Origin of the sequence: Porcibacter vitabionis (genome assembly GCF_046263795.1) — a bacterium.
Lineage (GTDB): Bacteria > Bacillota > Clostridia > Lachnospirales > Lachnospiraceae > Lachnocurva.
In genome coordinates this window covers 1-57,671 of record NZ_JBJYZD010000013.1, presented here as the reverse complement: position 1 = coordinate 57,671, position 57,671 = coordinate 1, and the positions used below count along the sequence as shown (strand labels likewise).

General features: G+C 47.5%; 45 protein-coding genes, 10 tRNA genes and 1 riboswitch (1 of these 56 running past the window's edge). Of the genes, 7 read left to right on the top strand and 48 right to left on the bottom strand.

The genetic code is table 11. The features are described 5' to 3' along the window. From ACKX2L_RS09985 to ACKX2L_RS09865, 25 genes are all read right to left on the bottom strand, one after another. Positions 1-200, bottom strand: the beginning of a protein-coding gene (locus tag ACKX2L_RS09985) for an ABC transporter permease (RefSeq protein WP_497550341.1). The gene continues 892 nt to the left of window position 1, outside the view; 200 of the gene's 1,092 nt are visible here — the first part of the coding sequence; its start codon is at positions 198-200; the stop codon falls past the left edge of the window. Between the two features lie 20 nt (positions 201-220). Then, complete coding sequence (locus ACKX2L_RS09980; protein ID WP_497550342.1) at positions 221-1,129, bottom strand: ABC transporter permease; 909 nt, start codon at positions 1,127-1,129, stop codon at positions 221-223. A 466-nt stretch (positions 1,130-1,595) separates the two neighbouring features. Continuing rightward, positions 1,596-1,679, bottom strand: a tRNA-Leu gene (locus ACKX2L_RS09975). 2 nt (positions 1,680-1,681) lie between these two features. Next, positions 1,682-1,763: transfer RNA gene (locus tag ACKX2L_RS09970), tRNA-Tyr, on the bottom strand. A 148-nt stretch (positions 1,764-1,911) separates the two neighbouring features. Next, positions 1,912-3,954 (bottom strand): glycoside hydrolase family 13 protein, encoded by a 2,043-nt coding sequence (locus ACKX2L_RS09965; protein ID WP_497550343.1) that lies wholly within the window; start codon positions 3,952-3,954, stop codon positions 1,912-1,914. A 449-nt stretch (positions 3,955-4,403) separates the two neighbouring features. Next, on the bottom strand, positions 4,404-6,239 hold the full coding sequence (gene ftsH, locus ACKX2L_RS09960; protein ID WP_497550344.1) for an ATP-dependent zinc metalloprotease FtsH: 1,836 nt from the start codon (positions 6,237-6,239) through the stop codon (positions 4,404-4,406). Between the two features lie 32 nt (positions 6,240-6,271). Further along, positions 6,272-6,799: a hypoxanthine phosphoribosyltransferase gene (gene hpt / locus ACKX2L_RS09955; RefSeq protein WP_497550345.1), complete on the bottom strand. Its 528-nt coding sequence runs from the start codon at positions 6,797-6,799 to the stop codon at positions 6,272-6,274. Then, positions 6,796-8,340 carry a tRNA lysidine(34) synthetase TilS gene (tilS, locus tag ACKX2L_RS09950; RefSeq protein WP_497553172.1) on the bottom strand — a complete coding sequence of 515 codons (1,545 nt, stop codon included), beginning with the start codon at positions 8,338-8,340 and terminating at the stop codon, positions 6,796-6,798. The genes hpt and tilS overlap by 4 nt, the downstream gene beginning before the upstream one ends. Beyond that, the gene (locus ACKX2L_RS09945; protein ID WP_497550347.1) at positions 8,340-8,660 is read right to left on the bottom strand and encodes an FtsB family cell division protein; all 321 of its coding nucleotides are present in this window, start codon (positions 8,658-8,660) and stop codon (positions 8,340-8,342) included. Before ACKX2L_RS09945 ends, tilS begins: the two co-directional genes overlap by 1 nt. A gap of 86 nt (positions 8,661-8,746) precedes the next feature. Beyond that, the gene (locus tag ACKX2L_RS09940) at positions 8,747-8,986 is read right to left on the bottom strand and encodes an RNA-binding S4 domain-containing protein (RefSeq protein WP_497550387.1); all 240 of its coding nucleotides are present in this window, start codon (positions 8,984-8,986) and stop codon (positions 8,747-8,749) included. 108 nt (positions 8,987-9,094) lie between these two features. Further along, positions 9,095-9,370, bottom strand: coding sequence for an HU family DNA-binding protein (locus ACKX2L_RS09935; protein ID WP_497550348.1), 276 nt, complete (start codon positions 9,368-9,370; stop codon positions 9,095-9,097). Positions 9,371-9,489: 119 nt separating this feature from the next. Beyond that, entirely contained in the window at positions 9,490-11,226 is a 1,737-nt protein-coding gene (locus ACKX2L_RS09930) for a phospho-sugar mutase (RefSeq protein WP_497553171.1), read from the bottom strand. Positions 11,227-11,334: 108 nt separating this feature from the next. Next, entirely contained in the window at positions 11,335-12,681 is a 1,347-nt protein-coding gene (locus ACKX2L_RS09925; protein WP_497553170.1) for a CCA tRNA nucleotidyltransferase, read from the bottom strand. Between the two features lie 20 nt (positions 12,682-12,701). After that, positions 12,702-14,135 (bottom strand): proline--tRNA ligase, encoded by a 1,434-nt coding sequence (gene proS / locus ACKX2L_RS09920; RefSeq protein ID WP_497550388.1) that lies wholly within the window; start codon positions 14,133-14,135, stop codon positions 12,702-12,704. A gap of 123 nt (positions 14,136-14,258) precedes the next feature. Then, complete coding sequence (locus ACKX2L_RS09915; protein WP_497550351.1) at positions 14,259-14,915, bottom strand: RluA family pseudouridine synthase; 657 nt, start codon at positions 14,913-14,915, stop codon at positions 14,259-14,261. 27 nt (positions 14,916-14,942) lie between these two features. Continuing rightward, positions 14,943-15,638, bottom strand: coding sequence for a response regulator transcription factor (locus tag ACKX2L_RS09910; RefSeq protein WP_497550352.1), 696 nt, complete (start codon positions 15,636-15,638; stop codon positions 14,943-14,945). Next, positions 15,616-17,133: a sensor histidine kinase gene (locus ACKX2L_RS09905; RefSeq protein ID WP_497550353.1), complete on the bottom strand. Its 1,518-nt coding sequence runs from the start codon at positions 17,131-17,133 to the stop codon at positions 15,616-15,618. The genes ACKX2L_RS09910 and ACKX2L_RS09905 overlap by 23 nt, the downstream gene beginning before the upstream one ends. A 103-nt stretch (positions 17,134-17,236) precedes the next feature. Beyond that, positions 17,237-18,418 carry a methionine adenosyltransferase gene (metK, locus tag ACKX2L_RS09900; protein WP_497550354.1) on the bottom strand — a complete coding sequence of 394 codons (1,182 nt, stop codon included), beginning with the start codon at positions 18,416-18,418 and terminating at the stop codon, positions 17,237-17,239. A 70-nt stretch (positions 18,419-18,488) separates the two neighbouring features. Continuing rightward, positions 18,489-18,591: riboswitch (SAM riboswitch) on the bottom strand. A gap of 109 nt (positions 18,592-18,700) precedes the next feature. Then, positions 18,701-19,993, bottom strand: a complete 1,293-nt coding sequence (gene murA / locus ACKX2L_RS09895) for a UDP-N-acetylglucosamine 1-carboxyvinyltransferase (protein WP_497550355.1) — start codon at positions 19,991-19,993, stop codon at positions 18,701-18,703. 148 nt (positions 19,994-20,141) lie between these two features. Further along, positions 20,142-21,236: a hypothetical protein gene (locus ACKX2L_RS09890; RefSeq protein WP_497550356.1), complete on the bottom strand. Its 1,095-nt coding sequence runs from the start codon at positions 21,234-21,236 to the stop codon at positions 20,142-20,144. Between the two features lie 103 nt (positions 21,237-21,339). Then, on the bottom strand, positions 21,340-24,897 hold the full coding sequence (gene mfd / locus ACKX2L_RS09885; protein ID WP_497550357.1) for a transcription-repair coupling factor: 3,558 nt from the start codon (positions 24,895-24,897) through the stop codon (positions 21,340-21,342). A 4-nt stretch (positions 24,898-24,901) separates the two neighbouring features. Beyond that, on the bottom strand, positions 24,902-25,471 hold the full coding sequence (gene pth / locus ACKX2L_RS09880; protein ID WP_497550358.1) for an aminoacyl-tRNA hydrolase: 570 nt from the start codon (positions 25,469-25,471) through the stop codon (positions 24,902-24,904). 228 nt (positions 25,472-25,699) lie between these two features. Further along, positions 25,700-25,966, bottom strand: a complete 267-nt coding sequence (gene spoVG / locus ACKX2L_RS09875; RefSeq protein ID WP_497550359.1) for a septation regulator SpoVG — start codon at positions 25,964-25,966, stop codon at positions 25,700-25,702. 18 nt (positions 25,967-25,984) lie between these two features. After that, positions 25,985-27,103: a glucose-1-phosphate adenylyltransferase subunit GlgD gene (gene glgD / locus ACKX2L_RS09870; RefSeq protein WP_497550360.1), complete on the bottom strand. Its 1,119-nt coding sequence runs from the start codon at positions 27,101-27,103 to the stop codon at positions 25,985-25,987. A gap of 2 nt (positions 27,104-27,105) precedes the next feature. Continuing rightward, the gene (locus tag ACKX2L_RS09865; protein WP_497550361.1) at positions 27,106-28,374 is read right to left on the bottom strand and encodes a glucose-1-phosphate adenylyltransferase; all 1,269 of its coding nucleotides are present in this window, start codon (positions 28,372-28,374) and stop codon (positions 27,106-27,108) included. 301 nt (positions 28,375-28,675) lie between these two features. Here ACKX2L_RS09865 and murC point away from each other — a divergent pair, with 301 nt between their 5' ends. The 4 genes from murC to ACKX2L_RS09845 all read left to right on the top strand — a co-directional run bounded on the left by murC (position 28,676) and on the right by ACKX2L_RS09845 (position 33,623). Continuing rightward, a complete protein-coding gene (gene murC / locus ACKX2L_RS09860; RefSeq protein WP_497550362.1) occupies positions 28,676-30,055 on the top strand; it encodes a UDP-N-acetylmuramate--L-alanine ligase in 1,380 nt (459 codons plus the stop codon). A gap of 200 nt (positions 30,056-30,255) precedes the next feature. Then, a complete protein-coding gene (locus ACKX2L_RS09855; protein WP_497550363.1) occupies positions 30,256-31,365 on the top strand; it encodes a DnaD domain protein in 1,110 nt (369 codons plus the stop codon). A 45-nt stretch (positions 31,366-31,410) separates the two neighbouring features. Further along, positions 31,411-32,403, top strand: a complete 993-nt coding sequence (locus ACKX2L_RS09850) for an ATP-binding protein (RefSeq protein WP_497550364.1) — start codon at positions 31,411-31,413, stop codon at positions 32,401-32,403. Positions 32,404-32,432: 29 nt separating this feature from the next. Continuing rightward, positions 32,433-33,623, top strand: coding sequence for a ribose-phosphate pyrophosphokinase (locus tag ACKX2L_RS09845; RefSeq protein ID WP_497550365.1), 1,191 nt, complete (start codon positions 32,433-32,435; stop codon positions 33,621-33,623). A 148-nt stretch (positions 33,624-33,771) separates the two neighbouring features. On the opposite strand, the gene ACKX2L_RS09840 is transcribed toward ACKX2L_RS09845, so the two are convergent. After that, the gene (locus ACKX2L_RS09840; protein WP_497550366.1) at positions 33,772-36,297 is read right to left on the bottom strand and encodes a hypothetical protein; all 2,526 of its coding nucleotides are present in this window, start codon (positions 36,295-36,297) and stop codon (positions 33,772-33,774) included. 87 nt (positions 36,298-36,384) lie between these two features. Next, positions 36,385-37,263, bottom strand: coding sequence for an EamA family transporter (locus tag ACKX2L_RS09835; RefSeq protein WP_497550367.1), 879 nt, complete (start codon positions 37,261-37,263; stop codon positions 36,385-36,387). A 121-nt stretch (positions 37,264-37,384) separates the two neighbouring features. On the opposite strand from ACKX2L_RS09835, the gene ACKX2L_RS09830 reads away from it, so the two are divergent. Beyond that, positions 37,385-39,532 carry an LTA synthase family protein gene (locus ACKX2L_RS09830; RefSeq protein WP_497550368.1) on the top strand — a complete coding sequence of 716 codons (2,148 nt, stop codon included), beginning with the start codon at positions 37,385-37,387 and terminating at the stop codon, positions 39,530-39,532. A 157-nt stretch (positions 39,533-39,689) separates the two neighbouring features. Beyond that, complete coding sequence (locus ACKX2L_RS09825; protein ID WP_497553169.1) at positions 39,690-40,265, top strand: TetR/AcrR family transcriptional regulator; 576 nt, start codon at positions 39,690-39,692, stop codon at positions 40,263-40,265. 132 nt (positions 40,266-40,397) lie between these two features. On the opposite strand, the gene ACKX2L_RS09820 is transcribed toward ACKX2L_RS09825, so the two are convergent. The 3 genes from ACKX2L_RS09820 to ACKX2L_RS09810 all read right to left on the bottom strand — a co-directional run bounded on the left by ACKX2L_RS09820 (position 40,398) and on the right by ACKX2L_RS09810 (position 41,590). Further along, positions 40,398-40,471: transfer RNA gene (locus ACKX2L_RS09820), tRNA-Pro, on the bottom strand. A gap of 28 nt (positions 40,472-40,499) precedes the next feature. Further along, positions 40,500-40,573, bottom strand: a tRNA-Pro gene (locus ACKX2L_RS09815). A 66-nt stretch (positions 40,574-40,639) separates the two neighbouring features. Next, positions 40,640-41,590, bottom strand: a complete 951-nt coding sequence (locus tag ACKX2L_RS09810) for an ROK family glucokinase (RefSeq protein WP_497550370.1) — start codon at positions 41,588-41,590, stop codon at positions 40,640-40,642. Between the two features lie 255 nt (positions 41,591-41,845). On the opposite strand from ACKX2L_RS09810, the gene ACKX2L_RS09805 reads away from it, so the two are divergent. Then, a complete protein-coding gene (locus tag ACKX2L_RS09805; RefSeq protein WP_497553168.1) occupies positions 41,846-42,895 on the top strand; it encodes an aldose epimerase family protein in 1,050 nt (349 codons plus the stop codon). Between the two features lie 95 nt (positions 42,896-42,990). Here the strand turns inward: ACKX2L_RS09805 and ACKX2L_RS09800 are convergent, their stop codons facing one another. The 18 genes from ACKX2L_RS09800 to ACKX2L_RS09715 form a co-directional block, all read right to left on the bottom strand. After that, the gene (locus tag ACKX2L_RS09800) at positions 42,991-44,646 is read right to left on the bottom strand and encodes a HAMP domain-containing sensor histidine kinase (RefSeq protein ID WP_497553167.1); all 1,656 of its coding nucleotides are present in this window, start codon (positions 44,644-44,646) and stop codon (positions 42,991-42,993) included. Between the two features lie 10 nt (positions 44,647-44,656). After that, complete coding sequence (locus ACKX2L_RS09795) at positions 44,657-45,358, bottom strand: response regulator transcription factor (protein ID WP_497550374.1); 702 nt, start codon at positions 45,356-45,358, stop codon at positions 44,657-44,659. Between the two features lie 77 nt (positions 45,359-45,435). Further along, positions 45,436-45,669, bottom strand: a complete 234-nt coding sequence (locus ACKX2L_RS09790) for a phosphopantetheine-binding protein (protein WP_497550375.1) — start codon at positions 45,667-45,669, stop codon at positions 45,436-45,438. Positions 45,670-45,805: 136 nt separating this feature from the next. Then, the gene (locus ACKX2L_RS09785; protein ID WP_497553166.1) at positions 45,806-47,008 is read right to left on the bottom strand and encodes a diaminopimelate decarboxylase family protein; all 1,203 of its coding nucleotides are present in this window, start codon (positions 47,006-47,008) and stop codon (positions 45,806-45,808) included. Next, the gene (locus tag ACKX2L_RS09780) at positions 47,005-48,639 is read right to left on the bottom strand and encodes an AMP-binding protein (protein WP_497553165.1); all 1,635 of its coding nucleotides are present in this window, start codon (positions 48,637-48,639) and stop codon (positions 47,005-47,007) included. The genes ACKX2L_RS09785 and ACKX2L_RS09780 overlap by 4 nt, the downstream gene beginning before the upstream one ends. Positions 48,640-48,685: 46 nt before the next feature. Continuing rightward, the gene (locus ACKX2L_RS09775) at positions 48,686-49,705 is read right to left on the bottom strand and encodes a hypothetical protein (RefSeq protein ID WP_497553164.1); all 1,020 of its coding nucleotides are present in this window, start codon (positions 49,703-49,705) and stop codon (positions 48,686-48,688) included. A 9-nt stretch (positions 49,706-49,714) separates the two neighbouring features. After that, on the bottom strand, positions 49,715-51,277 hold the full coding sequence (locus ACKX2L_RS09770) for an MBOAT family O-acyltransferase (RefSeq protein WP_497553163.1): 1,563 nt from the start codon (positions 51,275-51,277) through the stop codon (positions 49,715-49,717). 319 nt (positions 51,278-51,596) lie between these two features. Further along, positions 51,597-52,388, bottom strand: coding sequence for a hypothetical protein (locus tag ACKX2L_RS09765; protein ID WP_497553162.1), 792 nt, complete (start codon positions 52,386-52,388; stop codon positions 51,597-51,599). Position 52,389: 1 nt separating this feature from the next. After that, positions 52,390-53,085, bottom strand: coding sequence for an ABC transporter ATP-binding protein (locus ACKX2L_RS09760; protein WP_497553161.1), 696 nt, complete (start codon positions 53,083-53,085; stop codon positions 52,390-52,392). Then, entirely contained in the window at positions 53,082-53,447 is a 366-nt protein-coding gene (locus tag ACKX2L_RS09755; protein ID WP_497553160.1) for a GntR family transcriptional regulator, read from the bottom strand. The genes ACKX2L_RS09760 and ACKX2L_RS09755 overlap by 4 nt, the downstream gene beginning before the upstream one ends. A gap of 131 nt (positions 53,448-53,578) precedes the next feature. Further along, a complete protein-coding gene (locus ACKX2L_RS09750) occupies positions 53,579-55,075 on the bottom strand; it encodes an ATP-binding protein (protein WP_497553159.1) in 1,497 nt (498 codons plus the stop codon). 197 nt (positions 55,076-55,272) lie between these two features. Continuing rightward, positions 55,273-56,757: a radical SAM/SPASM domain-containing protein gene (locus tag ACKX2L_RS09745; RefSeq protein ID WP_497550384.1), complete on the bottom strand. Its 1,485-nt coding sequence runs from the start codon at positions 56,755-56,757 to the stop codon at positions 55,273-55,275. A 125-nt stretch (positions 56,758-56,882) separates the two neighbouring features. Then, positions 56,883-56,955 (bottom strand) — tRNA-Phe (locus ACKX2L_RS09740). Positions 56,956-56,982: 27 nt separating this feature from the next. Further along, a tRNA-Met gene (locus ACKX2L_RS09735) sits at positions 56,983-57,056 on the bottom strand. A gap of 38 nt (positions 57,057-57,094) precedes the next feature. Beyond that, positions 57,095-57,176 (bottom strand) — tRNA-Tyr (locus tag ACKX2L_RS09730). A gap of 11 nt (positions 57,177-57,187) precedes the next feature. Continuing rightward, positions 57,188-57,260 (bottom strand) — tRNA-Thr (locus ACKX2L_RS09725). 12 nt (positions 57,261-57,272) lie between these two features. Further along, a tRNA-Val gene (locus tag ACKX2L_RS09720) sits at positions 57,273-57,345 on the bottom strand. A 22-nt stretch (positions 57,346-57,367) separates the two neighbouring features. Further along, positions 57,368-57,441 (bottom strand) — tRNA-Asp (locus tag ACKX2L_RS09715). Positions 57,442-57,671 lie beyond the last annotated feature (230 nt).

Below are 57,671 nucleotides of genomic sequence, written 5' to 3'. Positions count from 1 at the left end.
ATGATGGAAGCCATTGCCATATGGTTTTTCCTGAGGCGTCTCATTCCATCCTTCAGGAAGGTGGAAGACTCTCCCATAACATCCTGCTGTTTCTTTTCCTCGTCTGTCGCCTTTTCAAAATTCTTTTTATTAAATTTACTTAAATCGATCTGCGCAGATAAAAACTGGCGTCTCTTATAAGTAGTTTCATTGTCTGCCATTCTTATTTCCTCCTGCGGGATCAGTCAAATGTAATTCTCGGATCAATCAGCTTATAAACAATATCCGTGATCAGATTTGCGACAATCATAAGGATTGCCAGGAAAATGGTTGTTGCCATGATAACGGAATAGTTCCGGTCAGTGATCGCCTTTACGAAATAAGTACCAAGTCCGGGTACTGTGAAGATGGTCTCAACAACCATGGAACCGGTAATGATATAAGCAATCTGAGGTCCAAGATAAGTCACAACAGGAATCAGTCCATTCTTCAAGGCATGTACGAAAATCACCTTGTTCTTGCTGACACCCTTGGCCCGGGCTGTCCGGATATAATCCTGGCTCAAAGCATCCAGCATGGAAGTCTTCGTCAGTCTCGTGATATAAGCTGTCGGATAAACTGCCAGCGAAATGATTGGAAGGACCAGACTCGGGTTATCACTGTAGACCGGGAAAAGGCCAAGCTGCACACAGAAAACCAGAAGCAGGAAGGTTGCCAGGATAAAGGAAGGCATTGCTGTTCCCAGTGTCGTAAAGAAAATAATGATACGGTCTGACATTTTATTTCTGTTCAATGCAGCGATGGAACCCAAAACAACGCCGACAATCAGAGCAATGATCATAGCGATTCCGCCAAGCTTCGCAGAGATTGCAAACTTAGAAAACATGTCATGGCTGATGTCACGGCCATTCTTCATATCCACGCCCCAGTCTCCGTGAAGAAGATTCTTCATATAGAGAAGGTATTGCTGGCCCAGAGGCTTATCCAGATTGTAACGCTTATTCAGTGCATCCAAAACTGCCTGAGACGGTGCCTTCTCCGAACTAAAGGGTCCGCCCGGAATCAGGTTCATTACGAAGAATGTGATCAGCGTGACTATGATGATTGACACGACTGCGAGGATCACACGCTTAACCATGTACTTTGTCAATTTACTTTCCTCTTTTCCTTATGGATTTCACTTGCCCTGGCTTTGTGATTTTTCACTTTACCACGTCAACGTAAAAACGTTTAAAAAAGATGTACAGATCGAGATCTGCACATCTTTGTACACCCAGTCTGTTTCTTTTATTGATAGTTGTATTATACAAAAGCTGAATAATTCGTCAACCGTTAAATGAACGGCTTTCACCTGATCCTGTATCCATTTGCATGTATATTTCATCCATAATATGCAATTATTGTGTATGTTTACAGTTCATCGGTCGGATGGATCTGTGGAAACCAAAATCCGTTTTTCCCGTTTCCCGCCATGTTTTCTATATCACAGACAAATTTTACATGAATTTCTTTCAATTATCAGTTTATTCATCTATTATGCATTTCAGGTGAATTGTATTTATGCGAATACAAAGAGGGGATCCTGCTCCTTTGCAAGATCCCCTCTCAAATATTGCTGCCGGTGGTCGGGCTCGAACCGACACGGTGTCGCCACCACGGGATTTTAAGTCCCGCGCGTCTGCCTATTCCGCCACACCGGCGATGGGTGGTGGTGGATTCGAACCACCGAAGCATAAAGCAGCAGATTTACAGTCTGTCCCCTTTGGCCGCTCGGGAAACCACCCAACTTGGTCTATATTTCTTAGACAAAACGGAATTATATCATAGTTTTATCGACCGTGCAAGCGTCTTCTTTTCTACAGGCCGGGCTCTGTCCCAAACGATCCGACTCGCAGGCAAAAGAAGCCGAGAAGCAGAAACAGCCTCTTTCTTTCAGGCTCTCCGGTAACGTAAAACCACCGCCTCATAGGGCTTCAGGGAAAGGTGCAGATTGCCCTCCGTCACCGGCATACGAACGTCCATAATGGAGTATCCGACCGCGTTGGTCATCATAAGCTGATGCATGACTGCATCCTTCGGCACCTCTGCCTTCCAGACAGGAAGATCTGCATCGATCGGATCAGCCCCGCTGTTTACTGCGATCACCATCGATTCGTCCCTTGTGAACCGCCCGTAACTGACCAGATTCTTTTGGCACTTCAGAAAAATGAAGGCCCCGATCCGAAGCGAAGGATTGCTTTTATGAAGGAAGATCATATCTCTGTGAAAGTCGAGCAGATGATAATCTGCCATTCCCCAGGGATAGGTCCGCCTGTTATCCGGATCGGTAAAGCCGCAGACGCCGGCCTCGTCTCCATAATAAATGCAAGGTGCACCCGGCCAGGTCAAAAGCATCAGGGCTCCTTCTTTCAGAACCGCTTTATTTACGCCCTCTTCCGCAGCCTTTCTTCCAAGGCTTTGAACCCGGCCAACCTTATGATTGGTCCGCGTCAGGAATCTGGAGTGGTCATGATTGGACAGCTGATTCATTGCCGAATACAGAGACGGTGTCAGAAATTCCGTCATGGTATGGCGCATGGTCAGTTCAAAGCGTTCTCCATCACCCAGCATATCCGCTTCAAATTCATCGCTGTGCTTTTCCATGCCCGTCAGAAAATAGGATACCGGCTCCATAAAGGCGTCATAATTCATGATGGTATCCCACTCATCCCCCCTCAGCCAGTTTTTCGCATCTCCATAGTGCTCTGCCAGGATCACGGCATCCGGGTTTGCTTCCTTCACTGCCTTACGGAATTTCTTCCAGAAAGAGTGGTTATAGGCTTCGCTATGACCCAGGTCCGCAGCGACATCCAGCCGCCAGCCGTCGACCTGATAAGGTGCCGAGACCCACATTTTTGCAATGTTTAGGATATGATCCTCCAGTTCCTGACAACCTTCATAGTTTAATTTTGGAAGGGTATCATTCCCCCACCAGCCGTCATAGGCCTTGTTATAGGGCCACGAAGACCCTCTCTCGAAGTCAAAATAGTTGTGATAGGGGCTGTCTTCGGAAATATAGGCCCCGGGTGCGTAGCCCGGCTGATCCTCATAGATCCGTTCCCGGTCCATCCACTTATTAAAAGAACCGCAATGATTAAAGACACCGTCTAAAATGACCCGGATGCCTCTTGCGTGGGCTTCCTTTACAAAATCACAGAAAAAGCGGTTGGATGCCTCCAGGTTCTCCTCCCTGGTAACACGATTCACATAACGCGTAGCATGCCTGTTGTCTGTATCACCATTGGAAAGGACCTGTCCCTGATCGACAAGGATCTTCCCGTAATGCGGATCGATATGCTCGTAATCCTGAATATCATATTTATGGTTGGAGGGAGAAACGAAGATCGGGTTAAAATAGATCACCTCTACGCCAAGGCTTTTCAGATAGTACATCTTCTGCCTTACGCCTTCGAGATCACCGCCATAGAAATTGCCTACGTCCAGATCGGCAGGCTTCTGATTCCAGTCCTCAATTTTCTGGACCATATGGCCGACATAGTGGTATTCATTGGTCAGAACGTCATTTTCCGGGTCCCCATTATAGAAACGGTCCACAAGGATCTGATAGATCACCGCTCCCTTCATCCAGTCCGGTGTCGAGAATCCGGGAACCAGGGTGAAGACATACTGCCAGCGTGGCTGGTCGGTCAGACTGTAACGGTCAAAAAAAGCCTCTTCGTCTGTATCCAGATCACGAATATGAAAGAGATAGCTGAAAGGGCTGTCCCCCAGGCGTACTTTACAGGTATAGTAAGAGAAGACTTCCGTCTGCTCTTCTGTTTTCATTGGGATCTCATCGTAATGTGTGAGTAATGACACGTCTAAATGGTCTTCTGCACCTGCCCGGAATCGAATGGTTACAGTATCGCCGGGCTCAGGCTCCCAGGGACTCACGAAGAAATTTGTGCCATCGCTGAATATCGCATCACGGTTCATTAGCTTTTCCTCCAATCTCAGACATTTTAACACAAATGTCTATTGCAGGAAACCAATTTAATCTAAGTTCGTTTCGCAGATACTACGAGCGGAAGACTCAAAAATTGCTTACGCAATTTTTTCGTTTCGCGCTGTCGCGCAATCGAAAAAGCCCCGGCCTCACGGCTCGACACGCAAGCGTGTCTCCCGGAGGCTGGGGCTTTTTCGGCTCCGCTCGTAGTATCCGCGGAAAAATAAAGCAGCCTCACGGCTGCTTGGAGAAGGTATTTTTACTTTTATAGGGGGTAGTAAAAATATTTATATGTATTGGGGGTCTTTACGATTATGATAGTATCACGCTCGTGGCAAGAAGTCTGCACAATGTTCACAAAGATTGGGTCTTGCTTTTGTGCAAATTGTCAGCTGTCTCTGGCCTTCACTATCAATCCTCCAGTTTAACTACCCCTTTCTTATGCTTCTACAGGCTCTTCCTTTTCGAAAAGTGCCTCGAATTCCTGACGGTTGATCTTCTCTTTTTCCATAAGAAGTTTTGCAGAGGCATGAAGGACATCCATATGGCTTTGAATCAGTTCTGTCGCCTTGGCATAACACTGGTCCATAATGGATTTCACTTCCTTGTCGATCTCGGTTGCAATTTCTTCACTATAGGGTTTGGTATGGGCCAGATCCTTACCGAGGAAGACTTCTTCGTCCTCTTCTTCATAACAGATGGTTCCGATATGATCCGACATACCATATTTCATGACCATATCTCTGGCCGTTCTGGTAGCCTGCTTAATATCATTGGAAGCACCGGTCGTAATATCGCCGAAGATCAACTGCTCGGCGATGCGGCCGCCCAGGGATACTTCGATATCCTCAAGCATCTTACTCCTGGTCAAAAACATCTCATCCTTTTCCGGAAGAGGCATGGTATATCCCGCAGCTCCCATTCCGGTCGGAATAATGGAAACCGAATAAACCGGTCCTACATCCGGCAGAAGATGGAAAAGGATCGCGTGTCCGGATTCATGATAAGCCGTGATCTTCTTTTCTTTCTCTGAAATGATGCGGCTCTTTTTCTCCGTTCCAAGACCCACCTTCACAAAGCTGGTCTTGATATCATCCATGGTGATATAATTCTTATTTTCTTCTGCCGCCCGAATGGCAGACTCGTTCAGGAGGTTTTCCAGGTCCGCTCCGGTAAAACCTGCTGTAGTCTGAGCGATCTGGGTCAGATCCACATCATCGCCCAGGGGTTTATTTTTCGAATGAACCAGAAGGATCTCTTCTCTCTCCCGGATATCCGGCCGTCCAACATAGACCTTCCTGTCGAATCGTCCCGGTCTCATAATGGCAGGATCCAGAATATCTACCCGGTTGGTTGCAGCTAAGACAATAATGCCGGTATTGACATCAAAACCGTCCATTTCCACCAGCATCTGGTTCAAAGTCTGCTCTCTCTCATCATGGGAGCCACCCAGGCCGGCGCCTCTCTTCCGGGCCACAGCATCAATTTCATCGATAAAAACGATGCAGGGAGCATTTTTCTTTGCTTCCGAAAAGAGATCTCTGACACGAGATGCACCGACTCCGACAAACATTTCCACAAAGTCCGATCCGGAAATCGAGAAGAAGGGGACGCCGGCTTCTCCTGCGATGGCCTTGGCCAGCATGGTCTTACCGGTTCCGGGAGGGCCGACAAGAAGCATGCCCTTGGGAATCCGCGCTCCGATCCGGGTATATTTGTCCGGATCCTTCAGGAAATCTACAACTTCCTTCATCTGTTCCTTTTCTTCATGCAGACCGGCAACATCATCAAAACGGACTTTGGAATCTTCCGGATGCGTTAATTTGGCATGACTTTTCCCGAAATTTGCCATCCGGCCGCCGGCTCCGTCGCCATTCATGGCGCGGGACTGCATACTGCTAAGCAGGACAAGGAAAAGTACAATAAAGACGCCCGTTAAAATTGTCGGAAGGAGAATGCTAAGCCAGTTATTATCCTTAACATCCTGTATCTGGTAGGAAATACCGGCATCATCCAGCATTGCCTCTGCTTCTTTCACATCGGAGACATAATAGATCCGGCTGTCTTTGGAATCCGATGTCTCATATGAAACAGCTCCGGTAGGCACAGCCTCATTCTGCCGGACTTCCACAGAAACCATATTGTCGCTTTTCAGATCCTTCTCAAAGGCCGATTTACTGATGCCCGCCGTACGTCTCGCAGAAGAGGCAAACCAAACAGCAGCCAAAAGAACAAGGAAGAGGATGTAGATTCCCCAGCTTCTTCTCTGATTCAATGTCTTTCTCCCATTCTAATTCAATTGTCATCTCAGTCATCCAGGTTCAAGACACCGATATAAGGCAGATTCCGGTATCTCTGGTCATAGTCCAGACCATAACCCACAACAAATTCGTCCGGAATGGTAAAGCCCGTATAATCCACATGGACATCGACTTCTCTCCGATCCGGCTTATCCAGCATGGCAGCCAGGCGAACACTCTTCGCACCCTTTTCCGTAAAATACTTGAGCAGGAAGGACAAGGTATTGCCACTATCAATGATATCCTCGGCAATCAGCACATTCTTTCCCGTAACATCCGTATCCAGTTCCTTGGTGACCTTTACTTCACCGGAAGACACGGTTCCGCTGCCATAAGAGCTGGTGGCCATGAAATCGATCACCACCGGGACCATAATTCTCTTTGCAAGTTCCGTACAGAAGAAAGCCGCCCCTTTCAGGACACCGACAAGAAGGATCTCCTCGCCTTTATAATCCTCACTGATTTGTGCGCCAAGCTCACGGATCCTTTTGTCCAAGTCCTCTTCCGAAAGCATCACACTAATTTTCTCACTCATGAATCTGCCTTTCTCCAACTGATTCTAAATACTGATTTCGTATCCTCTCTGATCCAGACATCCGAAGCCAGGCGAAGCCCCATCACAAGAAGAACGTCCGACCCGCTGCAAAGAAGGGGGATCCTGTCCCTCTCCTCCTTTGGAATCTTCTGATCAATGAGGAAGTCCTTCAATTTCCGATGCCCGCCCGATGCCGAAAGTGAGATCCGATCTCCCGCCATTCGGCTCCGAATTCTTAGATTGTCACTAATCATATCATAATCCAAGTCATTCGTATAGGTCGCTGTCTCCCGAATCTTTTGATCCACCGGACCCGGTTTTCTCTCCCTGAGACTGATTTTAAGCCTTCCCCCTGCCAGTGGAAACTCCCTGGTCTCTCCGACTGACAGCTTGGGAAGAAGAAGGCTCTCATTGGGACCCAGCCATGGTTTATCTTTCCCCTGAGGAAATATAGACCCGTCCGATCTTTTCCTGAGGTAGAGCAGACTTCCCTCTGCCTGAAGGTAATAACCCTTGGGTAGAAGCCAGGTACGATTGCCTTTGGTCTCAGCCAGTTCCAGAGCCTTTCTGATATGGGTCCTTCCGACATCCCTGCCGCTTCCTGCCATATAAGTCCGAAACCAGAAAAGAAGGACCTCTCGTTTTAAGCTGTCCGAATCCAGAGCCATAAGACGCTTTCGAAAAAGCGGCGGGATCCTGGCTTGATTCGCAAGCGGGATTTCCGCCGGCTGCAGGGCCTTCCCATCTTCCGGGCGCTCTTTCCGATAAATAATTGCCTCTTCTTTTTCCCGGATCTCCTGTTCAAAGATCCGGCTCTGCTCTCGCATCACCCCTGCGGTCTGGCTGATATGAAGGGCAGCTTTCTCATTAATGGAAGAAAGGAGAGGCATCACCTCGTGGCGGATCAAATTTCTCGGGATCGAGGTGTCCAGATTGGTGCGATCTGTCCGATAGGACTGATCCTTATCTTTGAGATAGGCTTCGATCTCCTTACGGCTGACGCAGAGCATGGGCCGGATGACAGAACCGGAAAGCGGTTTCAGGCCACACAGACCTCTCCAGCCGGTTCCACGGACCAGCTGGAGGAGAAGAGTCTCCGCATTGTCATCCAGGTGATGGGCAACCGCGATCCGGCAGGATCCGCTTTCTTTACGCAAAGTATCAGCTGCCTTGTAGAAGGCCTGATAGCGAAGTTCCCTGGCCGCCTCCTCCAGAGACTTTTTCTTTTCTTTCGCATAAGAGAGGCAATCCACTGAATAAACGGACAAAGGCACAGAAAGAGCATGACAGAGTCTCTCTACAAAGGCCTGATCCTGCCGGCTCTCTTCACCGCGAATCCCATGTTCCACATGCACCGCATAAAGCTTGAGATGCTCTTCCTCTTTCAAGGCGCAAAGGATCCGAAGAAGGGCAACCGAATCCGCTCCTCCGGACACTGCAGCAAGAACCGTCCGATGACTGCTATCCAGAAGGTCTTCCTCTCGGATATAGTCTCTGACCCTTTGTTCCAGTGGATGGAGGATAGAAAGACCTGCCGCCATCACTTCTTCTCCCGGAAAATGATTTCATTCTCATGGAGCATTCCAAGTTTGCTCTTGGCCGTATCTTCTACGTATTCCGATGATTTCGTATAAGCCTCATAGCCTTTCAAAGCCTTGGATTCTTCCTTGAGATCTGCCTTCTCTGCCTGCAGGGCAGCCTCCTTGTTCTCATAGAATTGCTTTTTCTTATAGAGGGAGACCATCTGAATGGTCAGGACAAAAGCCAGAAAGACTGCCGTGATATAGGTAAAAAGTCTGGCAGCCCTCCGTCTTCTCTTCTGCTTTTTCACAAGCTTATTTGTATTCGGTCCTTCTGACATATTCCAATCCTCTAAAAACAAAGTACAAGATCTTCTCCAGCCGGCAGGATCCTTTGCCGACGGAGAAAAATCCCCGATCCATCAGTTCAAAGATAGCGGAACATTTTCTCTGCATCTTCCTTCCGGATCGATTCTTTCACATCCAGAACTTCTGCCTTTACTGTCTTATTTCCGAATGCGATCTCTATGGTATCACCCGGCTTCACCTGAACCGATGCCTTGGCCGGTCTGCCATTGACCTGTACTCTTCCGGCATCGCAGGCTTCATTTGCCACGGTTCTTCTCTTGATGATCCTTGAAATTTTCAAGAATTTATCAAGCCGCATGGTTTTGTTTGCTTCCTCTGCCATCGATTTCCTCTCTTTCCTCCGAATAAAAATCAGGCCCAAAGGGAATCCCCTTGGGCCTGTCCGTTGACTCTCTTTGAAAAGGAATTAACCGTTAACGATATCCTTCAGAGCCTTTCCTGCCTTGAACTTCGGAGCCTTGGATGCAGGAATCTTCATCTCATCTCCAGTCTGGGGATTACGTCCGGTACGAGCTGCTCTCTCAGATACTTCAAAGGTGCCGAAGCCAACCAGCTGGATCTTCTCACCCTTCTTCAGCTCATCTGCAACAACATCTGTAAATGCCTTCAGAGCATTCTCAGCGTCCTTCTTGGAAAGCTCAGCCTTCTCAGCAATTGCTGCAACTAATTCAGACTTATTCATTTTTACTTCCTCCTATTTTCAATAGTAATTCGATATTTCCGCAGTAGCCTCCGCGGTTTAACCTCTTATCTACTTATAATGGTTTCCCTTCCGATTGTCAAGAAAAGTAGGCCCAAAAGTCAGATTAAAGGCTGAACCAGGGCATCCAGGGCCTCTTTCATGTCCTTTTCCTGTTTCTGGGCATCGTCCATGGAGCTACCACGGACTCCGAAATAGAACTTGATCTTGGGCTCGGTACCGGACGGGCGAACGCAGACCCATGCCGCATCCGAAAGTTCATAGTAGAGAACATTGGATTTGGGAAGACCGGTAGCTGTCACTTCATTGCTGGAAAGATCCAGAATGGTATCCTTCTCATAATCGCGGATCTTCTCTACCTTGTAAGAACCGATGGCTGCAGGCGCATTGTTTCGGAGTTCTTCCATGATCTTTCCGATCTTCTCAATGCCTTCCTTGCCGGCAAGGGTTACAGAGCTGACCTCATCACGATAATAGCCGTACTTCTCATACATCTCCAGCATAGCATCCCAGAGGGTCATATTTCTGGTCTTGTAATATGCTGCAGCTTCACAGAGAACCATGGATGCAGCAACGGCATCCTTATCTCTTGCATAGGTTCCCGGCAGACAACCGTAGCTCTCCTCCATACCGAAGAGATAGGTTCCCTTTCCGCTGCGCTCAAACTCCAGGATCTTCTGTCCGATCCACTTGAATCCGGTCAGAACTTCGATCAGCTGAACGTGGAAGTCCGCTGCAATGGCATCTGCCATATTGGTCGTAACAATGGATCGGATAAAAGCTCCGTCCTCCGGAAGTTTTCCATTCACAGCCAGCTTCTGGCTTAAGATATAATAACCGATCAGGCAGCCGGACATATTTCCGGTCAGGGCATGATATTCACCGGTCTTTGAATCCAGGACATGAACACCCAGACGATCCGCATCCGGATCCGTAGCAAGGATCAGGTCAGCGCCGATCTCCTTTGCCATCTTTTCTCCCAGAACAAAGGCCTCGGGATTCTCCGGGTTGGGGTAAGAAACAGAAGGGAAGTCTCCGTCCGGCTTTTCCTGTTCCGGTACGACATAGACATTCGGGAAGCCAAGTTCCTTTAACACTCTTCTGACGGGAATATTTCCTGTGCCATGGAGCGGATTGTAGACGATCTTAATGTCTTTTCCGACCTTGTCAATGCAATCCTGATGAATGACAACAGAACGAACTTCCTTGTCATAGGCATTATCTACATCCTCACCAATCGTGATATAAAGGCCGGCATCCTCTGCCTCCTTCTTCTCCATGGTCTTTACTGCACTGAAATCCCTGACTGCCCGGACTTCATCCATGATTCCGGTGTCATGTGGCGGTGTGATCTGTGCACCATCTTCCCAGTAGACCTTATAACCGTTATATTCCTTCGGATTATGGCTGGCAGTAATATTGATACCGGCCGCTGCCTTCAGATAACGGACCGCAAAGGACAGAACCGGTGTCGGACGAAGGGACTCGAAAACATAGGCCTTGATTCCATTTGCTGCAAGGCAGAGCGCTGCTTCATCCGCGAATTCCGGCGACATATGACGGGAATCATAGGAAATTGCGACACCCTGTCCTGCCTTTCCAACCTTATTGATATAGTTGGCCAGGCCCTGGGTAGCCTTTCGCACCGTGTAAATATTCATACGGTTGGTACCTGCGCCGATGACGCCGCGGAGGCCTGCCGTACCGAATTCCAGATCCCGGTAAAAACGATCTTCGATCTCCTTCTCATCACCGGCGATCCCTCTGAGTTCCTCCTTCGTCTTTTCATCGAAGTAAGGATCATTCAGCCACTCATTATAAGTTTCTTTATAGCCCATAATTCCCTCCTGAATGTAGTTTATGAACAAATAAAGCCATGAAGTCTGCAGGCTCTTTTAAAAAAGACGATTCTGCAAGCTTCAGCAGTTTTATCTTACCACACCATATTAGAAAGATGTATCTTTTTCCATCCATCTTGCAGCAATTTCAAGCAGTTTTTCTCTCTCATTCAGAGCCGGATCCCCGAGGACCAGGTTCAAAAGTTCCCGTAAGACCTGCCCGACTGCTTTTCCCTGAGGAATGCCAAGTTCCAGAAGGTCTTTTCCGGTGACCTTCAAGTCCTTTACCGATAAAGGATCCTCTCTCTCCAGGATCTGATGAAAGGCCTCTTCCAGACGGTCAATATAGGCCAGTTTCTCTTCCCTCTTATAAGTGCTTTGTCCCAGGGTATCCGCCCGCTTCAGAAGAAGGAGATCCGGGAAAGCTTCTTTTGTGACACGAGATATGAGAAGACGGATCTTTTTGTCTTTGAGCTTTGGCCTCTCATCATGCCAGCGGATGAGATTCACCACTTTTTTGATGGTTTCATTATCATAACGAAGTCTTTTTAAGATTTTCCCGGCGTCCACAGCGCCCATTGCCGGATGACCGTCAAAATGTGAGACCCCGGCCTGATCGATCCTCTCGCAGGCCGGCTTATCTACATCATGAAGAAGGGCTGCCAGGCGGAGGTAATCTTTCCCCGGGATATTTCTCATCACTTCGATCGTATGCCCGGCCACATTGTAACAATGGTGAACGGTATGCTGTTCGGTTTCCTCCATGGCTTTCCATTCCGGGAGAAAGACAGAGAGCAGGCCGGTCTCGTAGAAGTCCCGGATCCTTTCCGGGTGATCGGAGGTAATGGTCTTCTCAAATTCATCCCGGATCCGTTCCATACTGACCTTAGACAGAGTCGGTGCCAGATCCCGGATCGCCCGGTAGGTCTCCTCTTCGATTCGAAAATCAAAACGCGCCGCAAAACGGATGGCTCGCATCATACGGAGAGCATCCTCTGAGAAACGTCTTTCGGGGTCTCCGACACAGCGGATCAAGCCGTCTGCCAGGTCCTTCTGACCATCAAAAGCATCTACAAGACCCGTTGAAGGATTGTAGGCCATGGCATTGATGGTAAAATCCCTTCGTTTCAGATCCTCGAGGAGACTCGGTGTAAAAGTGACCTGCTCCGGATGCCGGCCATCCTTATAGACGCCGTCCAGCCGATAGGTCGTCACTTCGTAGCCGACGTGATCGATCATGACCGTAACCGTCCCATGTTGAATCCCGGTATCGATCGTCTTCGGGAAGATTTCCTTGACTTCTTCCGGCCTTGCCGAAGTCGTGATATCCCAGTCCTTGGGCACTTTCCCCAGAAAGCAGTCACGGACACAGCCGCCTACTGCGTAGGCTTCGTGTCCGTGCTTTTCCAGCTTTCTTATGATATTTGTAACACTAAGTGGCAATTTTATTTCCATAAGCAAAGCGATACTCCTGATCAATAAGCCTTTGCCCAGATGACCATCTTCTTTGCCGGCTTTCCGCAGCAGACGCATTTTCCGGACAGATTCTTCTGAACAAAAGGAATGCAGCGGCTGGTAACGCCCAGGTCTTCCTTGATCTTGTCCTCACAAGAGCGGTCACCGCACCACATGGCCTCTACAAAGCCAAGCTTGTTCTCAAAATGATTCTTGAATTCCTCGGTTGTCCTGGCTTCATAGGTCATTTCATCCATATGGGCCTTAGCCTTTGCCAGCATATCCTTTTGAATGGTCTCCAGAAGGTCCGAAACCGTCTTTTCGAGGCCGTCTAAGGGTGCCTCGATCTTCTCCAGGGTATCTCTTCTGGAGATCATGCACTTTCCGGCCTCAATGTCTCTGGGTCCGATCTCGATCCTTAAAGGAATGCCTCTCATTTCCTGCTCGGCGAATTTGAATCCCGGGCTCTTGTCGCTGTCATCCACCTTGACTTTGAAATTCGACAAAAGGTCGCGGATCTCATAGGCTTTCTCTAACACGCCTTCCTTCCTCTGCTGGATAGGCACGATATCTACCTGAATCGGTGCAATATGAGGCGGGATGACAAGTCCCCGGTTGTCTCCGTGAACCATGATCATAGCACCGATCATACGGGTCGTCGTTCCCCAGGAAGTCTGCCATACGTACTTCAGCTTATTATCCTTATCAGTAAAGGTGATGTCATAAGCCTGGCTGAACTTCTGACCGAAGAAATGACTGGTTCCGGACTGCAGGGCACGACCATCATGCATCAAAGCCTCTACCGTATAAGTTGCCTCTGCACCGGCGAACTTCTCCTTCTCGGTCTTCTGTCCCTTAATGGTCGGAATTGCCATCTCCTCTGCCAGGAAATCCGCATAGAGATTCAGCATGTCCTGGGTTCTCTCTTCTGCCTCTTCCCTGGTGGCATGGATGGTATGGCCTTCCTGCCAGAGGAATTCACGGGAACGTAAGAAAGGACGGGTCTCCTTCTCCCAGCGGACAACGGAACACCACTGGTTATAAAGCCGGGGCAGATCCCGGTAAGAGTGAACATCGTCTTTATAGAAATCCGAGAAAACCGTCTCAGAGGTCGGGCGGATGGCCAGACGCTCGGTCAGAGGCTCGGTACCGCCTGCTGTAACCCAGGCTACTTCCGGTGCAAAGCCGTTGACCAGTTCTCCTTCCTTGGCAAGAAGGCTTTCAGGGATCAGAAGAGGCATGTAAACATTCTCCACGCCGGTCTTCTTAAAACGGTCATCCAAAAGCTTCTGCATATTCTCCCAGATTGCATAACCGTAAGGTTTGATCACCATGAATCCCTTGATATGGGAATAGGCAATCAGGTCCGCCTTGATGCAGACATCGGTATACCACTGGGTGAAATCTTCATCCATGGAAGTAATCTCTGCCACGAGTTTTTTCTCAGCCATGATCTCCCTCTCTCCTCTGAAATACAGGTTTCTAAATTTTCTTTCTGATCTGTCTCACGAATATAAGACTAGCTTATCTATTTTAGAAAGCTTTCTTTTCCTTGTCAATCCCCAGCCGCTCCCGTCTTATTTCTCCAGCAGCCAGGCGGGCAGGATCTCCTCCGATACCACTTCTTTCTTCCAGGGAAATGTAAGGCGATAGGAAGTAAGGTGCAGACAGTCACTTTCCCTGCCGCCGTAGCGGCGGTCTCCGACGATCGGCCAGCCCCTGGAAGAAAACTGCAGGCGGATCTGATGGAAGCGGCCGGTGACGAGCCGGATCTCTACCAGATAGCTTCTTTCGGACGCCTCCCTGATCGAATAGTGAAGGATCGCTTTCTTTGCTGCCGGATCCTTTTCCTTTGTGATCTCGGCCATACGGTTTTTCGGATTTCTCTTGATAAAGTCTACGAAAGTCCCCCTTTCCGGCAGGGGATCTTTTGTCCTCTCACCAGGGTCCGAAACCAAAGCGAGATAGGTCTTCTGCAATGAGCCCTTTCTTTGACATTCCGAAAGCAAAGCAGCTGCCTTTCCAGTCTTTGCTGCCAGAAGCAGTCCTTCCACCGGCTGGTCCAGGCGCTCGATCAGATGGATCTCCGGTTTTTCGCCTTTCCTTTTTCTCTCATTTCTAAGCCAGGTCACGAGATCCATCTCTGTCACTTTTGCCGTCTCAGAAGCCATGCCGGCCGGTTTCCATACGATGAGATAGTCCTGGGTCTCCCGGATGATCTTGGGTTTTTCCATCGTTCTCCTTCTCCCGGATCCCTGTCCTTACATCTTGAAGCGGTAACCGACGCCCCAGATGGTTTCGATGTACTGGGGATTATTCTTGTCCGCTTCGATCTTCTCTCTGATCTTCTTGATATGGACCGTAACCGTCGCAATGTCTCCGATCGAATCCATGTTCCAGATCCGTTTAAAAAGCTCTGCCTTGGAGAAGACATGATTGGGATGTTCGGCCAGGAAGGTCAAAAGTTCATATTCTTTCTGGGTCAGCTGCTTTTCTTCCCCCTGGACCCAGACTCTGTGAGAAGTCCGATCAATTTTCAGACCGCGGACATGGAGGATGTCATTGTTCTGTTTAGCGATCCCCTGTGCCGTCAATCTCTCATAGCGCTGGATATGAGCCTTGACTCTGGCGACCAGTTCGCCTGGGGAAAAGGGTTTGGTGATATAATCATCCGCTCCCAGTCCCAGGCCGCGGATCTTATCAATGTCTTCTTTTCTGGCGCTCACCATAATGACCGGCTTATTGGTATTCTCACGAATCCGTTCACAGATTTCAAAGCCGTCCATGCCGGGAAGCATCAGGTCCAGAATAAAGAGGTCATAATGACCCCGCAAAGCCTGATCCAAACCTTTCTGACCGTCATTTTCAATATCTACCTTAAAATCACTGAGCTCGAGATAATCTTTCTCCAGCTCTGCAATTGCCACTTCATCCTCAATGATCAGGATCCTGTTCATTTGCTTTCTCCTTTGCTTCGGTCTTATCTTTTCTCAAAACGAAATACATGACGGTACCGACGCCTTCCTTACTGGTCGCCCAGATATTGCCGCCATGGTCTTCAATGATTTTCTTAACAATGGAAAGTCCGATACCGGAGCCCCCGATATTGGAATTACGTGAAGTGTCCGCACGGAAGGTCCGGTCGAAAATATAGGGCAGGTCCCGTGCAGAAATGCCTCTGCCGTTGTCCTCCACCTCCACCTGAATATAATCTCCGACATCGCGGATACGAAGTTCTATCACACCGGGACGATCTCCCATATACTTTACGGAATTTCCGATAATATTATGGATCACCCGTTCCAGCTGTTCCGGATCCGCAATGATATTGACGTGATCATTCACGTAATTATAATAATTAAATTCGATTTTCTGGCCTTCCAGATCCATACCCACTTCTTCTGCGCAGTCCATGAAGAAATTCTTCACATTCAGACTTTGAAAATTATAGGGGATCTTATTCATATCGATCTTGGAATACAGGGTCAATTCGTTGATCAGGGCATTCATCTCATCCGCTTTATTGCAGATGGTTCCGAGATAGAGTTTCTGCTTTTCCGGTGTATTGGCCACCCCGTCCTTCAGGCCTTCTGCATAACCCTTGATGGCTGTGATCGGTGTCTTTAAGTCATGGGCTATATTTGCAATGAGCTGGCGCTGTTCCTCATCATCATGCATCTTAGCGACGGAGGCGGCCTGGAGGCGCTTACGCATATCTTCAAAAGCGCGGAAGAGTTCACTGATCTCATCCCGTCCGCTGACATCCAGAGGATGATCGAGCTCACCCTCGCGGATCTCCCCGGCTGCCTTCACCAGGGTTTTCAGCCTCGGGACGATCCCCCGATAGGTCCAGCCCACCAGGATGATCGCAGTGAGGATCAGGATCAGAAGCACAGAAAAAATGATGTCGAACATGGCCTTCCGATTCCCGGGTAAGACAGAGCGGGAAGTCGTCACCATAAAGACGCTGCACTCCTCTCCCTCCCCGGTCACAAAATCGATCTGCCGTAATAAGGCCATCTCCCTCTGGCTCAGATAAATAATGATCTTCGTCTTTGGACTGTTGGCCCCGTAAAGAGGCAGCTGACCGGTTCCCAGGGCCAGATCATCACTCCCGGCCCCATTAAAAGTTATTTTTCCGTCGATCCGGACCAGAAGATAAGAATAGCCCCGCTTTCTGACCTTCTCATTCATATCCTGCAAGGCCTTTTGATCCAGGGCCCTGCTATGCGCTTCCTCGACCCAGCTTTCCAGATCCCGATAGACCGGATCGGACTTTTCATCCAGATTCTGGATCAGGGCAGTGAGATAAGGATAGCTGCCCTCGATCGTATAATTCTCATTCTGCTGGGTCCGGACGAAATGAATCATGCCAAAACCACAGATTGCCAGGAGAAAAGGCACAAAAAGAATAATGCATATAGAAATGATCAATCTGGTCTTCAGTTTCAAATATAGACCTCCCCCGAAGCGGATTCTCTCTCGTAAAAAACGGAGCCGCGACAGTCCGCAGCTCCGTTTATTATAGCATGTTCGAAAATATTCTTAAAAGAAATTACAGATACTTCTTCAGATCCTCTACCTTATTCAGGGCTTCCCAAGGCAGGTTCAGGTCATTTCTTCCGAAGTGACCGTATGCTGCGGTCTGACGGTAGATCGGACGGCGAAGATCCAGCATCTTGATGATGCCGGCCGGACGAAGGTCAAAGTTCTCACGAACGATTTCAACCAGCTTCTCATCCGAAAGCTTACCGGTACCGAAGGTATCCACATTGATAGAAGTCGGCTCTGCAACACCGATTGCATAAGAAAGCTGAATCTCACAACGATCTGCAAGACCTGCTGCTACAATATTCTTTGCAACATAACGTGCTGCATAAGCTGCAGAACGGTCCACCTTGGTGCAATCCTTACCGGAGAAAGCTCCGCCGCCGTGACGAGCCATTCCACCGTAGGTATCTACAATGATCTTACGTCCGGTCAGACCTGCATCACCGTGAGGTCCGCCAATGACGAAACGGCCGGTCGGATTGATGAAGAACTTTGTCTTATCATCTACAAGTTCCTTGGGAAGGATCGGATCGAAGACATACTTCTTGATATCCTCATGGATCTGTTCCTGTGTCACATCCTCGTCATGCTGGGTGGACAGTACAACCGCTTCCAGGCGGCAAGGCTTGCCGTTTTCATCATATTCTACGGAAACCTGGGTCTTTCCATCCGGACGAAGATACTTCAGAGTGCCATCTTTACGAACATCGGTCAGACGCTTTGCCAGCTTGTGGGCAAGGTTGATCGGGTAAGGCATGTAATCTTCGGTCTCGTTTGTCGCATAACCGAACATCATTCCCTGGTCGCCGGCACCGGTATCCAGGTCATCCTTCAATTCGCCTTCCTTGGCCTCCAGGGCCTTATCAACACCCATAGCGATATCTGCAGACTGCTGATCCAGAGCAACCATAACGGCGCAGGTATTGCCATCGAAACCGGTCTTTGCATCGTTGTAGCCGATCTCATTTACGGTCTTACGAACGATGGAGGGGATGTCGAGCTGTGCCTTGGTCGTGATTTCACCGGTTACCAGTACGAAACCGGTGCAGGCTGCTGTCTCACATGCCACACGGCTCATCGGGTCCTGCTCCATGCAGGCATCCAGAATCGCATCAGAAATTGCATCGCAGACTTTGTCAGGATGTCCTTCTGTCACAGACTCGGAAGTGAAAAGTCTCTTGTCCATTTTTCTCTCCTTTGACATAAAAAATCCGCCTGATACATAGGCGGACCAGATCAATAAAGAATAGAAAATTCCCTCATTGTTCGATTTCTCGCTCAGGTTGGCACCTTTCTTGCTTTCGCCGGGGTTGCCGTGGTTTCTCTGATCCTCTGTATCTCCACCACTCTGAATAAAGGAACTTCTGTATATGAAATTTTCTATACTTAACTTACGATAGAGAATCTACACCCCGGGAGGCGTTTTTTCAATATACATAAACTAGGTTTTGTAGCATGGAGGGAACCTTCAGGACACCTTCAGTTTGAACTTCTGGATCTCGTGTTCGCTGGAAACCTGCTCGATCTGAGCTCCCAGGCCCTGCAGCTTCTCGGCAAAAGATTCATATCCTCTCTGGATATAATAGATGTCATCGACAACCGTGATCCCGTCAGCCGCAAGACCGGCGATGACAAGAGCCGCCCCGGCGCGAAGATCCGGAGACTGCACACGGGCGCCGGTATAATGATCTACGCCTGTTACAATGGCAATCGTGCCTTCTACCTGGATATTGGCTCCCATCCGGGCCAGTTCATCCACATATCTGAAACGATTCTCCCAAATGCTCTCCGTAACGACAGAGGTTCCCTCTGCTATGCCGAGGACCACTGTCATCTGCGGCTGCATATCGGTTGGAAAGCCGGGATAAGGCAGGGTTGCAACCTGGGTATGGGTCAGTCTTCCCTTGGAAATGATCTTCACGGCATCATCGTATTCAATGACCTGACAGCCTGCCTCTAAAAGCTTGGCTGTCGTTGCCTCCAGGTGCTTTGGAATGACATTTCGAAGCGTCACATCTCCGCCGGCTGCAGCAGCTGCGCACATGAAGGTCCCCGCTTCGATCATATCCGGGATTACGGAATAGTCCGTTCCATGCAATCTCTTCACACCATTGATACGGATACTCTCGGTTCCCGCACCACGGATGTCCGCTCCCATACTGTTCAGGAAGTTTGCGACATCTACGACATGGGGTTCGCGGGCACAGTTATCAATAATAGTCTTCCCCTCTGCCAGGGAGGCTGCCATCAGAATATTGATCGTTGCACCGACGGAAACCTTATCCAGATAGATATGATTGCCCACCAGACGGTCGGTATGAGCGGAAATCAAGCCATAGCTGATATCCACATCAGCTCCCAATGCCCGGAATCCCTTGATATGAAGGTCAATGGGTCTGCTTCCGATATCGCATCCGCCGGGCAGGGCCACTTCTGCCTTATGATATTTGCCCAGAAGAGCTCCCAACAGGTAATAAGAGGCCCGAATCCTCTTGATATAATCATAATCTACAGACAAACTGTGGATTGTAGAAGCATTGATCTCTACGACATGCTTTTCCGGCCGTTCCACTTTCGCCCCGATGTCTTCGATTGCGCCCAGAAGCACATTCACATCTCTGACATCCGGCACATTTGACAAACGGACGGTATCATCTGTCATAACTGCAGCTGCAATAATAGCCAGTGCCGCATTCTTTGCTCCGCCGATTTCCACTTCTCCGGTCAGGGGATTGCCACCCTTGATCACATACTGCTCCATATTTTTTCCTTTCGCTTGAACCAAACGCAAACGATTATAACATCCCTTGTCTGCTTTGCAAGTGAATTTTTTCATAAAATTGGACTGGGGGCTAAAGAAAAGAGAATTCCCTCAGTTCAAATTCTCTGCCGTCCTCAATCGGCCCGGATCATTTGCCCGATGATTCGGACTTTTTAGACTCTTTTACCAGGCTTCCTGTGAAACGGTTGATAAAACGAACCTTCTTCCAGAGCCGTTTATTCACCTTCCAGGTAGACTTGGCTTCCATTTTCTTCAAAGTACTGTTATAGTAGTCGGTCTTCTTCTGATTCGAAAGACTGGTCCGATTGGATTCGGTCTTCTCCTGATCTGTCACAGCCTTCATGGAAGCTACATAATAGCCCTTGTTTTTCACATGGATCGCTTTCGTGATCTGTCCGTTCGACAGTCCGTCAACCGCTTCCAAAACCTCATAGGGAAGGCTGTCTCCGCTGGAAGTCGAAGCACTGCCGCTCTTCTTAGCCTTCTTCAGTGCAGCGGCATCGTAACTAAAGCTCTCCGCTGTCCCGCCATTTGCAGTAACTGCCGAATCAAAATCCGATGCAGTTGCAATGGCCTCTGCCGAAGCCTTGGCCTTGGCAATCTCCTCATCCGTAGGCACCTTCGGCTTTCCATCGCTTCCGGTGGTCACCTGATCGGTGAAGTAGACATAACTTATGGTCTTCATATTGGCTTCTTCATCGGAAACCGTGGTATCTGCCTTCGCCTCAATGGCTGTCTGCATTTTCTCTGTATAAAGCTGGTCTTCAAGATAGTGCTCGACATATTCCCGGCTGGCGCCCAGCTGTTTCTTTGCTGCCTTGGAGTTATCCTTCATAAACTCTTTGGCTGTTGCCTTGACCTTCTTCTTTTCGTCTGCCGAAAGCTCGACGCCATAGTCCTTGGCATTCTTGGTGAGAAAGTATGCAGTCTTCATTCCTGTAAGGATCTGCGACTTGGTACTTGTTTCCATCGTGCCGCTTCCGCTCTCTGACGCCTTGGTCCAGAGATCCTTATAATTTGCCTGGGATGATGTCTTATATAAGACATCATACATGGCCTGGGTCATCTTCGCATTAAAATTTGCATAACCGAAAGTGATCTTGTCCTTCCCGTCGTCAATTTTCACCAGTGCCTGATTATCGGTAAAGCTGCAGCCTGTAAGGCTTCCTGCAGCGAGACATCCTGCCAGTAAGAAAGCAGCACCTCTTTTGTTTGAAAACATGTCGGTCTCTCCTTGTTTCTATCTGATAAGATCCCGGTTTAAAGTAATACCTTTGGCCGGGAAATTTGGGCATTCTTTTTGTATTATATATTTTTCTTTGCACTTATTCAACAGATGTCGAGGCCCCGTCCACAGCCAGCTCATATAAGCCGTCCGCAAACTCCCGTAAGAGATCCAGAGGCTGCCGCTTTCGGATCCTCGAATCCATCTGATAATAATAATCGAATTCCGGCCCGTTCTTTCCGGCCATCACAAAACGTACATAGGGCCCAAACTTTTCCTCCACCAGTGGCAGTTTTGCCACATTGAGTTTCGCCTTCTTATAGAGAACGATCCGAAGCATATCCTTGGTCTGCCGCATTTCTGAGATATAGGCCCTTCTCGCATGCGCCCTTAATTTAGCGATCTCGATCAGATTTTCTACCGACCGACCCGGCTCTCCATAACGGTCAATCAATTCATCATAGATTTCCAGCGCATCCTCTTCGGTCCGGATGCTGGCAATTCTCTTATAGATATCCAGTCTCTGTATTTCGTCTGAAATATAGCCCGTCGGGATATAAGCATCCAGATCGATCTCGACCGTTGTATCGAAGTCTTCCTCGACTGCTTCTCCCTTTTCTTTCTTGACTGCCTCATTCAGCATCTTGCAATAGAGGTCATAGCCGACCGCCTCCATGTGGCCATGCTGCTCTTTTCCGAGCATATTTCCGGCTCCGCGAATCTCCAGATCCCGCATGGCGATCTTGAATCCGGATCCCAGGTCCGTAAACTCCCGGATGGCGGACAATCTCTTCTCTGCATCTTCCTTCAGGATCTTATCCTTCTTATAAAGGAAGAAAGCATAGGCTGTCCGGGAACTCCGGCCGACCCGGCCTCTCAGCTGATAGAGCTGGGACAGGCCCATCCGGTCCGCATCACTGATAATAATGGTATTTACATTCGGAATATCCAGACCGATCTCAATGATCGTTGTTGCAACCAGGATATCGATCTCCTGGTTCAGAAAACGGGCCATGATCTCTTCCAGGTCACTCTTATTCATCTGGCCATGGGCATAGGCAACGGTAGCATCCGGCAAAAGTTCCTGGATCCGGGCAGCCACGTCTGCAATATTCCGCACCCGATTCGTAACGAAGTAAACTTGTCCGTCCCTGGATAACTCTCTCGCAATTGCCTCCCGGATCATTTCTTCGTTATATTCAAAGACAAAGGTCTGTATGGGCTGCCGGTCGATCGGTGCTTCTTCCAGGACGCTCATATCCCGAATACCGACCAGACTCATGTGAAGGGTCCTGGGGATCGGCGTCGCAGACAGAGAAAGCACATCGACATTTTTCTTCATCTGCTTGATCTTTTCCTTATGTCGAACGCCGAATCTCTGCTCCTCATCGATGATCAGAAGGCCCAGATCCTTGAATTTAACATCGTTCGAGAGAGCTCTGTGGGTGCCGATCACAATATCAACAAGCCCTTGCTTCAACCGCTTGATGGTCACCTTCTGCTGCGTCTCTGAGCGGAAACGTGACAGTTCTGCGATCGTGACCGGATAGTCTTTCATTCTCTGGACGAAATTATTGTAGATCTGATCACAGAGAATGGTCGTCGGAGCGAGATAGACCACCTGTTTATTTTCCTGGACGGCTTTGAAGGCAGCCCGCATGGCGATCTCCGTTTTCCCGTAGCCGACATCACCGCAAATCAGCCGGTCCATGATCTTCGGGGATTCCATGTCCCGCTTTACATCTTCAATGGCCGAAAGCTGACTATCGGTTTCTTCATAGGGAAAGGATTCCTCAAATTCCTTCTGCCATTCGGTATCCGGCCCGTACTGGTATCCCTTATCCTCCTGACGGACAGCATAGAGATCTACCAGGTCTTTGGCAATGACTCCGACTGCAGACTGCACCTTAGCCTTGGTTTTGGACCATTCCTGACCGCCCAGGGTATTGAGCCTGGGTTTCTTTCCGTCAGCGCCGCCATATTTCTGAATACTGTCAAGCTGGGTTGCCAGGACATAGAGAACAGAGCCTTTGGCATATTCGATTTTAATGTAATCTTTTAAGACCCCATCGACCTCGATCTTCTCGATTCCGCGGTAGATGCCCAGGCCGTGATTCTCATGGACCACATAGTCTCCCGGGGTAAGATCCCGAAAGCCTGAGATGCTTTCCCCTTCGTACTTTTTCTGTTTTTTCTTCCTCTTCTTTCGATGCTGGCCGAAGATATCCGTCTCTGCAATAATGACAAAACCACTGGCAGGAAATTCAAATCCCCGGCTGATCTGTCCATAGGTGACCATCACCTCTCCGGGCTGAATCTCCTTGTCATAGCTGTCTGAATAGAAAGTCCTGACATCATGCTCCATAAGGTCCTGCGCCAGACGCTTGCCACGGGTTCTGGACTGGGTAACCAGAAGGACCCTTTCCTTCCGCTGCCGGTAGATCGCCAATTCCTTTAATAGGAGTTCAAAGCTTCCGTTATAACTTGTCCCCTGCTGCATATCAATGTGATACTGCTCAGCAACCGGTACGATCCTTCCGGCCACATCCAAAGTTGACAGAACAACTCCAGAAAAGGTCTGCAGACGGAAAAGCAGCTGATTGACACTGATCAGAAGTTCCATCTGACCGGGAAGGAGATTTCCCTTCATCAGACGATGTTTCATGGAATCCTGGAATTCTCTTTCGATCTCATCCACATTTTCCCGAAGTCTTCTTCCTTCGTCCAACAGGACCAGACAGTCCTTGGGCAGATAATCCAAAAGGCACCCTGCATTGGGGAAGAAATAGGGGAGATAGGTTTCGATCTCCTGCCGGCTCCAGCCGGATTCGACCCTTTCGATGCCTTCCTCGGTCGTGCGTTTTAACTGATATGCGGCCTCGGTCTGCATTTGCTCCCGAAAATTCTGATAAAGGCGGTCCAGATCCTTTCGCATCTTTTGAAGTCCCTGATTTTGCTCTTTATCGGAAAGGACAAATTCTACCGCAGGCAAAATACGGACCGATTCCAGGTTTTCCGTAGACCGCTGGGAACCGACCTCAAAGAGTTTAATGGAATCCACCTCATCGCCGAAGAGCTCAATTCGAACCGGATGATCCAGATTCAGAGGAAAGACATCGACGATACCGCCACGCACGGAAAACTGACCTTTCTCCTCCACCATGGGAAGGGCTTCGTAGCCATCCCGGATCAAAAACTTTCGAAATTCTTCCAGATCCAATTCATCTTCGAGGGAAATGCTTCGAATGCCCTGCCGGAAGACATCTGCCTCCGGAAGCCGGTTCATAAGTGCCCCGGCACTGGTGACCAGGGTCATCTTCTGTCCGGACAGGATGGCATCCATTGCCGTGACTCTTGGAATAGTCAAAGCATTGCCGCGGACATCCGACTGGAAGAAGAGCAGGTCCTTGCCCGGAAAATAATAGGTCGCCGGGTCAAAGGCCAGCATCTCCTCATAGAGATCTCTGGCTCTCTGTTCATCGCTCGTCACGAGAAGCCGAACCGGAGCATCATAAGAGAGGGCGAAGCTAACCAGGGCCTTCCCGGCGTCTGTCACCCCGGACAACTGCAGATATTCCGGTTTTTTATGTTTTTTCAAGCGGTCCTTCAGTTCTTCTACATCCGAAAGCCCTTGGAAGGGTGTCAAAAAGACATTCATGTCCCTACTCCTGCAATCCATTGTATTTCGTCATCGCATCATCAAAACGGCCGTCCAGAAGGAGTTCCAGGCAGTCGGCAGAGTCCTGAAGGATCCGGTCCAGTTTCTCCCTCTCTTCTACGGGTAAATGCCCCAGTACGTGAGCGACCATATCTCTGCCCGGCATGAGTCTCCCCACGCCCAATCGGACACGGACGAAATCTTCCGTTCCAAGACAGGCAATAATACTCTTTAAACCATTATGTCCGCCGGCCGATCCTTTTTTTCGGATCCGCATACGTCCGACATCCTGCATAACATCATCGCAGAAGACGATCAGATCCTCTGGCGAAAGCTTGTAGTAATCCATCAGGGCCCGAATACTTTCCCCGCTGTTATTCATATAGGTCTGTGGCTTTACCAGAAGGACAGCATGAGCCCCGATCCTTCCCTTCCCGGTCAGAGCTTTTCCTTCCTCCTTCTGCACCGGGATCCCATATTTCTCTGCGATGCAGTCAATGGCGTCGAAGCCTGCATTATGACGGGTCTTCTGATATTGTAAGCCCGGATTTCCCAATCCTGCGATGATCTTCATGTTTTCCTCCTGACATGTCTCAGATGAACAAAATATACTAAAAAGGTCCGCTTTGTGTGATTTTGACCCTCCCCAATGGTTCAACCTAACATCACAACCAACTTCTAAATAATAGCCGCATGCTATCCCAATGGCAACTATCCCGCTATCATAATTTTTCTGATAAAACCTCAAAAACCGGGGACGGCTTCTGCCTTCCCCGGTTTCTTTCACGATTCTTCTTCCCTGTTATTCTTCTTCGAGAATATCCTTCCGATAACGGTCCAGAATCATATTCTGCAGCTTTTCTCTTGTCTCCGACCGAATCGGATGAGCAATGTCCTTATACTCACCGTCCGTTGCTTTGCGGCTTGGCATTGCAATGAAGAGTCCCTTTTCTCCCTCGATCACCTTGATGTCATGAACAACAAACTCATTGTCAATCGTGATAGAGGCAACGGCCTTCATTTTGCCTTCCTTTTCGATCTTTCGTATTCTGATATCCGTAATATTCATATCGGCCCCCTATTATACTTATACTCCGTAGCGGTTCTGTTTCTCCGAAACAACCATAATGCTGTCCTTGCCGACATAGCTTGTATTACTCAGTAAGGTCTCATTACTTTCCACGATACAGTTCTCAACATATACATTATCCCCAATATAGGCTCCGTTCATAATGATGGAATTCTTGATGGTGCAGCCGTTTCCGACAAAAACCTTCTTAAAGAGAACGGAGTTCTCGACCTTGCTGTTAATGATACAGCCACTGGCGATCAGACTGTTTCTCACATCGGCTCCCTCATTATACTTTGCCGGTGCCAGATCCATGGCCTTGGAATAGATCGGTGCTCCTTCCTCAAACATATGCATACGGACATCCCTGTTCAGGAAATCCATGTTTGTCTTATAGTAGGCTTCAATCGTTGAAATATTCCGCCAGTAATCATCCAGCATATAGCCGTAGATCTTCTTCATTCCCAGATAGCGGATCAGGATATCGGTGACAAAATTATATCTTCCTTCCCGGTTCGACTGCTCCAGAAGCTCAATCAAAGCGCGGCGGCGAATGATGTAAATGCCGGTCGATACGATATTGGAATGAGCAACCATTGGCTTCTCTTCAAAATCAGTGATCTGACCATCCATATCCATCTTGACCACACCAAAGCGCTTGATGTCATCCCCTTGCGGACACTTGGCACATACGACTGTGATATTGGCCTGTTTCTGAATGTGATAGTCCAGAACCTTATTGAAATCCATCTTATAGATGCAGTCACCGCTCGAGATAATGACATAGGGCTCATGGCGTTCCTTCAGGAAATCAATATTCTGCCACATTGCATCTGCTGTTCCCCGATACCACCAGCTGTTATTGGTCGTAACCGTCGGTGTGAAAATAAAGAGTCCGCCCTGTTTCCGGCCGAAATTCCACCACTTGGCCGAATTCAGATGTTCATTCAGAGAACGGGCATTGTACTGCGATAGTACAGCCACCGTCTGAACATGCGAATTTGTCATGTTGGAAAGAGTGAAGTCAATACTCCGATAACTGCCTGCCACCGGCATTGCGGCGATTGCCCGCTTATCGGAGAGAGAGCCCATTCGTGTGTTGTTGCCACCTGCCAGAATAATTCCCAATGCCTTCATGCTCATTCACCTGCCTTAATAATATAGCCGCCACTCTCCAGAAGCCCGTTTGGATAGTCGCTTTCCTCTGTTTTGCCATGAATAGCTGTATTCTTCCCGATGGAAACATTGTCCGGGATCACAGAATCATTACCAATGGTCACGAGATCAAATGCATAGACCTTCTGGGACAGTTTGCTCGGAGCATACTCTCCGACGCCCAGTTTTGCATTCTCTCCTACGACTGTGTTCTCAGCAATGATTGCCTTATCAATCACAGCCCCTTTCTTGATATGTACGCCACGCATCAGAATAGAATTCCGGACAATGGCACCTTCTTCAACGATAACGCCCGGTCCGAGAACACTGTTTTCTACAGCACCGTCGATCTGGTCTGCCGCGCCGATAATTGCTCTTTTTACCCTCGCGTTTTCCCCGATATAGTGTGGTTCGATCATGGTCTGTTTGGTATATATTTTCCAGAATTCCTCATAGAGATTGAATTCCGGGATCAGATCGACCAGCTCCATATTGGCTTCCCAATAGGATCCAAGTGTTCCGACATCCTTCCAGTAGCCATTGAATTCGTAGGCGAAGATCCGCATGCCCTCATTATGGCAATAAGGAATGATATGCTTACCGAAATCGCAGTTCGGCTGATCCTTCAGCTTGATCAGGGCTTCCTTCAAAACCGGCCAGCTGAAAATATAGATCCCCATCGAAGCGAGGTTGGACTTGGGATGTTCCGGCTTCTCTTCGAATTCCACGATCTGCTTGTTCTCATCACAGACAACGACGCCGAAGCGGCTGGCCTCTTCGATCGGAACCGGAATTGCCGCAATCGTGACATCCGCCTTGTTCTGCTTATGGAAGTCCAGCATGGCTTCATAATCCATCTTATAGATATGGTCTCCGGAAAGGATCAGGACATAATCCGGATCATAGCTTTCCATGTAATTCAGATTCTGATAGATCGCATTTGCGGTTCCGGAATACCAGTCTGCATTACTGCTTCTCTCATACGGAGGAAGAACGGTTACGCCGCCATTATTACGATCCAGATCCCAAGGAATACCGATTCCGATATGGGAATTCAGTACCAATGGCTGATACTGCGTCAGGACGCCAACCGTATCAATTCCGGAGTTGATACAATTTGAAAGCGGGAAATCGATGATCCTGTACTTTCCGCCAAAAGCAACCGCCGGTTTTGCAACGTTCGATGTCAAAACGCCCAGTCTGGATCCCTGGCCGCCGGCAAGGAGCATTGCTATCATTTCTTTACTGCCCATGTGCTCACCCCGTTTCAATAGATTGAAAACCAACAACTGCCTAGTGGAAAAAAATGTCAATTTGACAGTCGCATTTGTAAACTTGACTAAAGTATAGCATAGTTATTCCCTTACAAACACATAATTTTCACAAATTTCAGGTGAATTTTTCTACACATGTTGCTTCTTTTTTTGTTTTTCCATGGTTTGTATTTTTCCTTTTCTTGCAAAAGGAAAAAAAGCGTAGTATATATAGGAAGAATTTATTCGGTAGATCATGAGATCAGTACGATCCTACAGGTTTAGAGAGCAGGCATTTTTTATGTTTAAAATCAACTTCAATCAGCCACTTCATGTACATTTCATCGGCATCGGCGGTATCAGTATGAGCGGTCTCGCACAGGTCCTTCTGGACCGGCATTTCAAGGTCAGCGGATCTGACCGCACGCCATCGGATCTCACCCGCCATCTGGAGAAGATGGGTGCTAAGATCTCCTATCCTCAGGCAGCTGAAAATGTAGACCCTTCCACCGATGTCTTTGTATATACCGCTGCGATCCATCCGGACAATCCGGAATTTGTCCGGGCAAAGGAAACCGGAAAGCCTATGCTGACCCGGGCCCAGCTTCTCGGCCAGATCATGGAACACTTCAGAAACTCGGTCGCTGTCAGCGGCACACATGGCAAGACCACGACAACTTCCATGATCAGTCAGGTTCTTCTGGAAGCCGAGGCCGATCCGACCATTTCCGTCGGCGCAATTTTCAAGCCCATTCAGTCTAATATCCGGGTCGGATCCTCCGATGTCTTCGTGGCAGAAGCCTGTGAATACACGGACAGTTTTCTCTCTCTTTTCCCGAGATACAGCATCATTTTAAATATTGATGCCGAGCATCTGGACTACTTTAAGACCCTGGAAAACGAGAGAAAGTCCTTCCACAAATTTGTCGGAAATACCGCAAAAGATGGTCTTCTGGTCATTAACGGGGAGATCCCTGATTACAGGGAAATCGTGAAAGATGCGCCCTGTCAGGTGGTGTCTTTCGGATTTTCGGAAGAAGATGACTATCACGCGGAAGAGATCAGCTATAACGAATTCGGATATCCGTCTTTCACACCTGTCGCTTTCGGTCAAAAGCTTGATCCCATCGTTCTCCATGTACCAGGCCGGCATAATGTCGGAAATGCCTTGTCTGCTATCGCAGTTCTTCGGGCAATGGGTATTCCTTATGACAAGATCCAAAGCGGACTGGCAAAATTCTCCGGTGCTGACCGGCGCTTCCAATACAAGGGAAAGCTTTCCAATGGTGCTGTTATTATTGATGACTATGCTCACCATCCAACGGAGATCAAGGCGTCTTTAAATGCCGCCCTGAATTATCCGCACAAACGACTGGTTGTCATTTTCCAGCCTCATACCTATACCCGGACCAAGGCCTTCCTCCCCGACTTCATTCAGGCCCTTTCTCTCGCAGACGTCGTTGTTCTGGCCCCTATCTATGCTGCCAGAGAGCAGGATATCTATGGGGTAAGCTCCGCTGATATCGAGAAAGGATTGAAAAAGCTCGGCAAGGAAGCCTACTATTTCCACTCCTTCCCTGAAATTGAAGACTGGGTGAAAAAAAATTCTATGAACGGCGATCTGTTGATAACAATGGGCGCCGGAAACATCGTAAATGTTGGAGAAGATCTCCTGAAATAAAAGTTATCCACTTTATCCACAATTCTTTGTTGAAGGTTTTCGACAAGAGTTGTGGATTTTTTCTTGTGATTTTTCCGCTATCGTCAAGACTTATCCACAATATGCACTTTTCCCCTTGTGGATACTTCCGTCACCTGCCTTTCTTTGCAGGCCTGTGTCTTTATGGTATAATTTCGGCGATAGATTCTAGGAGGAAGTTCATGTCTGATCTCATTACTTTACACACAGTGTCCGAGAAACAGGTGACCTGTGTTTCCAATACCTTTATTGACCATTATCTCCCGGAAGCGGACGGCGAATATGTGAAGATCTATCTCTATCTGCTTCGCTGTCTTTCCGGCCGCGGTTATTCTTTTTCCATCTCAGGTTTTGCCGATCAGCTCGGCCATACGGAACGGGATATCGTAAAAGCTCTGGATTACTGGCAGGACCGCCATCTCCTTCGTCTGGAATACGATAAGGCAGGGAAACTGGTCGGGATCTGCATGTTGGATCCCGATGATGATCAGCTGGCGTCTCTGACAGTCAATCTGCAGAAAATGCCCGAAGAAAAAACCTCGCCAAAGGACGAGCCGGTTCGAGAAGAGGTTCCTTCCGCTCCGGTCGATATTTCGGAAGACAGAGGAGAAATACCGACCAAGCCGAACTTCTCTCCGGAAGAGCGGCAGACCATCAGCAGAGATGAGGCTTCGAAGGAGCTGATCTATGTTACCGAGCAGTATTTCGAAAAACCTATGAACCAGAACGAATCCGATACCATCCTTTTCTGGCACTGGACACTGGGGCTTTCCATCGAATTGATCGAATTTCTGGTGGAAGAATGCATTGCAGCCGGTCACAAGAGCATCTATTATATGAATAAGGTCGCTTTGAACTGGAAAAAGGAGGGCATTACAACGGAGGCGGAAGCACGTCTGGCATCCGATATCCATTCGAATGCCTATTATGCCATCATGAAGGCCTTCGGCATTCAGGGAAGAAAACTGACACCGAAGGAAGAGGAATTTCTGGCCCGCTGGACCAAGGAATATGCTTTTACGGAAGATCTGATCTTTGAAGCCTGTCAGAGGACTGTGATGCAGACCGGAAAGGCCAGCTTCGAATATGCGGACACCATCCTCTCCAACTGGAACAAGGCACATGTTCATACTTTAAGTGAAGTGAAAAACCAGGACATGAGCCATGCTGCAAGAAGCAGCCGGGCCGGCGGGAAAGGCAGTGGATCCAATATCGCCAGGAAGGAAGCACCTTCTTCTCCTTCTTATGATGATGCGTCTCTCCAGGCCTTGGAAAAGCGTCTTCTACAGTAAAATGCGGATCAAGCAAATCAATATCAGTCCGAAAAGAGCAAAGCTATGTCCCTGACGAATGAACAATATGATTCCCTGATGCGAAACTACGAGGCCCAGCGAGCCATTGATACCGATCGCATGGAGGCACACATTCGGGAAGTCGAAGCGAAAATCCCCCGTATACGGGAAATCCGAAGAGAGATCTCCGATGCGGCTTATGAAGCTGCCAAAATGAGGCTGGAAAACCCATCCTCTGATCATTCTTACGAAGATGCCCTGTCCTCAAGACTGAATGATCTGATCCAGGAGCGATCTACGCTTCTGGAGGGGGCCGGATATCCCAAGGATTACATGGAGATGCAATACCACTGCCCCGACTGTAAGGATACCGGTTTTATCGGAAACGAACGCTGCCACTGCTTTCGTCAGGCTGCAATCGACCTGGTCTACCGCCAGTCTCATATCACAGAAGAACTGGAGAACCAGTCTTTTAATGACTTCACTCTGGATTTCTATTCCGATCAAAAGGATGCAAAGGAAGGCAGGTCTCCAAGAGAAGCTGCCGGCCGGGCCCTGTCTCTGATGAAGGGTTTTTCAAGGGATTTTAAGGTCCTGGGCGGAAATGCCTTGCTTTATGGAGATACCGGGACCGGGAAGACCTTCCTGACCAACTGCTGTGCCAGAAGCCTTCTGGACCAGGGCATTTCGGTCATATATTTTACCGCTTTTCAATTTTTTCAGCTGTTGGAAAAACATGTTTTCGACCATGATCACACAATGGACGAAGATTATGATAATATATTCTCTTGTGATGTATTGATCATTGACGACCTTGGGACAGAAATGCAGAACAAATTTACAACTGCCCAGATGTTTCAGGTCATAAACGAACGTCTCATTCGCAGACATTCCACGATCATCACCACGAATCTTACCCTTGGGGAGCTCCGCGACCGCTACGGCGAGCGCGTTTTATCCAGAATCACAAGCAACTATACTCTGATCAAACTCTTCGGCCAGGACATTCGTCTCCGAAAGAGTCTGGAGAAGAAGTAATGCACAATCTATCTCAGGAGGAAAAATTCATGCCTAATGACAATCAGCTGTCCTGTACTACACCCATCGCACCCTTGGGTGTCATTCCGATGAAAAGCTGCCTGCCCCTCGGCGATGAGGTAAACGAATACCTCGTTTCGTGGAGAGGAAAGCGCGAAAAGGATCGTTTTATTGATGCGGCCAATGCTTCTTACAAGAGACATTCCTGTATCGTCGATGCGGAAGCTCCCCGTTTCGGCTCCGGCGAAGGAAAGGGCATGATCAATCAGTCGATCCGGGGCCTTGACCTCTATCTCTTGACTGATGTCACAAACTGGAACTGCACTTATAAGGTATGCGGTCAGGTCAATCACTATTCACCGGACGACCACTATGCTGAATTGAAGCGAATCATCGCTGCCACCAATGGTAAGGCCAAGCGAATCAATGTCATTATGCCTTTCCTTTATGAAGGACGCCAGCATAAGCGCTCCGGTCGTGAATCCCTGGACTGTGCGCTCATGCTCCAGGAGCTGGTCAGCATGGGTGTTGATAACATCATCACCTTCGATGCTCATGATCCCCGGGTTCAGAATGCCATCCCTCTGCATGGTTTCGAATCCGTTCCGGCTTATTATCAATTCATCAAGAATATTCTACGAAATGAGAATGATCTGAAGCTGGATAATGATCATCTCATGATCGTAAGCCCCGATGAGGGTGCTACCCAGAGAGCTGTCTATCTCGCTTCTGTTTTGGGCGTTGACATGGGTATGTTCTATAAGAGAAGAGACTACTCCCGCGTTGTCGATGGACGGAATCCGATTGTTGCTCATGAATTCCTGGGTTCTGATGTCGAGGGAAAGGATGTGATTGTCATCGATGATATGATCTCCTCCGGCGAATCCATGATCGATGTAGCTCATGAATTAAAGAAGAGAAAGGCCGGCAGGATCTTCGTTGTCGCAACCTTCGGACTCTTTACCAACGGACTTTCCTCTTTCGATAAAGCAGTGGAGGACGGTACGATCTATCGAGTTGTCACAACCAATCTGACCTATCAGACTCCGGAGCTTCTGTCCCGCGATTACTATATCAGCTGTGATATGTCCAAGTACATTGCCTACATCATCGATACCTTAAATCACAATGCTTCGATGTCCGGCCTCTTAGACCCCTATGATAGAATTAACCATGTGGTAACCAAGTATAACGAGAGGACCAAGGGCAGGAAATCATAATCACGTAAAATAAGACCGTAGGTAAAATAAGGGGCTGTGAAAAAATGAGATCATCATTTTTTCACAGCCCCTTTGTCTTCACTCCGAGACCGGAGAAGAATTCTTCTCCGGTCTCTTTTTTTCTCTTTTTCTTCCTCTTCCCTGTTTCTTACTTCACATAGGCAATATAGACCGATCCGGCCTGGGAGATATCCCCTTCTGCTGCCTCCAGCGACATACTCTCATAATTCCCGCTCTCCGGATGGAAGATCGATACATTCGAGGAACTGTATCCGGCCAGAAGCGCCGGCCCGGACTTCATCTTCACATAGACCGGGGTGCCGTTCCCCACATAATACAGAGCCTGGCTCAAATTGATGCCTGTCAGATCCAGACAGACTGCAGGCTCCAGGTTCGCCTGCAGGATCTGCAAAGCCGAATTTCCTCCTGCCAGAAGACTTTCCGTATCTGCATTCTTCCCTTCAAACTGCAGAATCGCTGCCAGGCAATCGCTTTCCTGGTTCTGGTTCTGATTCTGGTTTCCGGTCTGCAGGGTCAGACTGCTCCGATAAGACTTCTTTCCACGCTTCCAGATGTAACGGGCAGAGTTATCCACAACAATCCCCATCTCACTGTCCGCTTTCTGAATCGCTGCAACCGGATCACTTCCGGAATCAACCACATTTCCACCAACATAGACATAGTACTGCTGTTCGGAACGACTCGCCTTGACAGAAATCGTTCGACCCCTGTCTGCTTCCACAAAGCCTGCCCGGATGAAGTGGAAAGACTTTGCAGGATCTTTTAGTTCTGCCATCTGCAGAACCAGCGTATATCCGCCGCTGCCTCCCGCATTCGTAATCAGACTGACAGACTGGTTCCTCTCTCCTGCATTGTCCTTAATGGTATCCTGGCCCTGCGAAAGCAGGCTTCCATCCGATCCACGTGTGGCCATGCTGAGGTAAAGCGTATAAGAATCTTCACTGACATCCGTAATGAAACTGCCATCTTTCGAATATTGTTTTAAAGTCTCTGCCCGATTGCCCTTTATTTGTGCAATCGTGATCTGATACATAGGATAAGGACTGCCGGCAGAATCCGGGGGGAGATCTGCCTTTCTCACACTGCCATAAACGAAATCATTATCAATATAAGCCAGAGGGCGAAGAAGTTCATCAGTGCCCGCCTTGATATCAAAACGCTCTCCCGTCTCCAGGTCGATCACATGGATGCGCTCCGACGGCTGGTCCTTGTCCGTCCAGGACAGATACCGCCCGGTCTTTGATGCAGCATACTGACTGGTCTTCATTTGTGTCAGCTTTTCAGACGTCTCCAGTGTATTCAGATCAATTTTCAGAAGAGTGCCATCGACCATGACATAGAAGTTATTTTCATTGGACTTATAGAGGAGATCCGAGAAACTCGCCTTCAAGATCTGATAGGACTTACTGGACTGGATGAAGGCTTGTTCCTTCGTGTTTTGTGTCCGGCTGCTGTAGTGATAGAGACCGATGCCGCATCTGCCCTCGTGAGGGCCTGCATTCATATAGCCATAGACAACAAAGTCAAGTGTCCCCGTCTCGTCCATATTTAAGAGCTTGATGGCGTGGGCCTGGTGATTCAGCCGACTGTCGCCGAGATTTCCTCTGCGGAAAGAGAATACCTGGATCAAGTCTCCGGTATTCTCATTGAATTCATAGAGCTCCCCGTCCATTTCGAAGGCGGTTACCGTTCCGACTGCATTGGAAATATAGTTCAGATTTCGATCAGCAAGCCCCAGTTTCAAGAGGCCTTCCTCCGAAAATTGAATCCTTGCCGCATCAAAGATCTGGTTCATGCTTCTCTGGTAGTCCAGGAGATACATTTGCCCGGAAAGGTAACGGATCTTAAAATACTCCTTGACATTAAAGTAGGTCTTTTCCCCGCTCTGGTCCTTTCCTGTCATCCGATAAGTCATTTCCATGGCAGAATAGTCAGATGTCACCTCCGTAAGTTCCATCTTAGGGCTCCCGGACAGGCTTCCATCAAAAGATTTCCAGGCTACCTGGTCTGCCGTCGAATGAATGTCCACCTTCTGAAGGTTCGAAGAATCATTGTTCTGGCCATCTGTTTCGAGATATGCCTCTACTCCTTCACCATCCTTATTCAGTGCCATGGTATGGAAAGAATGGGCGAAATCCATACACTCTGCCACATGACTGTTTGTTTCCTGAACGATCCGGCAATAATAGCGAACCTTCCCCTGATCGGTCCAAAGTGTCAGGACCAGGAGATATTCCTTATTTTCTTCAATCAGATTTGCAATCTGAAGACTCGTTTGGATCTGGTTTTTCTTTGTCGCAAATTTTACCTGATCCTCATCCGCGATCTTCTTCTCGGTATCCAGAGAACGAACCTCATAGGATATTTTTTGGATCTCTCTTCCATAGGTTTTAACCTTGAGATTCAGTTTCCGATCGTCCTCCAGGGGTGCGACTGCATTTCTCATATAGAGCGCATCCATATCCCCGGTGTAGCCGAAGAGCTCATCGATTTCCTGGCCATGATAATTCACCATGATCACAGGCAGTGTCGGGCTCTTCACCTCCGATGCCGAGTGGTCCCGGCTCCGGTTCAGCCAAAGGAAAAAAACAAGGAATGCCGCAAGAAAAACCAGAACAAGACGCAGGATCTTCTGTTTTGTTTTCTTATTCAATCCTTTTTCTCTAAATGAAAGTTCCAAAGCAGATATATTCCTTTCTAGAAAGGGAGTCCGGCAGGAATCCGGCCAGACAATGAACGCTTATAACAGATTCGGAAGCATTAAGCCCACCGTTAGAAAGAGCATGCCAAGAACAGCCCGTCCCGTCAATTTCTCCCGTAAAAGTGCCGCTGCCGTAAGAATCGCTATGGGAAGAGCCAGTCCATGCAGCGTATAGACAATTCCCTGACCGCCACTCTGACTTTGCCTTAAGAAGACAACTGCCAGGCCGGACAGAAGGCCGCCCGCTGCCATAAAGAATCCCTGGTATACAGTTACTCTCTTAAGCTCCGCTCCCCCTCTCTGTATCAAGAGAAGGATCCAGCTTAAAATAGAAGAAAAGAAACTAAGGAAGGCAAGCTGAAAATCCCCATCCAGGCCCAGACCGAAGAAACGGTTCAGAACCTGTCCCAAAAGATTGAATCCCAGGGAAAGGATCGAAAAAAGGATCCATGATTTTTCCGACTTCCCTTCTCCCCCGATCAGGAGTAATATCAAACCGATCAGGGCAATTCCCAGAGCATACCAATTCTTAACTGCCATTGTCTCCTGAAACAGAAAATAGAAAAGGATGGGAAGAAGAAGCGTTCGAAGCGAAAAGAGAGAAAGGCTCCGGCTCAGCCCGGCTTTCTGCAAGGAAAGGAAGAAGAAGGCTGTAGAGAGAAAGAATACGGTAGCAATAAGGATCAATAGCAGCCAGCTCTTCATCGTTCTTCCCCGAAAGGCCGTAAAAAAGCCAAAAGCCTTCCCCGGATAAAAAACCAGAAGCAGAATCGTCTGTACCGTTACTGCCGAAGCCATACTGACCCATACTTTTGTCCGCTTCAGGGAGGCTTTCAGGAAAACCGGCGCCAACCCGAAAAAGAGAGCCGACAAAAGAGCCAGATAGACCCAGTTAATTGTGAGATGATACCAGTTCATAGAAGATTTATCCCTCCTCTTCGGGTTTACATCATTTTTTTATCATGCTATAATCTCGTAACTGAAAAAATATTATATCTTACTATAAATAGAACTTCAAATATGAGGCCATAGACTTCCAATGAAAAAATTCCGTAATTTTGCAGCGAACCACGACTTTCTGATCATGATCCCATGGTCTATGTTTCTGGATATCATTCTCGAATGGCTGTCCCGCCATTCCCTGATCGAAGCCCTGAAATTTGTCGGCCTGCATCCGATTCCATTTCTCTATAATTCCTTCATTATTTTTGTCGTTTATTCGATTGCCATCCTGTTTCAGAGGCGTACCTTTATCCGGAGAATTGTCACCGGACTTCTTGTTACACTTGGCATTATAAACTGCGTCCTGCTCTTAAACCGAGTCTCCCCTTTCGGATTTTCCGATCTCTCCATGATCGGAGACCTCTTTACAATGAAGGACTCCAAGTATTTCTCCGCCTGGGAGGCCATTCTGGCCATTGCCGGTCTTTTGGTTTTCGCTTTCTTCCTGGTCCGTCTCTTCTTTAAAGGAAAGAAGATCAAAAGCCGTTCACCCTTCTGGCTTCGTTTGATCGTGGTGATTGCCCTCTGGGTCTCCCTGCCCTTATCCGGCAAGTTCTTACAGTCAAACGGACTGATCGATTCCTATTTTGGAAATTTGGCCCAGGGATATCTCGACAACGGTTATATCTACGGTTTCTCCACTTCCATGACCGACCGTGGCATGAGGCGCCCTCTAGGCTACTCCAACCGGGCCGTTCAACAGGTTCTAAGTGATAGGGACGAGGAGCCAACGACCATTACCGGACAGACAGACCCGGAATCGTCCAGTAAAAAAACCGGTCCTAATGTCATCGTGGTTCTCCTGGAATCCTTTTTCGATCCGACGGAGGTCAATTATCTCTCTTTCTCCGAGGATCCGATTCCCTTTATACATTCTCTGCAAAAGAATTATACGACCGGACATCTGACCGTTCCTGTTGTCGGTGCCGGGACCAGTAATACCGAATTTGAAATGCTGACCGGTATGTCGGTTTCCTTCTTTGGCCCGGGAGAGATCCCTCAGAAAACAGTTTTAAAGAACCGCAGTGTGGAAAGCTATGCTGATGATATGAAAATGCAGGGCTACAGCACCCATGTGGTTCATAATAATGGAGGAAACTTCTACAGCAGAGCCAATGCCTTCTCCCGCATGGGCTTTGATAGCTTTACCGCCAAAGAAAATCTCGATATCACAGAATATACTCCCCTCGGCTCCTGGCCAACCGATGACATTCTGATCGGTGCGACAAAAGATGCCCTGGATTCCACAGAAAACAGGGACTTCATCTATACGATCACTGTTTCCACCCACGGAAATTACCCGGGTTATAAAGTCATTGACGATCCTGCCATCAAGGTAACTGCCAAAGGCAAGGATGAAAGTCTTCGCTATAAATGGGAATATTACGTCAATCAGGTCCATGCAATGGATACCTGGATCAAGAACTATGTAGACATGTTAAACCAGAGAGGCGAGCCCACATTGCTTGTGATGTTTGGCGACCATCTGCCGACCATGGGACTTACCGCAGGCGATATGAAGGAAAAAAATATCTTTAAGACCTGCTATGTTACCTGGAATAATTTCGGACTGGAAAAAGCCGACAAGGATCTGACTTCTTATCAGCTGGTCGCTGACCAGCTTGGACGGATCGGTATGCACAGCGGAACCATGCTGCAATTTAACCAGGAGATGATCAAGGAAAATATTACTCCCGGCTCTCTTGACTATACAAACCGTCTGAATATGCTCCAATACGACCTGCTCTACGGCAAGCGCTATGCCTATCAGGGAGTCAACCTCTATCCTTCCTCTGACCTCGTCATGGGAATCAAGGATATTACGGTGAACCAGGCCTATAGTTTCAATGGAAAGGTCCATATCTATGGAAGTAATTTCACCAAATGGTGCAAAGTCTATGTGAACGGGGAACAGGTGGACACGAATTATATTTCCGGTGAATGTCTCACCATCAATGACTCTGATATTAAGGATCAGGATACGATTGTCGTAAGCCAGGTCGGATCCAACAGTACCGTCTTCCGCAGCTCCAATAAGTTCACCTATTCCAAGACGGAAGCGACAGATCAAAACCAGGAGGAAAACAAGGCCAAGGATCCGACTGACAACAATACCTCGATCGAGTCCGAAAATTCTGATATTATCGCGCCTCTGACTCCGGAAAACAAAGCGAACACCCAATAAATGTCCCATCTGCATCTTTCTGACAAAACTGGCTGTTATTTCTTTTGATTTAACTTTTAAAACTGCTTTTTCTGTTTTATAATATGAGACAAATCTTTTTTTGATCTACTTTCTATGCCTGCGCTGCGTAGACAATTTGATGTAAGGAGGTACCGTAATGGGCGAAAAACATATGGACATGCGCGTAAAAAGGACTTTAAAATCTGTTCAGGAAGCTTTTTATGGTCTGGCTCAGGAAATGAGCCTGGATCAAATTACCATTACGAACCTGACACAAAGAGCAAGTATCAATCGGAAGACCTTTTATCTCCACTATAAGTCCATGGATGATCTCCTGGAGACTGTCAGCGAGGAATCCTATAACAACATTATGGAGGCCCTGAAACCGAACATTATCGCCGGGAATGTAGAAAGCTGCATCCGGACATTCTTTCAATATCTGAATAACTGTACCGGTATCCAGCGCATTCTTCTCTGCGATCCAAAGAATCAGGCCTTCTATCAGCAGGTGATTGGTCGGGTCCTCCATTCTGACATCTTCCAGACCCTCTATCAGAAGACGCCTTTTCCCAGCCTGACGGAATCCTATATGACCAGCATAGCAGCCATTTACCAGACATGGTTGATTGAGAAACCGATCAATATCGAGGAATTGATCCAGTATACAACTGCCCTCATCAATGGAGGTTTCAAGGCAGCTGAGCACATGGAGCTTCCTGAGCCGACACATTGAATTCTCTACTGTGATAACGAATCTCAATTGCAGTAACAAGCCCCTATCCTTGTAATAAGCCCCGGTGGCAGCAAGAAAGAGCAATAAAAAGAGCGGATTCCAATGAATCCGCTCTTTTCTTAATTCTTGAAGTCGAAGCGACAAGATTTGAACTTGCGACCTCTGCGTCCCTAACGCAGCGCTCTACCAAGCTGAGCCACGCTTCGAATGATGTACTGACAGGTGTCAGCCACATCGATGCGACAAGATTTGAACTTGCGACCTCTGCGTCCCGAACGCAGCGCTCTACCAAACTGAGCCACGCATCGAAAATGCTGGCAGCTACTGCTGCCTGCTTCGCTATTCGCGAAACATGATCTATGATCAAACGAAGGTTATTCCTGACTGTCTATCGCCAGTTTTGCGCCTCCGTAGATACCAGCATCGTTACTTAATAATGCTAACAGAATCTTAGTGTTTTTGCAAGCATGAAATACATTTTTTTCAAAAGGTTCTGTTACTAAATCAAGTACAATCTGACCTGCCTCGGATACACCGCCACCGATCAGGATGGCTTCCGGGTTTACAACATCTGCAATGGTTGCAAGTGCATTGCCGAGATATGTCATCGCTTTCTTCAGAATGGCGTATCCCAGCGGATCGCCGGCATTTGCAGCATCGGTAATATCCTTACCTGTCAGATGATCCCTGCCATAGAGCGGGCTGTCTTTCCACTGATCCAGATGATTATTGCTGAGCCCCATGCGAATGATTCCGGAAGCAGAAGCATACTGTTCCAGGCACCCGTGCAGGCCACAGTTACAGGCTGTAACTTCGTCCGGGTTCACCTTGATATGGCCGATTTCTCCGGCAGCACCGCCAAATCCCGTAAGAATCTTTCCATTCAGAACGATTCCGCCACCGACGCCGGTACCGAGAGTAACCATAACAATACTGGAAAATCCCTTACCACTTCCCATCCAGGCTTCGCCTAAGGCAGCGATATTGGCATCATTGGCAGCCTTGACAGGAAGACCGGAAGCTTTGGAAAGTTCTGCTTCCACAGGATAAACTCCCCAGCCCAGATTCACACATTTATTGACTCTGCCATCCGGCAGTACCGGTCCCGGGACACCAATTCCAATTCCGATCACACTGTCTTTTGCAATTCTTCTTGCACTAAGGATACTGTCAATTGCAGCTGCAATATCCTGAACAATATGAATTCCCTGATCATTCGTATTCGTAGGGATCTTTTCCTTAGTCAGAAGCTGCCCTTCCTTGGTAAACAGACCGATTTTAATGGTCGTTCCGCCTACATCCACACCAATTGCATAGTTTTTCATGCTTGTCTCCCATGCCTTCCCATCAGGCTATCAGGCTCTAAGACAGATACCCCCTGATATTGGTCTTTGTCTCTTTTCAAACTTTATTATAGATATTTTACAAAACCATTGCAAGATAGGACGGTTCATTATTTCAAGGATCACCATCCTGTGCTATACTTTATTTTTGTAATTATATATCGTATGAAGTATGGTCTGACCATACTTTGTACAGGGGGCCGGTTATATCACCGGCAGCACTTTTAGGAGGTTATCATGGAGAAGAAGAAATGGGGGAATGGCCCGGAGGGCGGGGAAATTTACCGCTATACCATCAGCAACGCTTCCGGCAGCTATTTTGTTACAATGAATTATGGAGCCAATCTTCTGGAACTGCATGTTCCGGATCGAAACGGACATTTAGATGATGTCGTATTAGGCTTTCAGGATCTCGACTCATATTTTGTCAATGATCCCTGCTTTGGCTGTCTGGTGGCACCCTATGCCAACCGGATCGGAAATGCCGCTTTTACTCTGGCCGGCGAGACTTATCATCTGGATCCGAACGATAATGGCCATAATAACTTGCACAGCGGCTATCACGGACTTCAACATAAGATGTGGGAAGTAACAGCCTATAGCGAGCATTCCATTACTTATACGATCCAAAAAGAGCATATGGAATGCGGTTTCCCCGGAAACGTCCTGATTTCCGTCACTTATCGTCTGTCAGACGACAACACGCTGTCGCTCCATTATCACGCTACAAGTGACCGGGATACGGTTTTCAATCCGACCAACCATAGTTACTTCAATCTGGACGGTCAGGATTCCGGTCTGGCAACGGATGCCTTGATTCAACTGGATGCAGACTATTTTACCCCTACCGATGAAGAGTTGATCCCTCACGGGGAAATCGAAAAGGTAGACGGCACACCTCTGGATTTCCGTAAACCAAGAAGGCTTGGCCAGGACCTCACCAATTACGATTACGAGCCGATCCGGATCAGTCATGGCTATGATCATAATTTTGTATTGAAGACCAAAAGAGATGCCCTTTCTCCCGTCGGATACATGGCTTCGAATAAGTCCGGAAGAAAGATGGAAATATGGACCGATCTGCCAGGTATCCAGATCTATAGTGGAAATTATGTCAAAGACTGCCCCAAGGGGAAAAACGGCGTTACCTATGAGCCCTTCTCAGGCGTTGCCTTCGAGACCCAGTTCTTCCCGAATGCAGTCAATATTCCTTCCTTTGTGCAGCCGATCCTCAGAGCCGGAATCGCATTCGACTCGACAACGGAATATCATTTCACAACCTTCTGAATTGTGATTTTTCTCATCGAAAATAGTGATTTTCCCATCAAAAATTATGATTTCTCTCATCAAAAAACGGATCCCGGAGGGATCCGTTTTTTTGTCTAATGTTCCGGTCTCTTGTAGAAAACGACCTGATAAAAGAGACCTTCCTTTCCTCCATAAGAATCCATGACCTTGATATTACCTCCATGCGCCTCTACGATCTTTTTTGCAATGGAAAGGCCAAGGCCGGTTCCCTTTCCGCTCTTGCGTGACTGATCACCAACAGAGAAGGGATCAAAGAGTTTCTCCTTTAATGCCTCTGATACACCTGGTCCATCATCCCCAAGGATGATTTCGATCCTTTTCTCATCCGCATCCAGGGAAACGAAGATCGTAGTTCCGGGCTCTGTGTATTTCAAGGAATTTGAAATAATATTTTCAAATACTCTCTTCATCTGACTTCGATCGAAATCAAAGAAAATCTCTTCATCCGGAATGTCAGTCTCTACTTTATAGCCTTGCAGTGTCAGTTCATTAAATCGTTCGGCCATATAAGCTCTTAAATATTCTGCCAGGTCAGCTCTTTCCAGGAAGATCTTGAATTTTGGATTTTCAAATCGGCTGTAATCACTGAACTGGGTAATGAGTTCCGACATCGTCTTTGCCTTCTGACTGATAATGTCCAGATATTTTTTGCTGTCTTCCATCGGAATAATGCCGTCTCTTAAAGCATCTGCATAACCTCCGATGACTGTGATCGGCGTCTTCAGGTCATGCGAGATATCAGACAGGGCTGTATTTCTCTCCTCCCTCGCCTTGTCCCTCTCAGCATCCATCTTTTCCAGCCGATCTTCCATTGCATTAAAGGCTTCAATGACCTGGCTGATCTCCCTGGTTTCCACCTGACTGTCAACTTCGACCCGCTTTCCTGTGGTAGCTTCCTCCATGGCAGCCTTTAAGGACAAAAGCGGCTTCTTCATTTTCTTATAGAAAGAGAAAGCTACAAGCAATGTAATGACGATCACATAAATGATAAAAGCGACAAGTACCATGTCTCTGGTATAGTAGAGTCGATTCTGTTCCCTCTTATACTGGACATAGGGACTTTCAAAGTGAAAGACTGCGATCCTCACTCCTTCGCCATCCGGATTTTTAAAGACCTTTTTCTCTCTGGCCATCTTCTTTCCATAATATCTTCCAAACTGCTTATCCGCATTCTTCTTGATATAGGCAAATTCCTGGCTGGAAATCTTCTTATCGTCTCCATTATCGGAGGAGAAGACAATACTTCCATCCTCTTTGAAGATCTGAACCAGATTGTCCTCTTTTTCTTCGTCATAATTGTCATAATTCTTGATGCTTAAGAGATACATCGGTTCCTTATTGTCAATGAATTCGCTGAAATCGATATAAAGAGAATGATCGGTTTCCGGTATATATTTGATCTGATAAGGCTGGTAGTGCTTCTTTTTACCCGGCCGCCCGGAATAGATGACCATACCGGATTGATTCAGAATTTCAAAATAACCTTTTTCTCCGAGAGCCGTGGTATCGATATCCTGATAGTCATCATCTCCTGCTTTCTCAATGTCTTTTTCCAGCTTGCTAAGATCCGGCCCTTTTGAATACTCCGGCACTGAAAAAAGGCCGAAAAAATCCCATAGAATGAATGCAAAAACAAAGAAGCCCCCCGCCAGAATGGCAAGAAGGCCTATTGCAAGATTCTTCATGAGATAAAAAAAGATGGACTGTGTTTTCTTCTGTCTCATTGTCATCTGTATTTCCTCAGCTATTTCCGAACTTATAACCCAGTCCGCGAACAGTGATCAGATAGCGGGGATTTCTCGGATCTTCCTCGATCTTATTCCTGAGATTTGAAATATGAACCATGATCGTATTATCATCTGAAAGGTAACTTTCGCCACTCAGGTTCTCATAGAGCTGTGCCTTGGTATAAACACGGCCCGGATTTCTCATCAGCATCATCAGAAGTTTGATCTCGGTCGGGGTAACCTTGATCTCCCGGTCCCCTTTATAGAGTGTCATCCTTCCGGTGTCCATCGTGAGCTCTCCGAATCTTAGAATATTGCTGTCTTCGTCCGTTGCAGCCGGATTCAACTTGTAATACCGTCTCAATCCGGCCCGGACTCTGGCGACAACTTCCAGAGGATTGAAAGGCTTCAGAATATAGTCATCTGCTCCGATGTCCAGTCCGAGGATCTTATCGCTGTCCTTGTCCTTGGCAGAAATAATGATGATGGGCATGCAATAGGACTTCCGGACCTCACGGATCAGGTCATAGCCATTCATTTTCGGCATCATAATGTCAAATAAACAGAGATCAATTTTATTGGTCTGTACAACCTCTAAAGCCTGCCTGCCATCAAAAGCAGCAATGACCTGATAGCCGGCATTCTCCAGATATAAAGTTAAAATGCTTACGATATCCTCGTCATCTTCTGCGATCAGAATGGTTTCTTCTGCCATATCTTTCCTCCGGGCCGCTGCATAAACTTATGAGAAATTTTTTCTGCTCCTTCGTTTATGCTCCTGATCGGCCTTTTTCACCCTTCCTCTGCCAGACGTTCTACCATGGCTTCGATATCATCTACCGAATCAAAGTTCTCCTGGATCATTTCCTCCGGCCCGATCGAGATGTCGAATTCTTCCTCCAACTCGCCAACCAGATTAATGATGCCGAAGGAATCCAGAATGTGATCTCCGATCAGGCTCTTCTCATTCAAATAATCTACACTGTCATCAATGTCGTTTAAGATTTCCAGAATTTTTTCTCTCATGGTTTTCTTCCTTTCTGCTTCTATACTTTCCCACGAATTTTGTTAACTGGCTTTTCTATTATACTTTTGTTCCGGCAGAAAATCTTTGGTCCCTGGTCTTACTTTTGTTCCGCCAGAAAATCTTTGGTCTCTGGTCTTACTTTTGTTCCATATTGAACCGGAAACTGTCCATCCTTGGCCGGACAAGTCTTAAACCATCTTTTTTATTATAAAGAACCACTGCCGGCAGTTCATGGCTTAAGAATAACTGCATGCCTTCATAGAAGGAATATGCCCCTGCCCGCTCGAAGACCAGGACATCACCGGTCATAAGCTCCCGGCTCATAAGCTTTGAAACCAGGACATCATTTACGGTACACAAGGATCCGCAGATGACATAAGACTTTCCTCCATTCGGGTCGATCTCTTCGATCTCTCCTTCCCGGATCCTGTCCATGATTGGCGTATACATTCCTCTGAGCTGGCCGTCATAATTGATCTGATGGATGCCTCCGTCTGTAATGACATATGTCTTTTCGCCATTGGTCTTCATTTCACAGATCGTCGTAAGATAAAAACCGGAGTCAAAGGCCAGGGCCCGGCCCATCTCCAGGGAGATCTGCCCCCGGTAGTTCATCCCCCTTAAAAGAGAGGCAAATTCCTCCAGAAATTTCTCCGACGTTGCATCCTCTGTCTGGTCCGTAAAATAAGGGACGCCAAAACCGGTCCCATATTCCAGATGACTGACCCACTGATTCGTTTCTTCTTCGATCCTCTGGATGAAATCATCCAGGCGGCGGATCTCTTTCTCGTGAGCCCGGATCTTATGTTTCTGGGTCCCCGAGAAGAAATGCAGACCATAGAAATGGAGACCGGAATAAGAACCAAATCCCTTCAGGACAGAAAGTATGGTCTCCTCATCCATTCCGAACTGATTCCCGGAGGTCAGCCTCAAATAAACATTCAGGACCAGGCCATACTTCCCGGCCGCTTTTGAAAGATACTTCAGCTGATCGATGGACTCTGCCGTATACAAGGCCCGATCCTGGCAATCCTTCACAATAGAGTCGATCTCCTCTTCCTTTTTCAGGACTCCGGAGATCAGAAGCTTTTCCGCCGGGATTCCGGACTCTTTTGTTAACCGATACTCCCCGAAAGAACACACTTCGATCCGGTCTGTAAATGCAAGGCTTGCCTGAATCAGGAAGGGATTGGCCTTCATACAAAAGTTCACCCGGATCTGATCTCCGAATATATCTATGAAAGATCTGGCACGATTCAAGAAGGTGTCTGTATCAAAGACATAGCAGGGGCTTTTGAAGCGATTCGCTGCCTCAATCAAAAATGCTTTGTCATTCATCCTGTCACCTCCGAAACCCTGATTCTGTCATCCTCTATCATCTCCAGGTCCGGAAGGGCCTTTCGATCGATCTTCCCGTTTTTATTCAAGGCAAACTCTCTGACATGGAAGAATTTATTGGGAACCATGTAGAGTGGCAGACTTTCCTTGATCTGCCGGTGCAGGGTGGTCTTATCGATGGTCCCCTTGTAATAGAGATAGATCCGGTTTTTCTTTGCGTCGAAGGAGCAGAGGCTTCTCTCCACGCCATCGACAGAATCAATGCTTCTTTCAATTTCTTCCAGCTCGATCCTATGGCCCATATGCTTGATCTGAAAATCTTTTCTGCCGGCGAAATACATCTCTCCATCCTTCGACAGATAGGCCATATCTCCGGTTTTGTACATCCTTCTCTGATCCGGTCCATATTTCACGAAGTGTTTCTCTGTCTCTTCAGGATTATGGTAATAGCCGATCGCCAGAGACTCACCCATGACGCAGATCTCACCGGCTGTATCAGCTTTCTCGATCACATGGCCCTCCGAATCGAGAAGAAGCAGCGTCCTCCCCGGGAATACCTGCCCCAAAGGCAGCTTCTCATCCTTTTGAAAGCGCCTTTTCACCTCATAATAAGTACAGTTACAGGTAATCTCTGACGGACCGTAGAGATTGACAAAACGAGCATTTGTTACATGATCCATCCAGATATTTAACTGTTTGATCGGCATGATTTCGCCGGAGAACATGACTCTCCTAAGATCTTTTGGCACCCGATAGGAAAAGCAGTTGAAACCGGAGATAATACACAGAGCCGATACAGCCCAGGTCAGATTGGTCACATGATTATCACAGAGATAGTCCATCAGGGTCTTTGGTGTGGAAAAATACTCTCTCGGAATCAAAAGCAGCATTCCGCCGGTAAAGAAGGCCGTAAAGATATCCTTGATCGATACATCAAAATCAAAAGGAGCCTGGGAGGCAATGACATCATCTGACTGAAAGCCGAAGATCTTAGAAAAGTGGCCGATAAAATCGATAACAGCGCCATGGCTTACCAGAACACATTTTGGCGTTCCCGTGGAGCCGGAAGTGAAGATTCCATAGAGGGGGCTTTCCCGATTCAATTCCTTTCGAATTTCTGCCATGGTCTCCCGGCTTGCCAGGGGGTAGTCCGTCTGTCCTGTCATCAGGTCCGAAACCTTCTGATCCTCCTCTGCCCTCTTTGAAGAATCCGGATAGAGAACATCCCCCAGAGCCAGACGATCCAAATCGTAGACAGGGCCCTGCCAGCCGGTTTCTTCTAATGTCTTCCTGTATTTCGACTGGCAGATCACGATTTTCGGACTTGCCACCTCGAGGATCTTTTCCATTCGTTTTGCCGGCTGTTCCGGATTGATCACGAGATAAAATCCTCCGGCATAGATCACTCCGGTCATAGCCGTAAGACAAGATCTGCTCTTATCCGAAAGGATGGCCACCGGATATCCAGGTTTCTCCTTTACGGCCGCTGCTATCACTCTGCCGGCCTTTTTTGCCTTCTCGATCAATTCTGCCCAGGTAAGGATTCCTTCCGGATCCTTGACTGCAATCTTATTCTGATATAAATCCCCTGTTTTTTCCAGGGCATCCAAAACGGTCCTTGCTTCTGACATAAAAGTCTCTTTTCTTAAGTCTTATTTTACCTTCTGCTTCTTATTTCTATTTCCCCAGGATCTCAATTTTCACCAATTCACTGGGCTTCTTTCCCGTGACTTTGACCTGATCTGTCTTTTCTGCGATTTTATCCGTCTTCTTATCATAGATGGAATGGTTCGCGATCCGATTGGTCTGTATTTCATCCAGGAACTGATTGTTCTCCAGATAGGAAGCCATGAATACTGTCGCTCTTCTGGCGCCGTAAACATTCAGATGGTCTCCCTTATCTCTGGTATCCCGGCTCCAGTCCATTTTCAATTGCTTGTTATGGACATTCATATCCACATATGCGATGTTCTCTTTTTTCGCAAGCTTCGTCAGGGCTATATGCTTGCTATAGTCGTAGTTTTTAGGCGATGGTGCAGAATACATCATAAACCTGGCGCCGTTTGCCTCGGCTAAGGTCTTCATTTTATTCAAATAATAGATATTGGACTCGCCGATCACAGCATCCTGATTCAGGTCCGGACCCTTTTCCATGTAATTCCCACCCTTGTAAGGCTTGATCCTGTCATCGATGCGAAATCCCTTGTAGGTCTTAACGTATTTTGCAATGAAGGGCGACTTCCAGGCACTATGATACTTGATCAGGGGAAAGGCCTTTTCCATGACTTTGGTCACGATGGACCCGGCATTTCTCGGATCCGGCTGGGTCCGAAAGAGACTGTTACTTTCATACAGGATGATCGCCGGCCTCTGCCGTGTCAGACACTTCTCCAGAATTTCATAGGATTCTCCGATCGTTGCACCTGCCTGACCTGCTGCATAGGTTCGAATGCCATATTCTTTTTTCAACAGTCTCGGATCGATCGAGGTATAACTCTCGCTGTCTCCGATCACCAGAAGATCGATCGAATCCTGCGGCTCCGAAAGGATCTTCGGAATCACACCGTTTCTTCCACTGGACAGATCCAACTGATTCATGATCTTTGGTGTAAGGATCCTTCCGGGCAGAAATAGTACCAGGAATAAGATCAGGAGAAATAAAGCTGCTTGTCTTCTTTTCTTTTTCATATCACTCATAGCATCCCCCTAGAATCCGGCATAGATCAGATCTGCCGGGGTGTAACCGGCTCCATAAGCTCCGAAAATAACGATCGTAAATATGACCGTATAATAAACACTCCATCGCTTGTATCTCGGCAGATCCTGAATCTTCGTTAAAACGCACGGATCCTTCTCCATCAGATAATCCAGATAGAAGATCACAATGCATCCGAGTCCTGCGACGATCAGGTCGCCAAATTCCAAACCAAGCCAGCTCGTGCTGATGGAAAAGGCAAGTCCTCTTCCGGGAAAATGGAAGAGCGAGCGCATCATCCGTAAGAACTGGCCGAAGGTGTCTGCCCGAAAAAGCATCTCACCGAAAATAATAATCAGCCAGGTCCTCACCGTTCTTATGACTCTGAGTGCTTTCCCGTCCTCTGCCATTCCGATGGCCTGATTCATTTTCTCACCCACAGGCTTCAGAACGACTTCCAAGAGAAGGATCACAAAATAGTAGACGCCATAAATAATATAAGGCCATTTGGGGCCATGCCAGAGGCCGTTCAGCATCCAGACCGGAAAGAGGGCAATGGCAGAAGTCACTACATTGGTCAGATATTTTCCACAATGTTTTCTCCCGAACTTTCCCCATTTTTTCATCAATTTCGATGTGGAGACCGGATAGAAAATATAATTCTTAAACCAGGTGCCCAGGGAAATATGCCATCTGCGCCAGAACTCTGCAGCGCTCTGTGCAAAGAAAGGCTGTCTGAAGTTTTCCGGCAGATCGATACCGAACACCTTAGCCGAACCAATGACGATGTCGATCGTCCCGGAGAATTCCATATATAGCTGAACCGTTGTGATCACAGCAGTCAGAAGGATCATAGCACCATCCAGGTGCAGGCTGGGATTGTAGAGCCGGATCACCATCACATTAAGACGGTCGGAAATGATCATCCGCTTGAAAAGGCCCAGACCGATCCGTATCGCACCGGAAGAGACCGTATCCAAGGTGATCGGATTCCCCTCGAAGAGGGTATTCTTCACATCGCCCCAGCGGGCAATCGGTCCTTCCATCAAAGTCGGGAAGAACATAAGAAAGAGAAGGACCTTACCCGGATTTCTCTCAGCCTTTTCTCTCTTCCAATAGACATCCAGGAGATAACTCAGAGCCTGAAGTGTATAAAAGGAAATTCCGATCGGACCCGCGATCTTTCGAAGTCTGGCAGAAAGGGCCAGATTTTCGCTGCCGAATGCCTTCATGATCTCTGTCACAACGAAATTCGTATATTTCAATCCGGCCAGGATCACAACCAGGGAAATGACGGAAAGAAGAAGCACTGCTTTGGTCCGTTTCTTTGCCCTCTTCTTTTCCTCGTTTTTTTTGCCCTTCTCATTTTCCAGACCCTTTTCTATGAAGAGGCCTCCCAGCCATGCAATGATGCCTGCCAGAAGGGTCCAGCTGATCAGGATCTTACTGAAGGACCAGGCAAATATAAGGCTTCCGCCAAGTAAGGTCAGATAACGATACTTCTTTGGCGTCAGCATATAAATAACTGCTATGAATATTAAAAACAAAAAATATACATTCGTGTTGTAAGCCATGTTTTCTCCTTGTTCCCCGATTTGCCCTATTGTTATACAATACAGGTCTTAATGCAGCTTTAAGAGGACCTTAAGATTTCTTATGTTTTACCGGTTCTTTTGTTTTACCGGTTCTTTTCTTTCTCTCTTTATTGCATCTGTACTAGTTGTACTATTACAGTTATCTTCTGTCAAGAGCTTTTTCTAAACCTGGCTTGTTTTTTCGGCAAAATAAAGACCACGGATCTCCTATACAGAAGCTCCGTGGCCTATTCAGATCATATTCCCACGAAAAAGCGGCTTTTGTATCCTTAAAATAATGAAAACGAATCTCTGTTTCTCAGATATCTACCTTCTGATCCAGGAGATAGGATGAAGCAAGGAAGGAAAGAAAGGCACTACCCAGGAAGATGATAGAAGCAAGGATGGCCTGCATTGCAGTCTCCGCATTTTCGATGTAAACGCCTGTCTTCTCACGCATGCCGATTGAGATGCCATATGATCCGGCCACTTTCGTAGTAAGGACAGTAACAAGAATAACCAGACCGACAAATAGAATGAAACTTATGGCCTTCTCTCCTTTTTTCCCGCGTAAAAGAGAGGCACTGACCGTTGAGGACAAATAGGCAAGACATACAAAGAAGACAACAAAGCGAAGTAAAGATCCCAAAGAGCGAAGAAGAACCATAAGACCATTCATTCCATACAAGGAATCCAGGAAAGATGCAGCAAATACTGCACCGGGAGCAATATCTGCCTTGATCATCGACTGGGCCAGAAGATGGAGATCAAGGAAGCCCAGAAGACTGTATCCAAGGAAAAGGCAGCTTCCAACCAGAAGGATCACAAGGATTTTCCCTAAAAGGATCTGCCAGGCCGGAAGGGGTGTCATGAAAACCATATAACCGGACTTTTCTCTCAGGTCCCGGTTATACATTGCAATCCCTTCTATAATAACGATAAACAAGGTGCCCCAGGCTGCAAGGAAGAGAACTAAGCTCATCGCGATTCCCATCTTAAAATTGATTGCATTGGCAATCAAAAAGCCTGCTTCCGCCAAGACCAGTACTGAAATCATGATCAGATAACGGAATCTGTTTTTGATCAATTCATATTTCATTATTCTTGCCATGTCACACCTCACTATAGATTTCACGATATTTATCTGCGATCGACTTGTTCTCATTCATGCGGAGTTCTTCTACATCGCGCATTTCTTCGATCCGGCCGTCCTTCATAAAAATGGCCGTATCTACGATACTTTCCAGCTCCTCTACCATATGGGATGAGATCACCAGAGAAGAATGCTCATCCAATTCTCCGATGATGATATGGGCCAGGGCATCTCTTGAAAGAAGGTCAATTCCATTAAAGGGTTCATCCAGAAGGATCAACTTTGACCGTCTGGCCATAGCAGTTGCGATCTTCACTTTGGCAAGCATACCGGAGGACAGGGATCGAACCTTCATATCCGGTGTAAGATCCATCGCATCCATCAGATGATCAAATCTCTCAAGATCAAAATCCTGATAGAAATCATCGTAATAGGATCCGACATCACGGATTCTCATATAGCTGTAGAAGAATGGCTCCGTCGGCGTATAAGAAATATCCTCCCTGGCCTTGCAGTTAAACTCTCTTCCATCGATTCGAATCGAACCCACTGTTTTCTTTACCAGGCCGGACATAAGTTTCATCAAAGTTGATTTTCCGGAGCCATTCGGCCCGAGCAGTGCGTAAATATGTCCGCCGGACAATTCCATATTTACATGGTCAACAGCTGTTTTGGTAAAGTACTTCTTGGTAAGTCCCTCACACTGTATCTTCATTTCAGATCCTTTCTTTTCTTAAGGTAAACCGACAGCTCTTCTTCGATTTCTTCATCATTCAGTCCGAGGCCTGTCATTGTCTCAATAAAAGCCTCCATCGCCTTTCTTACTTTCTCACCTTTCAGTTCCGAAAGATTGCCTTCCCGGACAAAAGTCCCGATTCCCCGCTTGGTATATACCAGTCCTCTTCGGTCCAATTCTGCGTAAACCCGTGAGGCCGTATTGGGGTTGATCCGGTAGTATAAGGCAAGTTCCCTGGAGGATGGGAGCTTGTCGCCTGCGTTAATTTCGCCCGAGACGATCCGTGACGTGATGTCCTCTATCACCTGGAGATAGATCGGCTTATCGTTTGTAAAATCCATTCTGCCTCCTGTTACTATTACTGTATTAGTGCACTAGATGTATAGTACACTATAGCGATATCTTTGTAAAGTGGTTTTTTTATTTTTTGTTTCAATAAGATGACCAGAAGAAAAATACCTTCTTTCCCATATCAGTCACTTTTGATCCCCTCTTCAATGAGTTCAGGAATGGAAAGGAAAATGATCTCCGGTATCGCCTTGGCTACCGTTTCCGCATTCTGCTCAAAGCCTGCGCGAGAAAAAATCAGATAGAACTTCTTTCCTCCCTTGGCCAGTTTTCTGGAAAGAGCGATCAGGTCTTTGATTTCACTTACATCGACCGGCCTCTTATCATAATTGATCCGGCAGAAAGCCTGCATGGCTCGACCTTGCCAAGAACCTCTCCCGATCAAATCAAAGCCCACTCGATCAAACTTTCTTTTTCCCTTTCTGGCATACTCCCACCAGCTTCCGAGCTCCTCGATCTGAAAGGGCAGATCATTCCTCTGATCGCACAGCAAATACTGACCTGCGATCTTTTCAAATACGATTTTTTCAAATGCAGACCGATCCGGAAGTATGACTTCTTTCCAGATTTTCTGAAATTCTCCCTTGCAAAGCAGATCATAATGAGGCGCCAGATAACGATAATAAAAGAGATCCATCGTGTTTGTAATAGAATATCTGGACTTTCTCTGGTTCCCCTTTTCAGTGATCGGCCGATCCTTATCCACGAGTCCCAGCCGGACCAGGTTATTGAGGTAGGGGGCGACGATATCTTTGTTTTTCCCCGTATCCAGTGAAAGTTCCCCAACCCGTTGATGCCCGGACGCCAAAGCGGTCATCAGTCGATTGTAAAAGCCAGGTTCACGAACCTCCTCTTTCAGAACCATTTCCGGATGATAGGATTTTCTTTCCCAGGGATCAAACAGGACTTTCATGATTGACGGCCCGTCTGTTCCGGAAAGGATCGGCACCCCCATTTTCTGATCCGATAATCCTTTTTCCCGGCAGATTTCCCTGAATACATCCGGGAGTCCTCCGATCATGCCATACAGTAAAATTGCATCCCGCCAGGAATATCCTTTCAGAAAGGGAGCGATATCACGAAAAGTCAGGGGGCTGAGAGAAATTTCGACTGGGTCTATATTTCGCCATAAACTTGTGGGACTGAAGAAATTCCTTTGCATGGTCAGGATAGAATCGTCCGCAATGATCACCTTGATTGGAAGGTCTTTCCAGAGATCTCTGACATAGTGACAGAGCGTCCCATCATTGTCAAAGGATGCATTTATGAAATTCTTATAGTTAGAGATCAGAAGGATGATTGGCCGGTCATGTCCATGATCCCTGGCCTGTTCGCCGATCCAGTCCAAAATATCCGTAAGCTTAACTGCCGTTTGGCTCTCCATTTCCGAAGAATCTCTTTGATCTTTCGAGATGCCGATCGATTCCCCAAAGAGCTTAAGTTCCATGTCCTGTGTACCGGGGTAGGCCGGAAAATAGAGGCAGGGCACAAGCGCTCTGATTTCCTTTATCAGTTGAGAAAGCCCTGTCCCCGGTCTTCCGTAAATGACAGCTATTTTCTGATTCTCATTGGAAAGAAAATTTTTCATTTTCTCCCATTCCAGATCTCTCATTCCATGCATGGTCAATCCTCTTTTTCTCCCTCAATACAAAAAACCGGGGAAAGACTGATTTAAGGCAGGCTCCTTCCTCAAACTGCTATTGACGAAGGAGCCACGAAATCAGTCCTTTCCTGGTTTTATTTTAACAGAAGAAAAGAGTGGCAAAAGGTAATTTTGCCACTCTTTTTTGATGATCTTTAGAATCTATGAATGAAAGATTACTGCTGATTTCCTGCTGCCTGGCTTTCTGCCGGTTTCTCGAAAGCAGCAAGTTCCGGATGCTCTCTGTGAAGCTTGGTATAGTTCTCATAGGCCGGACGACTATGCTTCTGGCTGGCCCAGATCTCCTCGGCTACCGGAGCCCAGTTCTTCGCGTAATCATCACACTTTGAGCAAAGCTCATCTGCTGTCTCTTCCGACTCTGCATTGGTGCCATGAGCGCCTGTCTCATCGACCATTTCACGAAGAAGGTCAGGATTCTCAAGCATCGGACAAGGACGAAGCTGATTCCGGTTGAAAGGCTGGCCTTCATGATACTTCTTGAAGAGCGGGCTCTGCAGCATCTCAAGAATGCTATTGTCATGGATATTCGTATCAGAGAAGTGAATGAATACACAAGGCTCTGCATCACCGTTTGCATTGATATGGAAGTAGTTACGGCCTCCGGCAATACATCCTCCAACGTACTCTCCATCGTTCTGGAAGTCCATCGGGAAGAATCCGATATCACACTTGTCGGAACGGAAGTAGCGGATCCTTTCAATAATTTCCTTACGCTGCTGAGGTGTCGGCATAAGAGAAGGTACAGCATTCTTACCAACCGGCATGTAGTGGAAGAAGAAACCGAAACGAGCGCCCTTATCTGCGATGAAGCGGATGAACTTCTCGTCGGTGACAGCTTCGATGTTCTGGCTGGTATAACAGATCGAGGTACCGAAAACAATTCCATACTTCTTCAGAAGATCCATTGCCTTCAGGACCTTTTCGTAATGACCGCTTCCACGACGGGCATCATTGGTATCCGGTGTACCCTCAATGGAAAGCATGAAGGTGATATTACCAAGATCACGAACCTTCTTGCAGACCTCCTCATCGATCATGGTCGAATTGGAATAGAGACCGAAGAAACAGTCACTATGCTTTTCTGCAAGCTTGAAGATATCGTTCTTACGAACCATCGGCTCACCGCCGGTCATCATATAGAGATATGCACCAAGTTCCTTACCTTCCGTTACGATCTTATCCATCTCTTCGAAGGTCAGATTGTGCTTACGGCCATAGGTACCGGACCAGCATCCAACACAATGCATGTTGCAGGCGTCTGTCGGATCAAAAAGGATCAACCAGGGAATATTACAGTCATATTTCTCACGATTGGCACGAATGGTCTTGGTTCCACGGAAGAATGCCTCATATCCGAGGTTTAAGAGCATTGTCTTTGCGTAATGAGGATCCGTCTCATCAATGACACGGTTAATAAACTTGACCCAACGGTTTTCCGGATTGGAAATGTATTTTTTGACTGCCTCAAGCTTTTCCTTATTTGCACCCTTGCCCCAGAACTTACCTGCTACATCTACAAGTTTCAGATAGGTCTCTGTACGTCCGTTTTCATCCTTTTTATTCAGATGCTTCAGAAATCCATCAATTGCAACAGAAAATGCCTGACGCTCTGCTGCATGGGAAAGATCTTTGATTGCCATTCTATTCCTCCTAAAAAAACATTTGTTTTCTTTCACCTTTTAACCACTTTATAATATATGAAGCAAATATTCTAAGCAATGTACAATAATGGCCATTTGTCTGAAAAAAAGGCAAAAAAAAGAAATGCCCAGAGCCGGAATCGAACCAGCGACACGCGGATTTTCAGTCCGCTGCTCTACCGACTGAGCTATCTGGGCATTTCGATCTGAAGTAAATCAGATCAGTAGCGGGGACAGGATTTGAACCTGTGACCTTCGGGTTATGAGCCCGACGAGCTTCCAGACTGCTCCACCCCGCGTCAATATGAAATTTGTGATAAACAGAAAGTTTATCGAATGGGTGGTGGTGGATTCGAACCACCGAAGCATAAAGCAGCAGATTTACAGTCTGTCCCCTTTGGCCGCTCGGGAAACCACCCATACCATATGAAGCCGATGATCGGACTCGAACCGATAACCTGCTGATTACAAATCAGCTGCTCTGCCAATTGAGCCACATCGGCTTATTGAATAAATGGGACCTATAGGGCTCGAACCTATGACCCTCTGCTTGTAAGGCAGATGCTCTCCCAGCTGAGCTAAGATCCCAAGCTCTTATTATTCAATAAGACGACCCGAGAGGGACTCGAACCCTCGACCTCCGCCGTGACAGGGCGGCGTTCTAACCAGCTGAACCATCGGGCCAATTCTTGGTTTATCGTTCCTTCAAAACTTCATATAGCTTGTCACGATTTCGAAGAATCGTGACTCTTGTCTCGATTCCAAAGGAATCGAGACTGGTTTCAATCCGTCAGGATTGAGACCCCGTTTAACCCTTCGGATCAAACGGGAAAAGATTGTCCTTCCAACTTACTGTCGTAAACCTTCTTGATCAAGCCTTCGATCGATTAGTAACAGTCAGCTCCATGCCTTAC

What these genes read in the sequence shown, in the direction of transcription:
- ACKX2L_RS09965 (WP_497550343.1), bottom strand. Translation starts at nt 3,954, where the DNA reads ATGAACCGTGATGCGATATTCAGCGATGGCACAAATTTCTTCGTGAGT.
- hpt (WP_497550345.1), bottom strand. Translation starts at nt 6,799, where the DNA reads ATGAGTGAGAAAATTAGTGTGATGCTTTCGGAAGAGGACTTGGACAAA.
- tilS (WP_497553172.1), bottom strand. Translation starts at nt 8,340, where the DNA reads ATGGCGGCAGGTCTTTCTATCCTCCATCCACTGGAACAAAGGGTCAGA.
- ACKX2L_RS09945 (WP_497550347.1), bottom strand. Translation starts at nt 8,660, where the DNA reads ATGTCAGAAGGACCGAATACAAATAAGCTTGTGAAAAAGCAGAAGAGA.
- ACKX2L_RS09940 (WP_497550387.1), bottom strand. Translation starts at nt 8,986, where the DNA reads ATGCGGCTTGATAAATTCTTGAAAATTTCAAGGATCATCAAGAGAAGA.
- ACKX2L_RS09935 (WP_497550348.1), bottom strand. Translation starts at nt 9,370, where the DNA reads ATGAATAAGTCTGAATTAGTTGCAGCAATTGCTGAGAAGGCTGAGCTT.
- ACKX2L_RS09930 (WP_497553171.1), bottom strand. Translation starts at nt 11,226, where the DNA reads ATGGGCTATAAAGAAACTTATAATGAGTGGCTGAATGATCCTTACTTC.
- ACKX2L_RS09925 (WP_497553170.1), bottom strand. Translation starts at nt 12,681, where the DNA reads ATGGAAATAAAATTGCCACTTAGTGTTACAAATATCATAAGAAAGCTG.
- ACKX2L_RS09915 (WP_497550351.1), bottom strand. Translation starts at nt 14,915, where the DNA reads ATGGAAAAACCCAAGATCATCCGGGAGACCCAGGACTATCTCATCGTA.
- ACKX2L_RS09910 (WP_497550352.1), bottom strand. Translation starts at nt 15,638, where the DNA reads ATGAACAGGATCCTGATCATTGAGGATGAAGTGGCAATTGCAGAGCTG.
- metK (WP_497550354.1), bottom strand. Translation starts at nt 18,418, where the DNA reads ATGGACAAGAGACTTTTCACTTCCGAGTCTGTGACAGAAGGACATCCT.
- murA (WP_497550355.1), bottom strand. Translation starts at nt 19,993, where the DNA reads ATGGAGCAGTATGTGATCAAGGGTGGCAATCCCCTGACCGGAGAAGTG.
- ACKX2L_RS09890 (WP_497550356.1), bottom strand. Translation starts at nt 21,236, where the DNA reads ATGTTTTCAAACAAAAGAGGTGCTGCTTTCTTACTGGCAGGATGTCTC.
- mfd (WP_497550357.1), bottom strand. Translation starts at nt 24,897, where the DNA reads ATGAATGTCTTTTTGACACCCTTCCAAGGGCTTTCGGATGTAGAAGAA.
- pth (WP_497550358.1), bottom strand. Translation starts at nt 25,471, where the DNA reads ATGAAGATCATCGCAGGATTGGGAAATCCGGGCTTACAATATCAGAAG.
- spoVG (WP_497550359.1), bottom strand. Translation starts at nt 25,966, where the DNA reads ATGAATATTACGGATATCAGAATACGAAAGATCGAAAAGGAAGGCAAA.
- glgD (WP_497550360.1), bottom strand. Translation starts at nt 27,103, where the DNA reads ATGAAGGCATTGGGAATTATTCTGGCAGGTGGCAACAACACACGAATG.
- ACKX2L_RS09865 (WP_497550361.1), bottom strand. Translation starts at nt 28,374, where the DNA reads ATGGGCAGTAAAGAAATGATAGCAATGCTCCTTGCCGGCGGCCAGGGA.
- murC (WP_497550362.1), top strand. Translation starts at nt 28,676, where the DNA reads ATGTTTAAAATCAACTTCAATCAGCCACTTCATGTACATTTCATCGGC.
- ACKX2L_RS09855 (WP_497550363.1), top strand. Translation starts at nt 30,256, where the DNA reads ATGTCTGATCTCATTACTTTACACACAGTGTCCGAGAAACAGGTGACC.
- ACKX2L_RS09850 (WP_497550364.1), top strand. Translation starts at nt 31,411, where the DNA reads ATGTCCCTGACGAATGAACAATATGATTCCCTGATGCGAAACTACGAG.
- ACKX2L_RS09845 (WP_497550365.1), top strand. Translation starts at nt 32,433, where the DNA reads ATGCCTAATGACAATCAGCTGTCCTGTACTACACCCATCGCACCCTTG.
- ACKX2L_RS09835 (WP_497550367.1), bottom strand. Translation starts at nt 37,263, where the DNA reads ATGAACTGGTATCATCTCACAATTAACTGGGTCTATCTGGCTCTTTTG.
- ACKX2L_RS09830 (WP_497550368.1), top strand. Translation starts at nt 37,385, where the DNA reads ATGAAAAAATTCCGTAATTTTGCAGCGAACCACGACTTTCTGATCATG.
- ACKX2L_RS09825 (WP_497553169.1), top strand. Translation starts at nt 39,690, where the DNA reads ATGGGCGAAAAACATATGGACATGCGCGTAAAAAGGACTTTAAAATCT.
- ACKX2L_RS09810 (WP_497550370.1), bottom strand. Translation starts at nt 41,590, where the DNA reads ATGAAAAACTATGCAATTGGTGTGGATGTAGGCGGAACGACCATTAAA.
- ACKX2L_RS09805 (WP_497553168.1), top strand. Translation starts at nt 41,846, where the DNA reads ATGGAGAAGAAGAAATGGGGGAATGGCCCGGAGGGCGGGGAAATTTAC.
- ACKX2L_RS09800 (WP_497553167.1), bottom strand. Translation starts at nt 44,646, where the DNA reads ATGACAATGAGACAGAAGAAAACACAGTCCATCTTTTTTTATCTCATG.
- ACKX2L_RS09795 (WP_497550374.1), bottom strand. Translation starts at nt 45,358, where the DNA reads ATGGCAGAAGAAACCATTCTGATCGCAGAAGATGACGAGGATATCGTA.
- ACKX2L_RS09790 (WP_497550375.1), bottom strand. Translation starts at nt 45,669, where the DNA reads ATGAGAGAAAAAATTCTGGAAATCTTAAACGACATTGATGACAGTGTA.
- ACKX2L_RS09785 (WP_497553166.1), bottom strand. Translation starts at nt 47,008, where the DNA reads ATGAATGACAAAGCATTTTTGATTGAGGCAGCGAATCGCTTCAAAAGC.
- ACKX2L_RS09780 (WP_497553165.1), bottom strand. Translation starts at nt 48,639, where the DNA reads ATGTCAGAAGCAAGGACCGTTTTGGATGCCCTGGAAAAAACAGGGGAT.
- ACKX2L_RS09775 (WP_497553164.1), bottom strand. Translation starts at nt 49,705, where the DNA reads ATGAGTGATATGAAAAAGAAAAGAAGACAAGCAGCTTTATTTCTCCTG.
- ACKX2L_RS09770 (WP_497553163.1), bottom strand. Translation starts at nt 51,277, where the DNA reads ATGGCTTACAACACGAATGTATATTTTTTGTTTTTAATATTCATAGCA.
- ACKX2L_RS09765 (WP_497553162.1), bottom strand. Translation starts at nt 52,388, where the DNA reads ATGGCAAGAATAATGAAATATGAATTGATCAAAAACAGATTCCGTTAT.
- ACKX2L_RS09760 (WP_497553161.1), bottom strand. Translation starts at nt 53,085, where the DNA reads ATGAAGATACAGTGTGAGGGACTTACCAAGAAGTACTTTACCAAAACA.
- ACKX2L_RS09755 (WP_497553160.1), bottom strand. Translation starts at nt 53,447, where the DNA reads ATGGATTTTACAAACGATAAGCCGATCTATCTCCAGGTGATAGAGGAC.
- ACKX2L_RS09750 (WP_497553159.1), bottom strand. Translation starts at nt 55,075, where the DNA reads ATGCATGGAATGAGAGATCTGGAATGGGAGAAAATGAAAAATTTTCTT.
- ACKX2L_RS09745 (WP_497550384.1), bottom strand. Translation starts at nt 56,757, where the DNA reads ATGGCAATCAAAGATCTTTCCCATGCAGCAGAGCGTCAGGCATTTTCT.